This is a genomic window from Noviherbaspirillum sp. Root189 (assembly GCF_001428545.1).
Taxonomy (GTDB): domain Bacteria; phylum Pseudomonadota; class Gammaproteobacteria; order Burkholderiales; family Burkholderiaceae_D; genus Noviherbaspirillum.
Genome location: NZ_LMHZ01000021.1, coordinates 1 through 56,679 on the forward strand (window position 1 = coordinate 1; position 56,679 = coordinate 56,679).

Annotated in this window: 57 protein-coding genes (1 of these 57 only partly in view); 25 read left to right on the top strand and 32 right to left on the bottom strand. The window is 58.9% G+C overall.

Going from position 1 to position 56,679, the window contains the following annotated elements:
- The 3 genes from ASE07_RS13595 to ASE07_RS13605 form a co-directional block, all read left to right on the top strand.
- A partial coding sequence (locus tag ASE07_RS13595) for an IS3 family transposase (RefSeq protein WP_156396616.1) occupies positions 1-127 on the top strand: 127 nt, incomplete at its 5' end.
- Positions 128-193: 66 nt separating this feature from the next.
- Complete coding sequence (locus ASE07_RS13600; RefSeq protein WP_057291380.1) at positions 194-934, top strand: hypothetical protein; 741 nt, start codon at positions 194-196, stop codon at positions 932-934.
- Between the two features lie 196 nt (positions 935-1,130).
- Entirely contained in the window at positions 1,131-1,313 is a 183-nt protein-coding gene (locus ASE07_RS13605) for a hypothetical protein (RefSeq protein WP_057291381.1), read from the top strand.
- Between the two features lie 31 nt (positions 1,314-1,344).
- Here the strand turns inward: ASE07_RS13605 and ASE07_RS13610 are convergent, their stop codons facing one another.
- On the bottom strand, positions 1,345-2,046 hold the full coding sequence (locus ASE07_RS13610; RefSeq protein ID WP_057291382.1) for a GNAT family N-acetyltransferase: 702 nt from the start codon (positions 2,044-2,046) through the stop codon (positions 1,345-1,347).
- 13 nt (positions 2,047-2,059) lie between these two features.
- Positions 2,060-2,425: a DUF2917 domain-containing protein gene (locus ASE07_RS13615; RefSeq protein WP_057291383.1), complete on the bottom strand. Its 366-nt coding sequence runs from the start codon at positions 2,423-2,425 to the stop codon at positions 2,060-2,062.
- 194 nt (positions 2,426-2,619) lie between these two features.
- Between ASE07_RS13615 and ASE07_RS13620 the strand changes: the two genes are divergently transcribed.
- From ASE07_RS13620 to ASE07_RS13640, 5 genes are all read left to right on the top strand, one after another.
- Positions 2,620-3,531, top strand: a complete 912-nt coding sequence (locus ASE07_RS13620; protein WP_057291384.1) for a LysR family transcriptional regulator — start codon at positions 2,620-2,622, stop codon at positions 3,529-3,531.
- A 256-nt stretch (positions 3,532-3,787) separates the two neighbouring features.
- Entirely contained in the window at positions 3,788-4,087 is a 300-nt protein-coding gene (locus ASE07_RS13625; protein ID WP_057291385.1) for a hypothetical protein, read from the top strand.
- A gap of 220 nt (positions 4,088-4,307) precedes the next feature.
- On the top strand, positions 4,308-5,510 hold the full coding sequence (locus tag ASE07_RS13630) for an O-antigen ligase family protein (protein ID WP_162256884.1): 1,203 nt from the start codon (positions 4,308-4,310) through the stop codon (positions 5,508-5,510).
- Between the two features lie 8 nt (positions 5,511-5,518).
- Positions 5,519-6,610, top strand: coding sequence for a glycosyltransferase family 4 protein (locus ASE07_RS13635; protein ID WP_057291387.1), 1,092 nt, complete (start codon positions 5,519-5,521; stop codon positions 6,608-6,610).
- Positions 6,611-6,962: 352 nt separating this feature from the next.
- Positions 6,963-8,945, top strand: coding sequence for an MHYT domain-containing protein (locus tag ASE07_RS13640; protein ID WP_057291388.1), 1,983 nt, complete (start codon positions 6,963-6,965; stop codon positions 8,943-8,945).
- 75 nt (positions 8,946-9,020) lie between these two features.
- On the opposite strand, the gene ASE07_RS13645 is transcribed toward ASE07_RS13640, so the two are convergent.
- On the bottom strand, positions 9,021-9,884 hold the full coding sequence (locus ASE07_RS13645) for a glycosyltransferase family 2 protein (RefSeq protein WP_057291389.1): 864 nt from the start codon (positions 9,882-9,884) through the stop codon (positions 9,021-9,023).
- A 252-nt stretch (positions 9,885-10,136) separates the two neighbouring features.
- On the opposite strand from ASE07_RS13645, the gene msbA reads away from it, so the two are divergent.
- From msbA to ASE07_RS13670, 5 genes are all read left to right on the top strand, one after another.
- Complete coding sequence (gene msbA / locus ASE07_RS13650) at positions 10,137-11,876, top strand: lipid A export permease/ATP-binding protein MsbA (RefSeq protein WP_057291390.1); 1,740 nt, start codon at positions 10,137-10,139, stop codon at positions 11,874-11,876.
- A complete protein-coding gene (locus ASE07_RS13655) occupies positions 11,873-12,454 on the top strand; it encodes a peroxidase-related enzyme (RefSeq protein WP_057291391.1) in 582 nt (193 codons plus the stop codon). The genes msbA and ASE07_RS13655 overlap by 4 nt, the downstream gene beginning before the upstream one ends.
- A gap of 29 nt (positions 12,455-12,483) precedes the next feature.
- On the top strand, positions 12,484-13,506 hold the full coding sequence (gene waaF, locus ASE07_RS13660; protein ID WP_235548469.1) for a lipopolysaccharide heptosyltransferase II: 1,023 nt from the start codon (positions 12,484-12,486) through the stop codon (positions 13,504-13,506).
- Positions 13,507-13,828: 322 nt separating this feature from the next.
- Positions 13,829-14,410, top strand: coding sequence for a YbhB/YbcL family Raf kinase inhibitor-like protein (locus tag ASE07_RS13665; RefSeq protein ID WP_057291392.1), 582 nt, complete (start codon positions 13,829-13,831; stop codon positions 14,408-14,410).
- 69 nt (positions 14,411-14,479) lie between these two features.
- Positions 14,480-15,088, top strand: coding sequence for a type 1 glutamine amidotransferase domain-containing protein (locus ASE07_RS13670; protein WP_057291393.1), 609 nt, complete (start codon positions 14,480-14,482; stop codon positions 15,086-15,088).
- Positions 15,089-15,104: 16 nt separating this feature from the next.
- Here the strand turns inward: ASE07_RS13670 and hutI are convergent, their stop codons facing one another.
- The 10 genes from hutI to ASE07_RS13720 form a co-directional block, all read right to left on the bottom strand.
- Positions 15,105-16,364, bottom strand: a complete 1,260-nt coding sequence (hutI, locus tag ASE07_RS13675; protein WP_057291394.1) for an imidazolonepropionase — start codon at positions 16,362-16,364, stop codon at positions 15,105-15,107.
- Complete coding sequence (locus tag ASE07_RS13680; RefSeq protein WP_057291395.1) at positions 16,354-16,953, bottom strand: HutD/Ves family protein; 600 nt, start codon at positions 16,951-16,953, stop codon at positions 16,354-16,356. The genes hutI and ASE07_RS13680 overlap by 11 nt, the downstream gene beginning before the upstream one ends.
- Before the next feature lie 21 nt (positions 16,954-16,974).
- Positions 16,975-17,964 carry a formimidoylglutamase gene (hutG, locus tag ASE07_RS13685; protein WP_057291396.1) on the bottom strand — a complete coding sequence of 330 codons (990 nt, stop codon included), beginning with the start codon at positions 17,962-17,964 and terminating at the stop codon, positions 16,975-16,977.
- 6 nt (positions 17,965-17,970) lie between these two features.
- Complete coding sequence (gene hutH, locus ASE07_RS13690; protein ID WP_057291397.1) at positions 17,971-19,509, bottom strand: histidine ammonia-lyase; 1,539 nt, start codon at positions 19,507-19,509, stop codon at positions 17,971-17,973.
- A gap of 571 nt (positions 19,510-20,080) precedes the next feature.
- On the bottom strand, positions 20,081-21,799 hold the full coding sequence (hutU, locus tag ASE07_RS13695; protein WP_057291398.1) for a urocanate hydratase: 1,719 nt from the start codon (positions 21,797-21,799) through the stop codon (positions 20,081-20,083).
- A 16-nt stretch (positions 21,800-21,815) separates the two neighbouring features.
- Positions 21,816-22,520 carry an ABC transporter ATP-binding protein gene (locus ASE07_RS13700; protein ID WP_057291399.1) on the bottom strand — a complete coding sequence of 235 codons (705 nt, stop codon included), beginning with the start codon at positions 22,518-22,520 and terminating at the stop codon, positions 21,816-21,818.
- Positions 22,513-23,310: an ABC transporter ATP-binding protein gene (locus ASE07_RS13705; protein ID WP_057291400.1), complete on the bottom strand. Its 798-nt coding sequence runs from the start codon at positions 23,308-23,310 to the stop codon at positions 22,513-22,515. Before ASE07_RS13705 ends, ASE07_RS13700 begins: the two co-directional genes overlap by 8 nt.
- Positions 23,307-24,158 carry a branched-chain amino acid ABC transporter permease gene (locus tag ASE07_RS13710; RefSeq protein ID WP_057291401.1) on the bottom strand — a complete coding sequence of 284 codons (852 nt, stop codon included), beginning with the start codon at positions 24,156-24,158 and terminating at the stop codon, positions 23,307-23,309. The genes ASE07_RS13705 and ASE07_RS13710 overlap by 4 nt, the downstream gene beginning before the upstream one ends.
- Before the next feature lie 10 nt (positions 24,159-24,168).
- Positions 24,169-25,032 carry a branched-chain amino acid ABC transporter permease gene (locus tag ASE07_RS13715; RefSeq protein WP_057291402.1) on the bottom strand — a complete coding sequence of 288 codons (864 nt, stop codon included), beginning with the start codon at positions 25,030-25,032 and terminating at the stop codon, positions 24,169-24,171.
- 209 nt (positions 25,033-25,241) lie between these two features.
- Positions 25,242-26,390, bottom strand: a complete 1,149-nt coding sequence (locus tag ASE07_RS13720; RefSeq protein WP_057291403.1) for an ABC transporter substrate-binding protein — start codon at positions 26,388-26,390, stop codon at positions 25,242-25,244.
- A 249-nt stretch (positions 26,391-26,639) separates the two neighbouring features.
- On the opposite strand from ASE07_RS13720, the gene hutC reads away from it, so the two are divergent.
- The gene (gene hutC, locus ASE07_RS13725) at positions 26,640-27,365 is read left to right on the top strand and encodes a histidine utilization repressor (protein WP_235548470.1); all 726 of its coding nucleotides are present in this window, start codon (positions 26,640-26,642) and stop codon (positions 27,363-27,365) included.
- A 32-nt stretch (positions 27,366-27,397) separates the two neighbouring features.
- Here hutC and ASE07_RS13730 read toward each other — a convergent pair whose 3' ends face one another.
- From ASE07_RS13730 to ASE07_RS13750, 5 genes are all read right to left on the bottom strand, one after another.
- The gene (locus tag ASE07_RS13730) at positions 27,398-27,874 is read right to left on the bottom strand and encodes a GyrI-like domain-containing protein (RefSeq protein WP_057291404.1); all 477 of its coding nucleotides are present in this window, start codon (positions 27,872-27,874) and stop codon (positions 27,398-27,400) included.
- 38 nt (positions 27,875-27,912) lie between these two features.
- Positions 27,913-28,410 (bottom strand): DinB family protein, encoded by a 498-nt coding sequence (locus tag ASE07_RS13735; RefSeq protein WP_057291405.1) that lies wholly within the window; start codon positions 28,408-28,410, stop codon positions 27,913-27,915.
- A 135-nt stretch (positions 28,411-28,545) separates the two neighbouring features.
- Complete coding sequence (locus ASE07_RS13740; RefSeq protein WP_235548471.1) at positions 28,546-28,755, bottom strand: carboxymuconolactone decarboxylase family protein; 210 nt, start codon at positions 28,753-28,755, stop codon at positions 28,546-28,548.
- A gap of 157 nt (positions 28,756-28,912) precedes the next feature.
- Positions 28,913-29,971 (bottom strand): D-hexose-6-phosphate mutarotase, encoded by a 1,059-nt coding sequence (locus ASE07_RS13745; RefSeq protein WP_057291407.1) that lies wholly within the window; start codon positions 29,969-29,971, stop codon positions 28,913-28,915.
- Between the two features lie 81 nt (positions 29,972-30,052).
- A complete protein-coding gene (locus ASE07_RS13750; protein ID WP_057291408.1) occupies positions 30,053-30,424 on the bottom strand; it encodes a SirB2 family protein in 372 nt (123 codons plus the stop codon).
- A 274-nt stretch (positions 30,425-30,698) separates the two neighbouring features.
- On the opposite strand from ASE07_RS13750, the gene ASE07_RS13755 reads away from it, so the two are divergent.
- Entirely contained in the window at positions 30,699-30,956 is a 258-nt protein-coding gene (locus tag ASE07_RS13755; RefSeq protein WP_057291409.1) for a hypothetical protein, read from the top strand.
- A 117-nt stretch (positions 30,957-31,073) separates the two neighbouring features.
- On the opposite strand, the gene ASE07_RS13760 is transcribed toward ASE07_RS13755, so the two are convergent.
- Genes ASE07_RS13760 through ASE07_RS13775 form a run of 4 tightly spaced genes read right to left on the bottom strand, consistent with a single transcriptional unit; the run spans position 31,074 to position 32,841 of the window.
- On the bottom strand, positions 31,074-31,706 hold the full coding sequence (locus ASE07_RS13760; RefSeq protein WP_057291410.1) for an alpha-ketoglutarate-dependent dioxygenase AlkB family protein: 633 nt from the start codon (positions 31,704-31,706) through the stop codon (positions 31,074-31,076).
- Between the two features lie 56 nt (positions 31,707-31,762).
- A complete protein-coding gene (locus ASE07_RS13765) occupies positions 31,763-31,987 on the bottom strand; it encodes a DUF1653 domain-containing protein (RefSeq protein ID WP_057291411.1) in 225 nt (74 codons plus the stop codon).
- Between the two features lie 56 nt (positions 31,988-32,043).
- A complete protein-coding gene (locus ASE07_RS13770) occupies positions 32,044-32,463 on the bottom strand; it encodes a PaaI family thioesterase (RefSeq protein ID WP_057291412.1) in 420 nt (139 codons plus the stop codon).
- A gap of 21 nt (positions 32,464-32,484) precedes the next feature.
- A complete protein-coding gene (locus ASE07_RS13775; RefSeq protein WP_057291413.1) occupies positions 32,485-32,841 on the bottom strand; it encodes a MarR family winged helix-turn-helix transcriptional regulator in 357 nt (118 codons plus the stop codon).
- 252 nt (positions 32,842-33,093) lie between these two features.
- Here ASE07_RS13775 and ASE07_RS13780 point away from each other — a divergent pair, with 252 nt between their 5' ends.
- Complete coding sequence (locus ASE07_RS13780; protein ID WP_057291414.1) at positions 33,094-34,137, top strand: alpha/beta fold hydrolase; 1,044 nt, start codon at positions 33,094-33,096, stop codon at positions 34,135-34,137.
- 170 nt (positions 34,138-34,307) lie between these two features.
- Here the strand turns inward: ASE07_RS13780 and ASE07_RS13785 are convergent, their stop codons facing one another.
- Complete coding sequence (locus tag ASE07_RS13785; protein WP_057291454.1) at positions 34,308-35,222, bottom strand: AraC family transcriptional regulator; 915 nt, start codon at positions 35,220-35,222, stop codon at positions 34,308-34,310.
- 242 nt (positions 35,223-35,464) lie between these two features.
- Here ASE07_RS13785 and ASE07_RS13790 point away from each other — a divergent pair, with 242 nt between their 5' ends.
- The 4 genes from ASE07_RS13790 (at position 35,465) to ASE07_RS13805 (ending at position 39,465) form a co-directional block, all read left to right on the top strand.
- A complete protein-coding gene (locus ASE07_RS13790) occupies positions 35,465-36,358 on the top strand; it encodes a DMT family transporter (protein WP_057291415.1) in 894 nt (297 codons plus the stop codon).
- Positions 36,359-36,550: 192 nt separating this feature from the next.
- Entirely contained in the window at positions 36,551-37,399 is an 849-nt protein-coding gene (locus tag ASE07_RS13795) for a helix-turn-helix transcriptional regulator (protein ID WP_057291416.1), read from the top strand.
- Between the two features lie 147 nt (positions 37,400-37,546).
- Positions 37,547-38,785, top strand: a complete 1,239-nt coding sequence (locus ASE07_RS13800) for an ABC transporter permease subunit (RefSeq protein ID WP_082584144.1) — start codon at positions 37,547-37,549, stop codon at positions 38,783-38,785.
- A complete protein-coding gene (locus ASE07_RS13805; protein WP_200960939.1) occupies positions 38,782-39,465 on the top strand; it encodes a GNAT family N-acetyltransferase in 684 nt (227 codons plus the stop codon). Before ASE07_RS13800 ends, ASE07_RS13805 begins: the two co-directional genes overlap by 4 nt.
- A gap of 33 nt (positions 39,466-39,498) precedes the next feature.
- Here the strand turns inward: ASE07_RS13805 and ASE07_RS13810 are convergent, their stop codons facing one another.
- Both ASE07_RS13810 and ASE07_RS13815 read right to left on the bottom strand, forming a co-directional pair.
- Positions 39,499-40,281, bottom strand: coding sequence for a general secretion pathway protein GspB (locus ASE07_RS13810; protein WP_057291418.1), 783 nt, complete (start codon positions 40,279-40,281; stop codon positions 39,499-39,501).
- A 7-nt stretch (positions 40,282-40,288) separates the two neighbouring features.
- Positions 40,289-42,070, bottom strand: a complete 1,782-nt coding sequence (locus ASE07_RS13815; protein ID WP_057291419.1) for an ExeA family protein — start codon at positions 42,068-42,070, stop codon at positions 40,289-40,291.
- Positions 42,071-42,263: 193 nt separating this feature from the next.
- On the opposite strand from ASE07_RS13815, the gene ASE07_RS13820 reads away from it, so the two are divergent.
- The gene (locus ASE07_RS13820; protein WP_057291420.1) at positions 42,264-43,034 is read left to right on the top strand and encodes an EAL domain-containing protein; all 771 of its coding nucleotides are present in this window, start codon (positions 42,264-42,266) and stop codon (positions 43,032-43,034) included.
- Positions 43,035-43,047: 13 nt separating this feature from the next.
- Positions 43,048-43,374 carry a hypothetical protein gene (locus tag ASE07_RS13825; RefSeq protein ID WP_442946075.1) on the top strand — a complete coding sequence of 109 codons (327 nt, stop codon included), beginning with the start codon at positions 43,048-43,050 and terminating at the stop codon, positions 43,372-43,374.
- 331 nt (positions 43,375-43,705) lie between these two features.
- Here ASE07_RS13825 and ASE07_RS13830 read toward each other — a convergent pair whose 3' ends face one another.
- Both ASE07_RS13830 and ASE07_RS13835 read right to left on the bottom strand, forming a co-directional pair.
- Positions 43,706-45,139, bottom strand: a complete 1,434-nt coding sequence (locus ASE07_RS13830; RefSeq protein ID WP_057291422.1) for a CHRD domain-containing protein — start codon at positions 45,137-45,139, stop codon at positions 43,706-43,708.
- A 273-nt stretch (positions 45,140-45,412) separates the two neighbouring features.
- Positions 45,413-46,072, bottom strand: a complete 660-nt coding sequence (locus tag ASE07_RS13835) for a hypothetical protein (protein ID WP_057291423.1) — start codon at positions 46,070-46,072, stop codon at positions 45,413-45,415.
- Positions 46,073-46,264: 192 nt separating this feature from the next.
- Here ASE07_RS13835 and ASE07_RS13840 point away from each other — a divergent pair, with 192 nt between their 5' ends.
- Positions 46,265-46,627, top strand: coding sequence for a hypothetical protein (locus ASE07_RS13840; protein WP_057291424.1), 363 nt, complete (start codon positions 46,265-46,267; stop codon positions 46,625-46,627).
- Between the two features lie 111 nt (positions 46,628-46,738).
- On the opposite strand, the gene ASE07_RS13845 is transcribed toward ASE07_RS13840, so the two are convergent.
- Entirely contained in the window at positions 46,739-49,345 is a 2,607-nt protein-coding gene (locus ASE07_RS13845; RefSeq protein ID WP_057291425.1) for a DUF4214 domain-containing protein, read from the bottom strand.
- 587 nt (positions 49,346-49,932) lie between these two features.
- Here ASE07_RS13845 and ASE07_RS13850 point away from each other — a divergent pair.
- Positions 49,933-51,165 carry a malic enzyme-like NAD(P)-binding protein gene (locus tag ASE07_RS13850; protein ID WP_082584148.1) on the top strand — a complete coding sequence of 411 codons (1,233 nt, stop codon included), beginning with the start codon at positions 49,933-49,935 and terminating at the stop codon, positions 51,163-51,165.
- A 92-nt stretch (positions 51,166-51,257) separates the two neighbouring features.
- On the opposite strand, the gene fghA is transcribed toward ASE07_RS13850, so the two are convergent.
- The 4 genes from fghA to ASE07_RS13870 form a co-directional block, all read right to left on the bottom strand.
- The gene (gene fghA / locus ASE07_RS13855; protein WP_057291427.1) at positions 51,258-52,106 is read right to left on the bottom strand and encodes an S-formylglutathione hydrolase; all 849 of its coding nucleotides are present in this window, start codon (positions 52,104-52,106) and stop codon (positions 51,258-51,260) included.
- Positions 52,107-52,447: 341 nt separating this feature from the next.
- Entirely contained in the window at positions 52,448-53,554 is a 1,107-nt protein-coding gene (locus ASE07_RS13860; RefSeq protein WP_057291428.1) for an S-(hydroxymethyl)glutathione dehydrogenase/class III alcohol dehydrogenase, read from the bottom strand.
- A 120-nt stretch (positions 53,555-53,674) separates the two neighbouring features.
- A complete protein-coding gene (locus tag ASE07_RS13865) occupies positions 53,675-54,295 on the bottom strand; it encodes a class I SAM-dependent methyltransferase (protein ID WP_057291429.1) in 621 nt (206 codons plus the stop codon).
- 331 nt (positions 54,296-54,626) lie between these two features.
- Positions 54,627-55,268 carry a LysE family transporter gene (locus ASE07_RS13870; RefSeq protein WP_057291430.1) on the bottom strand — a complete coding sequence of 214 codons (642 nt, stop codon included), beginning with the start codon at positions 55,266-55,268 and terminating at the stop codon, positions 54,627-54,629.
- A gap of 1,148 nt (positions 55,269-56,416) precedes the next feature.
- On the opposite strand from ASE07_RS13870, the gene ASE07_RS13880 reads away from it, so the two are divergent.
- Positions 56,417-56,679, top strand: the 5' portion of a protein-coding gene (locus ASE07_RS13880; protein ID WP_057291432.1) for a hypothetical protein. 898 nt of this gene lie beyond the right edge of the window; the window shows 263 of its 1,161 coding nt (coding positions 1-263); its start codon is at positions 56,417-56,419; its stop codon lies off the right edge, out of view.

Here is a 56,679-nt window from a genome sequence, read left to right on the forward strand (position 1 = left end):
AGCAAAGCAGGATGTGTTCGACTATATCGAGATGTTTTATAACTCAAGGCGCCGGCATGGTTACAACAACCACCTATCACCGGTAGACTACGAGAAGCAGTACTTCGAACGGCTCGCTAGTGTCTAGGATACCGGGGGCGATTCAATTGATTTGGAAGTAGAACATATTCATCGGGGATTATAGAAACAGGATATGGAATATTTGAACGACATTAAAGGTCCATTAAACTTGATGCTTTACCCCGCGCGGTGGAAGGGGTTACGTCGGAACGAAACCGACCGCGTATTGACTTCACTTATTCATCCTTGGATTCATAAGTACCCATCGCATTGGTATCTTGAAAGAATTGTTGGATTATTGCGTTCCAAGACAGATCTTAGTACGTTTATTTTCGAGCGTGAGCCTAGTGAGACTGACGAAGAAATTCGCGGTTTCCTGTCGGATCTTGCTGTGGAAATCGAAAAGGAATATCCCGTCGCCCGCTCTGGTCGGTATGCAACCTTTAGCGGAACATGGATATGTACAACGACCCCAAGTGAATCAGTTCAAATTTCTAAGGGAGAGAGACTTCCACAAATTGGCAATACCGAAGTTGTCTGGATGTTTAAAACCGTTTGCCCGGAAACGGCGGAAGATATTATCCACGAAGAATTCAAGACGTATTATCTGCCTAGGACTATCAAAGGGCGCCCAAAATATATGGGGTCTGAGGAACATGCAGAATATTCTCTGAAAAGGCTATCAGAAAAAATCTCGCCACAGCTATTGCCGTCTGTACTGAATTTGTTAAAAGAGATGGAACGCGACAGGGAGCATGTGCTGACAAAGAAAATCGAAATAGAGACTGGCTGCAACTGGACTAAGGCAGACCGGGAGTGGGTGTGGTACTCGTCACTCCTGTCAAAGATCCGGGAAGGCTGGCAGCATCAGTAGATCAGTAAGCGTGCTGAAGATAAAACAGAAGTCACTTGCAGTTTTCCAGACAAGGCGGCTCCATAACCGATAAGTGGTACGTATGCGGTACACATGGAATGGAATCCCACCGTTCTGAAGCCGAATACCATACTTATGGCATGCATTGACGAGCGAGTTAAGGTTTAATTCTTTAACAGTAATTTAAAGATGCCGTATGCCGCTCGACAAGTACAAATGCATGAAACTAGCCGGTGCTGTCATCGGCTGCGCCGGCATCTTCGCCGCGAAATTTCACCTGACCGAGGGGGCAATGGTGGCCTTGTCGGGCGGGACGTTGTTCCTCCTGTGCGGACTTGTCGGTTCATGGGTGAATGATGAGGTTGCCGCAGATGATTAAATAATCTGCGACGGCCTCATCCGCATCACTGTCAGGCTACGCCCGCCCGGCCCCTTTGTGCCGCACCGGCCTTTGCCTGCCTCGCCAGTATGGTTAGCGGCGAACAATTCCATTCCGGTGCTTCCAGCATCTTCGAGGCCTTCCACAGATAAGCGCCGTCGGCATGCGTATCCAGTTCAAACCCCATGCTGACCATGAGCCTGACCATCGGTTCGTTTTCCGCGAGAACGTCTCCCTGCAATCGCATGATGCCCGCAGCGCGGGCCACGCAGATCAGTGTCTGGATCAGTCTGGTACCGAGGCCGCTGCGATGCCATTCGTCGGCCACTAATACGGCAAATTCGCCGCTTACAGGATAGGGATCGGCGACATACTGCGCCATGCCGATCGCTATTTCCTGACCGTCGCGCTGGATGACGGCCAGCAGGGTCATGGCGCCGGTCGGATCGCTCAATGTAAAGCGTGCCAGCATATCGGGCGGTACTTCCTGCAACGGATAAAAGAAGCGGTGATAACGGCTCTCGAGGGACAAGCCGCGTACCAGTTGCTGGATGCGTTCGGCATCGCCAGCATGGGCGGCGCGCAGGGTGACTGCGGTGCCGTTCTTCAGGCGCAGGATGTCGCGTACTTCGCCGCCGGTTTCCGGTGCATAGGTAGTGTCGGCACCAGTGCCGCTCAGATCGAAAGGAAGATAATCCTTCCAGCTGAGGGAAAAGGGAAATTGGAAGCCCATGGCGCGCTCCGTTTCATGCGATCGACAGGCGGGCGCCGGACTGCAGCGTCGGGGCGACAACGCGACGTGGTTGCGCCGGATTGTGGCAAGTATCGAGCCGTACGCTGATGCGGGCTTTGCCGAATGGCGACAGCAGGGTAGGCACGTTGCGATCGAGTACGACGGTTTGGCCTGCTTCGAGCACGACGTCGCGGATATCGCCGTCCTGCGTGATCCAGACGCTGCCGTCCAGCGCGCGGATAGTCCAGCCTGAAGCGTCCCGCAGATGGGCGGTCTGCGAGGCGTCCAGTGCGATGGTTTCACCGCACGGGTCAAGCGGCGTCATGCCGCCCTGGCTGGCGGCGTCGGTGGCAAAAGTCTTGTGAACTCGGGCATTCATGGTGATCTCCTGTGATCGCGTAAGGAAGGCGGCGGGTATTGCCTCCATGAAGCACATTATCGTTTGTCCTCAGATATTTACAATCCATCAAAATGGAATAAGATTGTTTCTGCATATGGACAATTTGGTGTTCTTGAACAGGGGTGGGGTCAGCTGTCGATGCAAGCCCGGCTAGCCGCTCTACAGGAGGAACTATGGAGCTTTTGGTAGAAATGATGGCGTTTGCCAAGGTCGTGGAGACCCGCAGCTTTTCAGCGGCGGCGCAGAAACTCAATACGTCCAAGTCGCTGGTCAGCAAGCAGGTCAGCAACCTGGAGAGCGCGCTCGGCGTGCGGCTGTTGAATCGCACCACGCGACGCATGAGTCTGACCGAGATTGGCACAGCCTACTATGAGCACTGCGCGCGCATCGCGCAGGAAATCGACGCGGCAAAGGAAACGGTGACGCAGCTGCAGGTCGAGCCACGGGGCGTGCTGAAGCTGACTTCGCCGGTCATCTTTGCCGCGTTGCATCTGGCACCCGCGTTGCAGACCTTCCTGCAGCGCTATGACGAAGTCGAAGTTGAACTTGATGTCACCGACCGGCCAGTCGAGATTGTCGAGGAGGCGTACGACGTGGCCATCCGTATCAGTGACAATCCGCCGCCGAATATGATTGCCCGCAAGATTGCACCGGTACGCTGGGTAACGTGCGCATCGCCAGCCTATCTTGAACGTTACGGCACTCCTCGCACGCCACAGGAACTGACCCAGCATCAGTGTCTGGTATATCTCGGCATGAATACCGCGCGCAGCGGCTGGCGCTACCAGTCCGGCAGCAAGGAAATCACCCCTGCGATCAACGGCAAATGCCGCGTCAATAATTCTTCCGTGCTGCTGCAGATGGCGCTGGAGGGACTCGGCATCGTGCTCTTCCCGACCTACATTCTTAGCAAGTACCTGAAGGACGGGCGCCTGAAGCAGATCCTGCCGGATGTCGTCGCCAGTCCCGGCATGAATATGTATGCCGTGTATATGCCGAACCGTTACATGCAGCCGAAGGTGAGGGCATTCATTGATCATTTGCTGGAGCATTTCGGACCGGATCCGCATTGGGACCAGTTCTGATCCTTGTCGATGGACACCGTTGCCTGCAATGCGATCACATTACGTCTGTCCCGGCAGGAATCATGATTCATTGCATGCTTTGGCCTAAGACAATAACGCAGTAAGAAACAAGTCCACAAAAAATGGCAATGAAACATGCCATAACAAAACTTGTAACTTTTTATGTTTTATTAAGTACATCTTTTTGCGAATGTCTAGACTATTTATATGAAATGCCAATAACAACATCAGTCAACAGACATGAAAGGATAGCCCCATGAGCAAACTGATCGCCATGCTGGTTGCCGGTGTTTTCGCAGGTTCCGCAATTGCTGCGACCCACACTGCCGCGCCGACCGGTTCCACTAGCTCATCCACCATGAGCGGCGACACCAAGGCGGACGCCAAGGCCGAAGAAAAAGCTGCCAAGGCTGAAGCCGAAGCCGACAAGAAGAAGGCCAAAGCCGATGCAAAGGCCACGAAGAAGAAGGCAGATGCGAAAGCTGACCAAGCGTCAGCTGCTGCGGATGCGAAGGCTGACAAGGCCGAAAAGAAGGCGGACAACGCTTCCAAGTAAGCGAATAACAACCCGCACGCCCGCGGTTGCGAGGCAGGCCACGCCTGCCTTTTTTATTGGGTGACGATCCCGCGCGCCGGCGCCATCGAGATTCCGGCGTTGCGGGTCACGGACCGCTATAATCCGCGTGCCGGTCAGAATTGCCATTACACAACATGCAGGACGACCAGCAGCATATCAACGGGAATCAGAGGGATCGGTCGACTACATGAAGGAGCTGGTGAAATCAGGCGTAGCCGCGCAACATGCATTGACAGCGGCGTTTTTCTTCCTGCCGCTGTTCAAGCCGATGCTGTTTTTGTCGCTGCTGGCGGCCATCGTATTGTTCCTTGCCAGTGATCGGTTTGGTGAAGCCTGGCGGCAGGCGCCCCTACAATCCTGGTTGCTGCCGGCATTGATTCTCTCCATCCTGCCGGGCCTGTCGCTGCTGCTGCATGACGACCCAACGCAGACCGAACTCAATCTCAGCTATTACTGGCTGACGGCCTTTCTGGTCTACCTGGCATCCAGCCGCATGCGTATCGTGCCGTGGCTGTGGGCCTTCGTGGCCGGGGTATTCATCGTGTTCTGTTATGTGCAGATCCGCTTTCCCGGGCAGGTGGAACTGGCGACCGGCCTGGGGGCGCTCGGTAATTACATCCTTTATTCACAGCTGCTGGCGATCGCGGTCGTGCTGCTGTCGATTCTCTATAAACATGAAACTCGCCGGATACTGCGCCTGGTATGCGTTGCCGGCATGGCGGTATTTTTCTTCGGGCTGGTGTCCGGGGATGGCCGCAGCGGCTTGCTGTCTCTTCTGTTGCTGCTTCCGCTGGTAGCGGGCAACATGGTCTCGAGAGAGAACAGGCGCCTGGTGCTGGTCGTTTGCCTGGTCGGCCTGCTGGCAACCGGGATGGCGCCGCGCGTGCAAAAGCGGATTAACGCCGGCATCAACGACCTGAAGCTGATGCAGCAGGACCGCAAGGATACCTCGCTCGGTTACCGTCTGGATATGTGGCAGACGGCAGCCGATGTGGTACGCACGCATCCGGTGTTTGGCGCCGGCCAGGCCGGCTTTGAGAAGGCATGGCATGCGCGCCATCCGAAAGGCGAAGCACAAAGTTTCATCGAGCCGCACAATGCTTTCCTGTTTTTCGCTTCCACCTTTGGCCTGATCGGGCTTGCGGCGCTGGTGTGGCTGTATGCGGCAATGTTATGGACCGGCTGGCGTCACCGGCACAGTATGGAAGGCGGCGTGGTGTTTGCCTTTGCCGTGGTCTGTATTGTGGGCAGCGTAACCAATACCATGTTCATGGGCGCGGTCAGTCATACCTGGGTGATGCTGTTCATCGGTCTGCAGGGGAGCCTGCAGCATCCGGTGGTGCGGCGACTGGCTTTGCAGAGCGGGGCAGACTCCGAGCAGCGGCAAAGGCAACCGGCATGAGAGCGCAAATGAAGGTGCTCCTGATCAGTCCGACCGTGGCCGGATATATCGGCGGCACTGAAACCGTCGTCAGCCAGCTCAGCCAGCGCCTGAAGGATAGCGTCGCCTTGACTGTGCTGAGCGCCGTGCCGCCTGGCGGCGAAGTGTTGATCGACACCCGTGGCTATGAACTGCTGACCCTGCCTTTTCTGGGGCGTGATTCCCGCGCCAACCGCTTGCTGAGCAAGCTGCTGATGACTAGTCGCTTCAAGATCGAAAGCTTCAGTTTTTTTCGGTCGCTGCGCAGGAGCGACATCGACCTGACGCGTTTCGATGTCATCGCCACGTTTTACGAAGCCGATGCCCTGCTGTTGCACAAGCAGTATCCGTCACTGCGCAAACGCTGTCGGCACCTGTTGCCGGGCGTCTCGATGCGCGGCTTCTTCCGCCGGGTGCCGGCAGAGGATGTGGTGTTCTTCGGTTATCGCGCCGCGCCACGGGCCAAGCGCAAATGGGGCGTGGATGTGCAGTCGCTTCCGCTGGGCGTTGATGACCAGTTCTTTCCTGCCGCACCGCGCGCTTTTCCGCAGGAAAAGCGGCTGGTATTCGTGGGTCGCCTCGATAAGAGCAAGCATGTCGACTGGCTGGCCGGATTCTTTGCCGGCAGCGGTCTGGGGCAACAGGGTTACCGGCTCGATATCATCGGCGATGGCCCCTTGTTTGCCAGTCTGCAGGCCGCCTGCGGACCCGATTCGGGCATCCGGTTGCTCGGCCGTCAGCGCGCGGACCAGGTGGCAGCCATCCTGCGCGACGCTTTCCTGCTGTTGCATCCCACCGACCTTGAAAGCTTTGGCCTGACTATCCTCGAAGGCATGGCCGCGGGATTGCCTGTGATCACGCACGCGCTTGACAGCGTCACGATCTGGGCCGGCAAGCATCCGCGCTATGCGGCGCATCTCGATGCGGCGTCGTGGCTGCAGGAAATCCGCCGCTTCGAGGAGCGCGACTATTGGGAGCAGGTCAGCGCAGATAACCTGGCATTTGCACGTGGCCTGACGTGGGATCGCATCGCGGAACAGGTGCTGGATATACTGCAGCGCAAAACACCCGCTGGAATCTGACGCTGCCGATACGGATGAGGATGCTGCTGTCGGGATGATCAGCGCCCCGTCTTGTCTTCTGTAGCTGGTGTATGTCTATGATGCGACCCTAACCATGGGATGCATGCCAAGCAGGCAAGCGGCCTTGTCGTGCATAATATTTCCCACAAGCCGTATTTGATAGGATATGCCCAAGTACGCGGTGCGGCGTTTGTCAAGCGAACTATTTTCCGGATGCAAAGCCATCGGGACGATCCATCGCCGGATTCTGGTGTCACAACATGGTTAACTATGATTGATCATCCACGATGTTTCCCATTTTTTCCATTGCACCACGCCACTCCGTCTAAAACACTCAACTCAACTGCTATCAATGCTGACCGGTTATTACGACACTCCGCTGGTACTTGTATCGATACTGGTTGCTATCTTTGCTTCCTATACCGCGCTCAGCATGGCCGGCCGTGTGACGACTTCCCACGGTACGGCCAGGCGCCTGTGGATAGGCGGCGGCGCGCTCGCCATGGGAAGTGGTATCTGGGCAATGCACTTCATCGGCATGCTGGCGTTCCGCCTGCCTATCCCGCTCGGGTACGATTTCTGGATCACGGTTCTCTCCTTGCTGCTGCCGGTGGTCGTGTCCGGTATGGCGCTGCACCAGGTCAGCCGGCCCGAATTGCCGGTGCAGCGACTGTTCGCCGGCGCTGTATTGATGGGCATCGGCATCAATGCGATGCACTACACAGGCATGTTTGCGATGCGCATGGCGCCCGGCATCCGCTACGACCCCTTGCTGTTTGCGGCATCGGTGATCATTGCCATTGTTGCATCGGCGGCTGCGCTCTGGATCGCTTTCCGTCTGCGCGGAAACGTGCCGCAGGTATGGCTGCCACGTGTCGGCGCTTCGGTTCTCATGGGTGCGGCCATCGCCGGCATGCATTACACCGGCATGGCGGCAGCCGGTTTTCCGGAAAACAGTATCTGCATGGCAGCGGGCAATGGTTTCGACCAGGACGAGCTTGCCCTCATGGTCATGTTGGCCAGCTTTGGGGTATTGACTGTGGCTTTGCTGACTTCGGTATTCGATGCCCGCCTGGAATCGCGTTCGCAAGTCCTCGCCACATCGCAGGCTATCGCCGAGGAACGCCAGATCCTGTTACTGGGCGAGCGGGCCGCACGCACGCAGGCCGAACGCATGAGCGCGCTGAAAGATGAATTTCTCGCCACACTGTCGCATGAATTGCGCACGCCGCTCAACGCCATTCTTGGCTGGGCGCAGATCCTGCGCAGCGGCACCAGGGATGAAGCCACCCTTGCCAAGGGGCTGGAGACGATCGAAAGAAACGCACGTGCTCAGGCGCAACTGATCGAGGACCTGCTGGACATGAGCCAGATCATTTCGGGCAAGGTGCGCCTCGATGTGCGGCCAATCGATCCGGCGAACTTTATCGAGGCGGCACTTGAGACGGTGCGGCCCGCCGCCATGGCAAAGAACATTCGCCTCGAAACCACGCTCGATCCGCAGGCCGGCCAGATCGCTGGCGATCCGAACCGGCTGCAGCAGATCATGTGGAACCTGCTATCGAATGCAGTCAAATTCACACCGCATGGCGGGCACATTCATGTGTCGCTCAGCCGGACTGCCGCAGGCATTGTGATCAGGGTAGTGGACTCCGGCATCGGCATCCAGCCCGAATTTCTGCCCTATGTATTCGACCGTTTCCGGCAGGCGGATGCCTCGACGACGCGCCGCTACAGCGGACTCGGCCTGGGCCTGTCGATCGTCAAGCAACTGGTGGAACTGCAGGGCGGAACTGTTGCCGTCGCCAGTCGGGGCGACGGCAATGGCGCGACCTTTACCCTGGATTTTCCCCTGCACAATCCCAACGCCGCAGCCGCGCGCCAGCAGCCGGTGCCGGGGGCTTACCGTCCCTCTATCGGTTCCGATTTCACCCGTACCCACCTGTCCGGCATCAAGGTGTTAATAGTTGATGACGAAGCTGATGCACTCGACCTGATGGAGTGGATACTCAGGGAATGCGGTGCGACGATTTGCCGCGCGGGCAATGCGAGCGAGGCCTTGTCGCTGATGGAACGCGAGCGCCCCGACATCGTGGTTAGCGATATCGGCATGCCGGATGTGGATGGCTTCGAACTGCTTCGCCGCATCAGGTCGCTTGGCGAAGCACGTGGCGGCACGGTGCCGGCGCTGGCATTGACCGCATTCACGCGTGCCGAAGACCAGCAACGTGCGCTGCAGGCAGGATTTAACCTGTATATGACCAAACCTGTGGAGCCGTCCACGTTTGCGGCAAACATTGCCAAGATGGCCGGGGTGCGTGCCAGTATTCAGTAAGAGGATAAAGGCAATGCAGTATCTCGTTTAATGTAACCAGATGGTGTGCCTGTGGTCCGATAGCGATGGGTTCTGTCACGAACCAACAATCGCATCGATCCTGTCTTCCGCTTTCGGATGCGCCGACAACCCGATATCCGCCTGGGTGACGCCGGTTTTCATGCGCTCTTCGACACGCTTGCGGTTTTCCGATTCGGTGGCGCGGGTGTTTTCCCGATGCCAGAGGTGGAAGACCTCGGTGGCGAACGCACCGCCCTTGCGGCGTATTCCGTGACGCGCGAGGCGCAGTACCAAGTCCGCGTCTTCATGTCCCCAGCCGACGAAGCTTTCATCGAAGCCGTTGACTGCCGCATAGTCGTCGCGCCAGATGGCAAGGTTGCAACTCTTGATGCGATTCCATTTGACCGCGCGGTAATGCCGCATCGGCGTATCGGGAAACTGCAGCAAGGGCACGATCTTGTTGGTCTTGCCGGTCAGCCGCTGTTTCAGCCAGTAGGCCAGTCCACGTTGATGGACTGGTAACGGCGATGTATCGTTCAGCAGCTCCGCAGTGAATTGCTCGGACAGCAATACCCGGCTGCCCGACACCATGAACCCTCGTTCCGCCAGTTCGCGATGGCGCTGCACATAGTTGGGCCGTGGAATGCAGTCGCCGTCGAGGAACACGAGATACTCGCCACGCGCCGCATGGACACCCAGGTTCCGCGCCGCCGAAGCGCGGAAGCCGTCATCCGGCTGCCACGCATGCACCAGCCGCTTCAGTCCGGGCGCATGCGGTGTGGAGGCGAAGGATTCAAGCGCATTACGGGTCGGTTGTTTCGATCCATCGTCGGCGATGATGACTTCAAACTCCGGGTCGGTCTGGTCCAGCAGCGCGCGTACCACGGCGCCGAGGGCATCCGGCCGGTTATAGGTGGTGACGATGACCGAAATCAGCATGTTGGTTCTTTGGTAAGGGTGAGCAGAGGTATTCCCGCGAAGCAAATCAGGCAGCCACGCAGTATACCGGAGCGCGGCACAACCCCGGCAGCAGACAGTATTGCCGCCCTGTGCACGCAATAAGTGTTGCCTGCCATGGCATCCTCTATAATCTCAGGCCAGTGACCCGGGATATCCCGGGTTTCCTTTATTCAAGCATTCCGCATGGTCGCCGCAAGGCAATCTGCAAACAAGCATCGAGCTGACTTATTTATGAATTTGCCCCCAAACCTGGTACGACTATTTCGCATGGTAGGGCCGTACAAGGGGCGCCTGTTGCTGGCATTCGTCGGCATGATCATCACCGCCGCGACCGAACCGATGTTTCCCGCAGTGATGAAAGAATTGCTCGACAACGGTTTTACCGGCAAGCCCAGTTTTCAGTTGTGGCTGGTACCGGTCGCCGTGGTCGGCATCTTTGTGCTGCGCGGCCTGTCGACCTTCGCCACCAGTTACCTGATGACCTGGATCACCACGCAATTGCTGAGCCTGCTGCGCGGCCAGATGTTTGCGCGCATGCTGCATGTGCCGGCCAGTTATTACACGACTAACTCGATGGGCAAGATCATCAACTCGATGATGTTCGAAGTGCAGCAGATCGTCGACATGATCCGCAACGTGCTGACGTCGGCCATTCGCGACGCACTGACCGTGGTGGGGCTGATGGCGTTCCTGCTCTGGCTGAACTGGCGGCTCACCATCATTGCGCTGATCCTTCTGCCGCTGACCGCGGTCGTGGTACGGCAGACCGGCAAGCGCCTGCGCCGGCTCACCAAGGAATACCAGGAAGTCAACAATGAACTGACCCAGGTGATTGAAGAGACGACCCGCGCCAACCAGGTGATCAAGATCTTTGGCGGCAGCCAGTATGAACAGGAACGCTTCGAGCGTCGCGCAAGCAAACTGCGCCGCTATTCGATGCGCATGGCCAGCACCTATGCGGCGACCGTGCCGATTACCCAGGTCATGGCGGCCTGCGCGGTGGCCGTGGTGATCGTGATTGCGCTGATCCAGTCCAGCCAGAACCAGACCACGGTCGGCGGTTTCGTGTCGTTCATCACTGCCATGCTGATGCTGCTGGCACCGCTCAAGCGCGTGGCGGAAGTCAACGGTCCGCTGCAGCGCGGGCTGGCCGCCGCCGAAGCGGTGTTCAACCTGATCGATGCGGTACCGGAACGCACCACTGGCAAGCGGCTCGACAAGCGTGCCTCCGGGCGTGTCGATTTTGTCGATGTCGGATTTACCTATCCGGGACAGACGCAGCCGGCGCTGGCCGGGATCAACCTGAGTATCAAGCCGGGTGAGACGGTCGCGTTTGTCGGCATGTCGGGCGGCGGCAAATCGACCCTGGTCAACCTGGTGCCGGAATTCCATCGCGTCACCACTGGCGAGATCCTGCTCGATGGACAGCCGATCGGCGATATTGCGCTCGACAGCCTGCGCGCACAGATCGCGATGGTGAGCCAGAACGTTGTGCTGTTCGACGACACCGTCGCGTCCAATATTGCCTATGGCGAAGTCAATCCCGACCGTGCCCGCATCGAAGCCGCGGTACGCGCCGCCCATCTGTCGGATGTGGTCGCGCGCCTGCCGCAGGGACTTGATACCATGGTGGGCGACAACGGCAGCCGCTTGTCCGGCGGCCAGCGCCAGCGCCTTGCGATTGCACGCGCCATCTACAAGAACGCACCGATCCTGATTCTCGACGAAGCGACTTCCGCACTCGATACCGAATCCGAGCGTGCGGTCCAGGCCGCGCTGGATGAACTGATGAAGGGCAGGACCACACTGGTCATCGCGCACCGCCTGTCCACCATCGAACGCGCCGACCGCATCGTCGTACTGGTCGGCGGGCATATTGTCGAAAGCGGTACACATGCCGGACTGCTGGATAAGAACGGCGTGTATGCCAACCTCTACCACCTGCAATTTGCAAAGGAAACCGCATCATGAGTCAGCCGATCTCCCGCTTTCCTGTCCCTGAACTGAAAGACTTGCCGGACGATATACGCGAAACCATTCTCGCCGTACAGGAGAAGGCTGGCTTCGTGCCCAATGTGTTCATTACACTGGCGCACCGTCCGGCCGAATTCCGCGCCTTCTTTGCGTATCACGATGCGCTGATGCTCAAGGAAACAGGGAGCCTGACCAAGGCCGACCGCGAAATGATCGTCACCGCCACCAGCGCAAAGAACCAATGCCTGTACTGCGTGGTCGCTCATGGGGCCTTGCTGCGTATCTATTCCAAGCAGCCGCTGGTCGCCGACCAGGTCGCGGTCAATCACCTGAAAGCAGATATCACGCCGCGCCAGAAGGCCATGCTGGATTTTGCGATCAAGGTCTGCCTGAATTCGCAAGAGGTCGGCGACGCCGATTACGCGACGCTGCGCAGCCATGGCTTCGACGACGAAGACATCTGGGACATTGCCGCCATCACCGCCTTCTTCGGTTTGTCGAACCGCATCGCGAATGCGATTTCAATGCGCCCGAATGAAGAGTTTTTCCTGATGGGCCGCGTGCCGCGCAAATGACGGCGCCGGTACAGGGCATGCAGGGAGTTATGCGTACGCTCGTCATCTCCCCCAACTGGATCGGCGATGCGGTGATGGCGCAGCCATTGCTGCGTCTGCTGAAAGAAAAAAATCCGCACCGCCCGATCGATGTGCTGGCGCCGAAATGGGTCGCACCCGTGTGGCGGGCGATGGCGGAAGTCGATACCGTGCTCGAAGCGCCGTTCCGTCACGGCGCGCTGCAATGGCGCGAGCGCCGCGAGTATGCGCGCATGTTACGTGAACGCGGGTATGCCGATGCTTATGTGCTGCCCAATACTTTGAAGTTTGCACTGATCCCCTGGCTGGCCCGGATTCCGAAACGGGTAGGGTACAAGGGCGAAATGCGCTACGGCCTGCTCAATGTCCTGCACCACGACAATCGCGATGCGCCCCGGCCCATGGTGTCCTTCTATGCGGCCCTGGCCGACGCTCCGCGCGCCGACGTACCGCCGCCGTCCGCGTTGCCACGTCCGGCACTGCAGGTATCGGTCGAACGCATGCAGCAGGTACTTTCGCGCGTCGGTCTGCGCATGGACAGGCCGCTGGTGCTGTTTGCGCCAGGCGCCGAATTCGGATCGGCCAAGCGCTGGCCGGTATCGCATTTTGCGGAGCTGGCCAGGATCGTGACCAGCAAACGCCCGGAAGTGCAGATTGCGCTGATGGGTTCCGGCAAGGACAAGGAAGTCTGCGACGAGATCGTCGCGCTCGCCCCGGGCGTGTTGAACCTAGCAGGCGTCACCGCGCTTGACGAGGCGGTTGCGCTGATCGGGCGAGCCGATGTCATGGTGAGCAACGATTCCGGCTTGCTGCATATCGCCTCGGCGCTGAACCGGCCCATCGTGGCGGTCTATGGCCCGACTGATCCCAATCATGCACCGCCGTTTTCGGATATCGCACAATCCCTGTTTCTCGGCATTGAATGCGCTCCCTGCAGGCAGCGTGAATGTCCGCTCGGACATCATCGTTGCATGCGTGACATTTCGGCTGACATGGTGTGGCAACCTGTCAATGCCATGCTCACGGCGCCTTGAAATTTCCAGGCGTCGTATGCATTTCTTACTACTGGTCGTGAAAAAACCGGCATATTGCTTTTAGTCTTCTCGGGACTCATACAGCAATATGCATTGCATAGGCGGAAAAGAAACATGCCTGGCGTCGCAGGCGACGGCAGGTTTTAATTTCTCCCTTGCGCCTCAATCACCCTTACTGCCTCTACCGCTTACTACCGGTACCACGTCTACCGCTTCTTCATCACTGCGCAAGGCGCTGCATGGGCTTTCGGCACAGCTTATGCAAGGACATCCTGATTCAAACGCAGGCGCCATGCCTTCCTGCATTAGACAAGGAATCATCATGCTCGAAAAACTTCCTGCCGCCATCGGTCATGCCTTGCATGCGCAACGTGCCGGCCTCGACAATATTCTTTTCAATCAGCTTGAGCTGGGTGCGGGCACCGGCGCGATTACCGTCAGCAGTCCAGCCTTTCGCGATCAGGAAAACATACCAGCCATCTATACCGCGGACGGTGCCGGTATCTCGCCTCCGCTCGCGTGGGGCAATATTTCCACTGAGGCAACCGGCTTGGCGCTGATTGTGGAAGATGCCGACGCGCCTACACCCCAACCGCTGGTCCATTTGATTGTTGTCGATCTCTTGCCGAAGGATGGCGTCTTGCCTGAAGGGGCGATCGGACACAGCGGCAGCAACGAGTTGAATGCCAGGACAGGAAAGAATTCGTATCTGCAGGCGACCTGGTTGCCGCCCGACCCGCCTACAGGTCATGGCGTGCATCGCTATGCATTTCAGGTGTTTGCGCTCGACAGTACGCCGGTTTTTTCCGGCGCGCCCGGGCGTGACGAAGTGATGGCCGCACTGCGCAAAACCGCGATTGCCAGCGGTTGCCTGATTGGCACTTATGAGCGCCCGGAGCGCTGAGATCCCACGCACCAGACGCTGTACACATGAGGCCGCCGTACTCAACGACTTACTTTTGAGGAGTAGAAAATGAACGCTAGCGACTCAAGTTTGCGCGGCATGCGCATTGCCATTCTGGTGACCGAGGGCTTCGAGCAGATCGAACTGACCGGTCCACAGGAAGCGCTGGAAAAGGAGGGCGTCACTACCCGGATCATCTCACAGCAGGCAGGCAAGGTGCAGGGCTACAAGCACCACGACAAGGGCGATCAGTTCGACGCTGATCTAGGCTTTGCCGATGCGGACCCGGATGACTTCGATGGCGTACTGCTGCCGGGCGGAGTCATCAACGGCGACCAGATCCGCATGATTCCGGAAGCGCAGCGCTTCGTGGAACAGATCGATGACGCCGGTAAGCCGGTGTTCGTCATCTGCCACGGCGGATGGCTGCTGGTATCGACAGGGCTGGTCGATGGCCGCACCATGACCAGCTGGCCGACGCTGCGGGATGACATCCGCAATGCCGGCGGCAACTGGGTGGATGAGGAAGTCGTCGTCGACGGCAACTGGGTCAGCAGCCGCAAACCCGACGATATCCCGGCATTCAACCGCAACATCATCGACATGCTGCATGGTCGGCAGGCCGGCCGTGCGCTGTCCGGCAAGGGTGAGCAGCGGGGAATAGGCTTGCCGGGTTGATTTGCGTTGTCGGCAATCAGCCGCGCGTGACCGTTCGCTCCCGCCGAACGCCGCCATTGACCACCCAGCGGCAAGGATTGCCACCGATGCCATAGGCCAGGTCGCCGGGACGATCGATTTGCCACAGCGCGAAATCGGCCCGCTTGCCGACCTCGAGCGACCCGATCTCAGACTGAAGACCCAGGGCCGTGGCCGCATGGCGGGTGACACCGCTGAGCGCTTCGAGCGGTGTCATGCGAAACAGTGTGCATGCCATGTTCATCGCCAGCAGCAGAGAGGTCATTGGCGAGGTGCCGGGATTGCAGTCTGTCGATATGGCAATGGGAACGCCGGCTTCGCGCAGTGCTGCAATCGGCGGGTATTTCGTCTCGCGCAAAAAGTAGAATGCGCCGGGCAGCAGCACTGCCACGGTACCCGCCGCTTTCATTGCATCGATGCCGGATTGCGACAGGTATTCAAGGTGGTCGGCGGACAGGCCGCGATAGCGCGCGGTCAGTTCGGCGCCGCCCTGGTCGGATAATTGTTCCGCATGGAGTTTGACCGGCAAGTTGTGTTTCTGTGCCGCCTGGAACACGCGCTCGGTTTGACCTGCCGAGAAGCCGATCTTTTCGCAGAAGGCATCGACCGCATCGACCAGGCCTTCGCTGACCAGCGCCGGCAGCATGTCATTGCAGACGCTGTCGACATAGCGGTCCGCTGCGTCAGCGTACTCGGGCGGTAACGCATGCGCGCCAAGGAAGGTCTTGCGCACGTGAACCGGCAGTTGGTTGCCGATACGACGGGCGACCGCCAGCATCTTGCGCTCGTTGTCCTTGTCGAGTCCGTAACCGGATTTGATTTCAAGCGTGGTCACGCCTTCGGCGAGCAATGCGAGCACACGCGGCAGGCTGGCCTGATACAGCGCCTCTTCGCTTGCGGCGCGGGTGGCGCGTACCGTCGACATGATACCGCCGCCGCGCCGCGCAATCTCTTCATAATTGGCGCCGTTCAGGCGTGCTTCGAATTCTTCGCTGCGGTTGCCGGCGTACACGATGTGGGTATGGCAATCGATCAGGCCAGGCGTCAGCCAGCACGCTTCGCCATCGTATTCGACCTTGGCCCGGTAACCTGCGGGCAGATCTGTACGTGGGCCCATCCACGCGATGCGCCCGTCCCGTACGGCGATCGCGGCATCGCGGATTTCGCCGTAGCTTTTGGCATCGGTGAGGGTGTCGAGCGTGGCAAGGTGCACATTGCACCACAGTGCATCCCAGTCGGAATTTTCTTTATTGGTCATTACGTTTCGCAGTAAGGCGCGCGATGTAGAGCGTCGCCGTGTCGGAGGCGGACAAGTCGACATGATCGCCGTCGGTCGCGTCGATCAGTACGGCCTCGCCGATCCCGCACTCCAGTTCACGGCCTGCCAGGGTGCGGCAATGCACTGTCGCACCGCGCGTGTTGTAAATAAAAATCTGGTCCGCCTGCATCGCACATTGCATGCTGCCGCTGAACTGCAGCTTTTCCAGGGTATGCGTCCAGCACGCGCGCCGGGTCATGATGTTGAGGTCCTTGACCGGCCCGTCGAGCAGCGACACGTGCACTTGTTGTTCGCCACGAAATGCAAAGGGCTTGTTGTCCCGCGTCAGCATGGTCGCGTGCAGGCTGTCGAGTTCAAGTGCGATGCCGTTGCCTTGCAGGATCGCAATCGAACGGTCATATCCGGCAAACAACGAGAAAGGGCCAGCCGTGGTGATGTCCGCCGCGCTGACCCGCCATTCGAATGAGGCATGGTCGGCGCCGGCAGGATAGGACGCAAACTGAACAGTCGTGCCGCCACCGTTCTTCCAGGGCATCGTAACGAAATCGTCGGACGTGAATTTTTGCATGGGACCTCAGGACTCAATGAATCAGTGGCCCGCGTGCTCCGCGATCCGGGTCAGGAGGCGGGCCGCAACGCGGGCGGTGCGTTGATCGATATCGTAACCGGGGTTGAACTCCGCCACATCGGCAAGGCGCAGCTTGCCGCTGGCGGCAATCTGGTCCAGCACCGGTTCGACGACCTCCAATGGTACGCCACGCGCGGCAGGTGCGCTGACGCCAGGAGCCACTGCTGCCGGCAGGACATCCAGGCAGATTGTGAAATAGACATGATCGACATCCTTCAGGAAGTCCGCGACGAAAGCCTGCACCTGCGGCAGCTGTGCCGGCGGCATTTCTTCATCACGCAGCCAGCGCACGCCGAGCTGCCTTGCACGGTCGAACAAGGCTTGCGTGTTGGCGAAATCGCTGATGCCCAGGCAGCAATAGTGGAACGGCCAGCCGCGTCGTTCGCAATCCTCCGCAATCTGGCGGAAGGGCGTGCCTGAACTGGCGCGCTCCGCCATGCGCAAATCGAAATGCGCATCGAGGTTGATGACGCCGATACGTGGTGCCTGTGGTGCCTGCGGCGCCTGCACCCGTGACGCAAGGTGCTGCGCCAGGCCGCCGAAGGAGCCGTACGCGATCTCATGTCCGCCGCCCATGACGAGCGGGAGGAAGCCACGATCGAGGACAGTTGCGACCGTGTCCGACAATTCCTGTTGCGCACTCTCCAGTGCATCGTCGGTGCAACTGATGTCGCCTGCATCCGTAATCGCGGTGCAGCGCCGTACGGGCATGTTGCCGAGCACGCGACGCAGCGTCGCCGGCCCTTCCTTGGCGCCGGTGCGTCCATGATTGCGTGCGACGCCCGCATCGCAGGCAAAGCCAATCAGGGCGATACCTTTTCCATCGTTGCTGCCTTCACCGGCAAGCGGCGAAAGTGGCTTAACTATCTGGTGCCAGCGGCGTCCGCCCACGCCTTCTTCCGCGTCGACGCGGCCTTGCCAGCGTGTCATGTCCGGGGAGTGGATCATCATGTCTCCTTAATGAACGTAGAGTTCCTCAAACAGATTCTGCAGGCTGGTGCTCAGGTCGCCGCGCAATACCATCTGCTTGGCCGCTTCGATGTCGAGTGCGAAGAAACGATCCTTCTCATAGAAGGCGACACGCTGGCGCAGGCGCTGATGCACATCGGCGAGCAGGGGTGAAGTCGTCAGCGGCTGATGGAAATCGACGCCCTGTGCCGCAGCCAGCAGCTCGATGCCGACGATGGTGGCGGTGTTGTGCGCCATCTCGTGCAGGCGACGGCCGGCGAAGGTCGCCATGCTGACATGGTCTTCCTGGTTGGCCGAGGTCGGCAGGCTGTCGACGCTTGCCGGATGGGCATGCGATTTGTTTTCCGAGGCCAGCGCCGCTGCGGTCACATGCGCGATCATGAAGCCGGAATTCAGGCCGGATGAGGCGACGAGGAAAGGCGGCAGGCCGGACAGTGTGGCATCGATCAGCAGCGCGATACGGCGCTCGGACAATGCACCGATTTCCGCGATGGCGAGCGCGAGCGTGTCGGCGGCGAAGGCGACCGGCTCCGCATGGAAGTTGCCGCCGGAAATCACATCGCCTTCGTCCGCATAGACCAGCGGGTTGTCGGTGACGGCGTTGGCTTCGATCAGCAGCGTGCGTGCCGCATTGACGATCAGGTCGGCACAGGCGCCCATGACTTGAGGCTGGCAGCGCAGGCTGTAGGGGTCTTGCACGCGTTCATCGTTGTCGATGTGGGAGCGGCGGATCTCGCTGCCCTTGAGCAGTTCACGATAGATTTTTGCGGAGGCGATCTGGCCGGGCTGGCCGCGTACGGTATGCACGCGCGGGTCGAACGGTGCGTCGCTGCCTTTGGCGGCGTCGACGGACAGTGCGCCGGCGACGGTGGCGGCTTCCAGCATGCGCTCGGCGAGGAACAGGCCGTTGAGCGTCAGTGCGGTCGATACCTGGGTGCCGTTGATCAGCGCCAGGCCTTCCTTGGCGGCCAGCGTGACGGGGGTGATGCCGGCTTTTTCCAGTGCCTGTTTGGCGGGTACGATGCGGCCGTCAACGCGGACATCGCCTTCGCCCATCAGTGCGAGCGTCATGTGGGCCAGCGGGGCGAGGTCGCCGGATGCGCCGACCGAGCCCTTGCTGGGGATGCAGGGCATGATGCCGGCGTTGTACAGCGCGATCATGGTGTCGATGATCGAGGCGCGGATGCCGGAGTAGCCGCGCGCGAGGCTGCCGATCTTGGTCGCAAGAATCAGGCGGGCGACGCTGTCGTCGATCAGCTCGCCGCTGCCGACGGAGTGGGAGAGGATGAGGTTGCGTTGCAGCTCTTCCAGCTGGTCGTTGGGGATGTGGGTCTTGGCGAGTTTGCCGAAGCCGGTGTTGATGCCGTAGGCGGGGGCGCCGCGTTCGACGATCTTGCTGATCGTGGCGGCGGAGGTGTTGATGGCGGTGTAGGCGGTGGGGGTGAGTTCCAGGCTTACTGTGCCGCGCCAGATTTGGCGGAGGTCGGCCAGGGTCAGGTTGCCGGGAGTAATGGTGAGTTTGGTCATGGTTTTTGCCTTAACTTTTACAGGTGCTTGTTCTGTGTGGGTTTACGATGCGTTGCCCGGTGTCGAATACTTATTACCGATTACCGAATGCGCTATGTGAGTAGCGTCGAATTAACCACCGTCCGGTCCCCTCCCCCTTGCAGGGGGAGGGTTAGGGTGGGGGTAGTGCGGTCGAACCATCACCTAAGTTTGACGCAGAAACCAACGCATTTTCTTCGGTATTTCAACACGTCTGCCTCTCCGATCAACCTGGCCGGGACTGGCCCCGGCGGGCCACTCACTTTCTTTGCTTCGCCAAAGAAAGTAAGCCAAGAAAGGCGACCCCCTACCGCCGCCCTTCGGGTTCCCAAAAGAGCACATACCAAAACGGGAAGCGAAACAAACTCGCCTTCGGCTCAAACAGGTTTCGCTTCTTTTTCCGTTTTGGCATGCACTCTTTTGGCGTCGGCAGAGGGGAACAACCACCACAGCCTCTTTGTGCTTGCTTGGTCAGTTTGCTTCAGGTGATCGCTTTGCTACGGTTGTCTTGTAGGGGGCTGCCTTTGAATGCGCAGCGCCCCTACGTTTTCGCTTACTTCACCATCGGCAACTTCAAGCCATTGCGCTTCGCACACGCCGCAGCACTTTCATACCCAGCATCCGCGTGACGCATCACACCCGATCCGCTGTCATTGACCAGCACGCGTGCCAGGCGCTTCGATGCCGCTTCGCTGCCATCCGCAACAATCACCATACCCGCGTGCTGCGAGTATCCCATGCCGACTCCGCCGCCATGGTGCAACGACACCCAGGTCGCGCCGCCTGCGGTATTCAGCAGCGCATTCAGCAACGGCCAGTCCGAAACCGCATCCGTGCCGTCTTTCATGCTTTCGGTTTCACGGTTCGGACTTGCCACCGAGCCGGTATCAAGGTGGTCACGACCGATGACGATCGGAGCTTTCAGTTCGCCGTTCTTGACCATCTCGTTGAACGCCAGGCCAGCGATGTGGCGCTCGCCCAGACCCAGCCAGCAGATACGTGCCGGCAAGCCCTGGAAGGCGATGCGATCGCGTGCCATGTCGAGCCAGTGATGCACGTGCTTGTTGTCCGGGAACAGTTCCTTGATCTTCGCGTCGGTCTTGTAGATGTCTTCCGGATCGCCGGACAGGGCAGCCCAGCGGAACGGACCCTTGCCTTCACAGAACAACGGACGGATGTACGCCGGGACGAAGCCGGGGAAGTCAAAGGCGTTCTTTACGCCGGTGTCGAAGGCGACCTGGCGGATGTTGTTGCCGTAGTCAACTGTCGGGATGCCCATGGCATGGAAGTCGAGCATGGCCTGTACATGTACCGCACAGGACTTGGCCGCGTCGGCGGTCAGCTTCTGTTGCTGCTCGTGGTCTTGCTGAGCCGCCTTCCATTGTGCGACGGTCCAGCCGATCGGCAGGTAGCCGTTGATCAGGTCGTGCGCCGAAGTCTGGTCGGTAACCAGGTCGGGCTTGATGCCGCCGGCTTTCGCACGCTTCACCAGTTCCGGCAGGATCTCCGCGGCGTTGCCGAGCAGGCCGATCGATACCGCTTCCTTGCGCTCGGTGTGGTACTTCACCAGTGCCAGCGCGTCGTCGATGTCCTTCGCCTGCTTGTCGAGGTAGCGTGTGCGCAGGCGGAAGTCGATGCTGCTCTGCTGGCATTCGATGTTCAGCGATACTGCACCGGCGAGCGTTGCCGCCAGAGGCTGCGCGCCGCCCATGCCGCCGAGGCCGGCGGTAAGGATCCAGCGGCCGGCCCAGTCGTCGTTGTAGTGCTGGCGGCCGGCTTCGACGAAGGTTTCGTAGGTGCCCTGTACAATGCCCTGGCTGCCGATGTAGATCCAGCTGCCGGCAGTCATCTGGCCGTACATGAACAGGCCTTTGCGGTCGAGTTCGTTGAAGTGTTCCCAGTTGCCCCACTTCGGCACCAGGTTGGAATTGGCGATCAGCACGCGCGGTGCATCGGGATGGGTCTGGAAAACGCCGACCGGTTTGCCGGATTGCACCAGCAAGGTCTCGTCATCGTTCAGGTCGCGCAGGGTTTCGAGGATCTTGTCGAAGCATTCCCAGTTGCGCGCCGCGCGGCCGATGCCGCCGTAGACAACGAGGTGCTTCGGATTTTCCGCGACTTCCGGATCGAGGTTGTTCTGCAGCATGCGATAGGCCGCTTCGGTCAGCCAGCTTTTGCAGACTTTCTCGCTGCCGCGCGGCGAGCGGATCACGCGGCTCGCATCCCAGCGTGGATCATTGGCAAGTTCGATATTGTCGGTAACGGTATTCATTCTTGTCTTCCTTCCATTAATGCAAGCCGAGATAGGCTTCCGTGAGTTCAGGGTTGTTGCGGGCGTCGGCGGCCTTGCCTTGCCAGACGGTGCGGCCGGATTCCAGCACGCACACATCCTGCGCGACAGACAGCACGCGCTCCGTGTTTTGTTCCACCAGCAAAATCGTCATGCCGTCGGCCTGCAGCTGCCGCAGCGCGGCGTAGCAGAGGTCGATGACCTTGGGCATCAATCCGAGCGAGAGCTCATCGATCATGATGAGCTTGGGACGCGTCATCAGTGCACGGCCGATGGCCAGCATCTGCTGTTCGCCGCCGGACAGGTTGCCGGCCAGCGAATGTAGGCGTTCGCCGAGTCGCGGGAACAGACCGAGCACGTAATCGCGGTCCTTCGTGAAATGGCTGGCCGGTTGCACCAGTCCGCCGACACGCAGGTTGTCTTCGACCGTCAGGTCCTTGAACAGGCGCCGGCCTTCCGGCGAGATCGCGATGCCGCGACGCACGCGTTCATTCGGCGCGAGTTTGCTGATGTCGTGACCCTCGAAGCGGATGCTGCCGCCTTGCAAGGCGACATGGCCGGCGATGCACATCAGGGTCGACGACTTGCCCGCGCCATTGGCACCGAGCAGGCCGGTGATGGTGCCGGGTTGCAGCGACAGCGACAGGTCGCCAACCGCATGGAAAGCGCCATAGCCACAGGACAGATTATTGAGTTCAAGCATGGACGCCTCCTGCAACGGTGGGTTGTGCATGCTGGTCCGCCACGGTGTCGCCGCCGAGGTAGGCGCTGCGTACCACCGGATCATTCATGACTTCGCGTGGGTCGCCGCTGGCAATCTTGCGGCCATTGTCGAGCACCACGAGACGTTGGCAGATGCGCATCACTTCACCGAGGTTGTGTTCGATCAGGACAATCGTCACGCCCTGGCGATTGATATCGGCAATGGTGCTGGCCAGTGCATGCGCTTCTTTCGAATTGAGACCGGCCAGCGGTTCGTCGAGCAGCAGCAGCTTTGGATTGAGCGCCAGCGCACGTGCCATCTCCAGGCGCTTCAGAATGCCCAGCGGCTGAATGCCGGGCTTCTGGTCGGCATACGCTTCGATGCCGACGCGCTTGAGCAGTTCGCGGCCGATGGCGGCTTCCTTCTCTTGCGATACATGCATCAGTGCGCGCAGGGGCGAACGCGTGTATTGCGCGCCTGCTGCCAGTGCGACGTTGTCGAGCACCGAGATTTCACGGAAGGGTTTGACCAGCTGTTGCGACAGCGATAAACCCTTGCGGATGCGCTTGTGCGTCGGCAGCGCATTGAGGTTTTCACCGGCCAGTTCGACCTTGCCTTCGGTGACGCGTACCACACCGGTAATCGAGCGCAGCATCGTTGTCTTGCCGGCGCCGTTGGGACCGATCAGTCCGAGCAGTTCGCCTTCATGTACCTCGAAAGACACCTTATCGATTGCAGTCAGGCCACCGAAGCGGACTGTCACGCCGTCGACTTTCAACAAGGGATTCATGCCCGTCCTCCTTTGGCCGTACCGATCATTCGGGTCACCAAAGCCGCCATGCCGCCTGGCGAAAAGCGCATCATCAGGAACAGCAGGCCGCCATACACCAGCAGCTTGTAATCGCCGATGAACTGGAACCACGCGGGCAGGGCGCTCAACACTGCTGCGCCGACTGCCACGCCGATGACCGAACCAATACCGCCGACTACAACCATCGAAAGCACAGTGATGGATTCGACAAAGCCAAAGCTGTCCGGCCCGATGAATTTCAGATTTTGTGCATACAGGGCGCCGGCCAGTCCCGCCAGTGCGGTACCGATCGCGAACGCCGCCAGCTTGTAGCGCGGCACGTCAATGCCGAGCACGCGCATGGTATCTTCATCTTCCGCTACGCCATTGAACACCCGGCCCATCCAGGAGCGGCGGATGTACACGCAGAGCAGGGCGGTGGCGATGCACAGTCCCAGCGTCAACAGCATGAAGCCCATCTTCGACAAACCAGAATCGGGAATCGCCGACACGCCCATTTCACCGCCCAGCCAGTCTTGCTGGCGCACGATGCCAACGAACAGGAAGCCCACCCCCATGGTCGTAATGGCCAGAAAATCCGCACGTACGCGCAGGCTGGCCAGACCGACCACGATGCCGATGCATCCTGCCAGCAGCATTGCCAGCGGCAGGGTCGCGAGGAACGGCAGGCCAGCCTTGCACAACAGTGCGGACAGGTAAGCGCCGATCCCGAGGAACGCCGCGTGGCCAAGACTGATCTGGCCGCAGAAGCCGGTAATCAGGTTGAGCGACAAGGCAAACAGCACGCTGATGCACATCGACGTCAGAAGAGAAATTTCGTATTCCATGTCAGTCCTTTCAGCTCCGCGCGAACAAACCCTGCGGGCGCATCATCAGCACCACGATCAGGAAAGCAAAGGCGATCGCATTGCGGTCGAGCAGCTTGCCGAGATAAATCGTGCCGAAGGATTCGACCACGCCCAGTACCAGCGCGGCCATCAGCGTGCCGCGCACCGAACCCATGCCGCCCAGAACGATGATTGCCAGGCCCTTGTAGGAAGGCACGCTGCCCATCGTCGGCTCGACGAGGTTATTGAGCAATGCCACCCAGACGCCGGCAAAGCCAGCCAGCGCGGAACCGACGAAGAAGTTAATGTCGCGTACCTGCTGCAGCTTGATGCCGAAGGATTGGGCCATCTGTGGATCGGACACCGTCGCCTGGCATGCGACGCCGATGCGGGTGCGCGTCTGCAGGTAGAACAGCACGGCAATGATCGCCGCGGTACCGGCCATGACCAGTATTTCCGCCAGTTTGAATTGGAGTCCGCCGAACAGCGCGATCTGTTGCTGCAAGGGTGGGGCGGCATAGGACAAGCCCGATGCGCCGAACACGATGCGAAAGATTTCTTCAAAGGCGATGTACAGGCCGATCGAGGCGATCAATGCGACGAAAGGCGGTTGCTTGAGCATGGGCTCGTAGCAGAGGCGGTACATGGCAACGCCGGTCAGCCCGGAGGCCAGCATGGCGATCAGGAATGCCAGTGCGAGGCTGCCGGTGGCATTGGTGATCATGACGCCGAGATAGCCGCCGAGAGTGAATAGTGCCGCATGGGCGACGTGGAGAATACGCAGCAAACCGTAGACCAGTGTCAGCCCCAGCGCGACGAGCGCGTAGATGCTGCCCTGGACCAGGCCCTGTGCGATCAGCTCGATAATGAGCATGATGGTTCCTTGGTGTGGAAGGTGAAACGGAACAAGTGAGACGAAACGTTTGCAGCTTCGCTGAACTGCTCCTTCCCCCTTGTAGGGGGAAGGCTGGGATGGGGGTGTGAAGGTCGTGCAAGGGATTGCGGTTAATTCAACCTTCACACCCCCACCCTAACCCTCCCCCTACAAGGGGGAGGGGACCGGCCAGCGATGGTAATACCGGATTACTTCGCCTTGCTTGGCGGCGACAGCAACGGACCCGAGATCACCGAGTGACGATGAAACGCCTTGTCCTTCACCACCTGCACCTGCACATCCTTCTTCACTTCATGCAGATCATTGAACGCCAGCTTGCCGATCGGTGTATCGAAGGTGCCGCCCGCCAGTGCATTCTTCAGCGCTTCGCCACCCTTGCCGCCGGTTTTCTGCAAGCCTTCAATCAGCACGCTGGTCGCGGTATAGGTACCGGCAGCCACCATGTCGGCATTGACGCCAGTGGCTTTATGGAATTCGCTCATGAAGTTCTTGGTCGCCGGCGCATCGGAGTCACGGTCCAGTGACGTAGTCAGGTAAGTCCCTTCCGCTGCGGGACCGGCAATCTCGATGAACTTGTCCGAGTCGTAACCTTCCTGGCCGATGATGGGGGCGGTCACACCGGCAGCCCGCAACTGGCTGACCAGCGGCCCGGCGGTGAAGAAGTAGCCGGATGCATAGATGATGTCCGGATTGTCGGACTTGACCTTCGAGACCAGCGCGCCGAACTGGCGGTCCTGCATGCCGTATTCATACTCATTGACGACTTGCAGGCCAAACTTGGCGGCGCCTTCCTTGAAGCCGGCGGCAAGCGCCTGGCCAAAGTCATTCTTCAGGGTGATCATGGCAACGCGCTTCTTGCCAAGGTTGTGCACCAGCATCGAGCCGGCACGCCCCTGTACCTCGCCCATCGCGGCGGTGCGGAACATGTAGTCGCCGGTCAGCGTGATGTCAGGATGGATCGCATAGGCAACCACGTAGGGTACTTTGCCTTGCTGGAAAATCGCTGCAGCGGCACGGGTCGAGCCCGAATACGAGCCGGACACGGCGCCGACCACCTTGTCTTTTTCGACCAGCTTGGTCGCGACAGGTACGGCTTCTTTCGGTGAAGCCTGATCGTCGTAAATCACCAGTTCCACCTTCTGGCCCGCAATGCCGCCTTTGGCATTGGCTTGTGCAACGGCCAGCTTTGCACCTTCCAGCGCCGACTTGCCATCGGCAGCGGCAAAGCCGGTTAAAGGCACATTGAAACCAATCTTGATGTCGGCGAATGCCGGTGCGGAAAAAGCCGACAAAACGAATGCGGCAGTAAGTAGTTGCTTACGTTGGAACGGTGCCATCTAGTGTCTCCTCTGGATGCTGGTGTCTGTACGCGCCGGCTGTGCGGCACGTGTTCAATAGTCGAACTCTGCTTGGCAACCCCTATTCAGTGCTTGGAGTTACCTGCGAATTGAAGTGTAAGTTGTATAGACAACTTAGGCAAGTAGAATGTAAGTTGACAAGACAAATTAAATCCCTAGAATCGGGCGCATCGCAGCAGGCGCGATTAAAAATTGTCATCTATCATGGGTTGTCACAAGGAAAAGGGTGTGCGGGTGCAAGAGGAAGAAAGCGGCGAAGCGGAACGGATCCCGGCTTTCCAGCACATCAAGAATTATTTGCTGGCGGAAATCCATGCCGGGCACTGGAAGGAAGGCGACGCCATTCCGTCCGAACAGGCTTTGGCAAAGCAGTTTGGCGTATCGCGCATGACGGTCAACCGTGCGGTGCGTGCGCTGACCGACGAGCAGGTGTTGAGCCGGATACAGGGCTCAGGCACTTACGTCGCCCAGCAGAAGTACCAGTCGACGCTGGTTGCGATCAAGAGCATTGCCGATGAAGTCAGGATGCGTGGCCATGTGCATCGCAGCGAGTTGCATTTACTGGAACGCAGCAAGGCCTCCGAGCACATGGCGCCGCCTTTTGAAGTCAAGGTCGGCCATCCGCTGTTCCACTCCGTGATCGTGCATTTCGAAAACGATGTCCCAATCCAGGTCGAAGACCGCTGGGTCAACCCGGAGGTCGCACCCGATTACATGCAGCAGGATTTTTCCACGGTCACGCCGAATGAATACCTGATGGCGGCAGCGCCACTGCAAGGCGTGAATTACAGCATCGAGGCGCTGAACCCGCCGCGTGACATTGCCGACATGCTGCACATCCAGAAAGAGCCCTGCCTGGTGCTCAAGCGCCGTACCCTGTCGAAAGGGCAGGTAGCCTCCGTGGTGACGATGTGGCATCCGGGGAACCGGTATCAGTTCGCGGGAAGTTTTTGAGCGGTTGAAGCGATTCCATCAAGGCGTGTCGCCTATCCGGCGTCACGCGGCAGGACGCCGATCCACACTTCTGTGCCACCGGTGCCGCTAGTCGTATCATATTCGGGGCCATATACTTCAAAATCCGGCGTCTGCGCAGACACAAAGCCGCTCGTCGGCAGCCAATCAAAGATCTGCTGCCATGTGTGCCGCAGTGTCGATACATGATCATCATGCACAAACACCGCATAGCGCTGCGCAGGCACGTGCAACTTTCCCATGCCGACGGGCAGTTCCGATAGCGACGCCACTTCGACACCGCACATGTATTCGCAGCCGGTCGCGTCGGCGCCGCAAATCACGCCATAGAAATTTGGTCCGATGCGACCTGAGATGGCGCCGAGCGCATGGAAATCCTGCCATTGCTTCGGTATGCCGGTATCCATGGCACCAAATTCGTGACGTCGACGCAGGCCAGCGAGCAGCATCGGCTGACCGTCAACAAAGCGATTAGGAGCGAAATTATCCATCGGAGTCTTCCTATTGGTTATCGATAATCGATTATTGATTATTGATTGTTGTTGCTGTCGATTTGTCCAAGCAGCCACTGTATGCCGGCCAGATGTTGCTGATCGTGGCTGCACAGGTAATGGGCAAGGCTCTTCACCGTGACATGACCATAGCCTTCAAAGTAACCACACCGGGTCCACTGATGTGCATCGAGGCCTTCCAGAAGCGCGACGGTCTTTTCGCGTGCCCTATGAATGACTTGAAATACGTCGGACGCGCTCGCTTCCGCATACCGTCGTTCGATCGCAAGCTGATAGCCATCGATGGATTCCAGCTCCGGCCTGTCCAGCTCCAGCAGGCGACGGAAACGGACATGATAGCCGTCGATCTCGATATCGCGGACATGGCAAATCTGTTCGATCGCAGTGAAGGTTTCGCTTGGAATGCCTTCCCACGAGGCTGGTGTCCAGTGCACATACTCAGCTGGAACGGCTTCATAAAATTGCTGCAATTGTTGCGGGAATGCGCGTAATGACGATAAGGTGGCTTCTTGCATGTTGAGGCTCCTCCGGTGGTACGCTCAGTGAAGAGCGGGAATGTCCCGACGTGTTTTTATAACACAAACGAGGATGCTCCCTGGTGACGCCTCACGCGGCTTGCGAGCCGTTCTCGCCATTACGCGCCGTCCAGTTCAGTGTGGCAGCAGTGATGCCTTCTTCACCGGTTGCCTGAACCCGATCGCAATCCGGTTCCATGCGTTGATGACCGCAATGGCGAATTCAAGATCGACGATTTCCCGCTCTGAAAAATGCTGCTGCAAGGCTTCGAACAAGACATCGCTCGCATGATTGCCGGCGATCAGAGTGATGGCTTCAGCCCATTGTAGAATTCTGCAAGGCAATGTTGACCCCGGAAAGCGCACGGTACAGCTCAGGGGCAAGGGTTTGATAGGGAAGGCGAAGCGTGGACATGATGGTTTCTCTCTGGTGTTATCGGCAAAAAAGGTACTTCCACCATAAGACGACACAGCCTTCGGGTTTGTGACACCGGGGTGAAAATCAGGATGTCGGCACGCTCAGTATTTGTCTGCCGGTCCAGCTTTCTCCGGGCTGCAGTTTTACCGGCTCGATGACGCAGGCCGCTTCCACGCACAACATGTGCAGCCAGTCCTCGTCCGGGAAATCCGTCAGAGCGGCTGCCTTTTCGGGGCCGGGGTTCCAGACCACGGTATCTTCAAATCCTTCCTGTTCAATCTGCAGTGAAGGTTTGCCGTGTTCGACCAGCGTCAGTTTCTTTGGCGGCGACATATAAACACGGTCGAGTTCCGCCGCAATCCTGATCGCCGGGTCCTGCTGCTCGACCACGACGCAGTTTGCGGTCGCATCCTGATAGCGCACATGCTGCAATCCTTCCAATCCAGTCTGGCGTACATCGTCCACGTGCAGATAGGTATGCAGCGCAGCGGTGAACTGCCATGGCTGGTCGCCGCGGTTGACGGCGGTGAGCGAGACGATCAGGCGGCCGGGTTCAAGCAGTACATTCACCTCGGCATGGAAGGCATGCGGCCAGATGCCGCGTGTCATTGCATCATCATCGATGAACAGGGTTGCGGCTGACTCCGTGCGGCCGTCGGACAGGGACCATGGCAGGCTGCGTACAAAGCCGTGCTTGACGATGGGGCCACGGTCCGAGAATTGCGGAAAGCAGACCGGAATCCCGGCGCGTATCGCCGCCGCGGGCACCGCCGGATTGGTGGCGGTCATGCCACCTGTCATCGATGACAGGTACATACGCTCTTTGCCATCGGCGGTTTTCCACGACACCACCTGCGCGCCCTGGCGCGTGACGAAGGCGCTTTCACCAAGTGGGTTCGACAAGGATAGTCCGGGCAACTGTTGCCGTGTTTCGCTGAAACCGTTGCCGGAAGCAGTCGCCGCGGCGTTGATGCCGAGATCAACGCCGCCCAGGTCCGTCACCTCGCGCAACGAAGTCGTATGTCCAACAAACGGGCTGCGTTCCTGCCATCCGTTGTCGCGCGCAGGCACCAGCCAGTAGCCTTGGTCATCGCGTACGATCCAGTAACGCGGCTGATTCGTGTATTCGTAAATGGTAAGCATGTCTCTTCAGGGCAGATGGGTCATGGAAGTAATGGCATTCAAGACCGGCATTCGCCGTCATGGTTCGCGGACCTTGTGCCCTTACCAGACCTGGCGTGTGATCGCGACTTTCACGATATAGGCAAAAATCACCAGGGCAGCAACAAATGCCGTGGTGCGGATCGCCTTGGTCTTGCCCGTCTTGAGCGCAACGGTACCTACGCCGATATAGGCGACCAGGGCAATGACCTTTGCCGTCAGCCACGATTGCACGAAGGGATATTGTGCGCTCCATACCACCATCACCAATGCGCTGACGAGCAGCAGGGTATCGATGATGTGCGGCGCAATCTTGAAAACGCGTCGTTGCAAAGCCTGCGAGTCGGCCAGCATCAGCATGCCGCGTAATAGAAACAGGCTGCCGCTCAGCGCGACAAAGGTCATATGGAGATGCTTGACTGCGAGATAACTCATGGAAGGCATTCAGAGGTTGAGATGGATGACGAAGGGCAATCTATGTCTGCCCGAGGACTGCCATTCTAGCAAGTCTTCCTGACTCATAAGCTTGCCGTATATCACGCATTCAGCAAGGCATTGACATCCTGAAAATGACGTTCTCATAAGCATGATTTCTCTGCGGCAGATATGTATCTACCGAATGTCTGTTATCTGTACTTCGAATTGGATTTATATCTGGGGCGTCCCTACACTAGTAACGTACTAAGGCACTATTGAGAGGAAAACCATCATGTCCAGCACTACATTTAATCCGTCGGTACAGAATGCCGGCCTCAGCTATACCGAAAACCTTGGCCGCGCAGCGCGCGCTTTCCTGACTGCCCTGCTCGCCATTACACCGGAAGCAAAGCCGGTTGCAGAAGCGGCAAAAGCGAAACGCCATGCCGGTTCTGTTGCAGAACTCTATCGCCTCGCACGCGGCTTTGATTCCATCCAGCCGAACCTGGCGCAAGAGCTGCGCGCCATCGCCGCACGCGACATCGACTAATCCGTCGATGTAGAAGTACAGCATTACCGTAGTACAGCAGCAGCTTAGGCAACATCAGTACCATCGACAACGGCGATGCTTTGTCGATATGGCGTTCTGCAACAGGCACGCCATGCACTACACGGGAGCCCGGATCGTCCTGAATGTCAGGTTGATTCTTGCCTCCCGCGGCGCGCGTTCCTTTGTGATCGTGTGCTGCCATTTTTTCTGCGTCTCGCCTGCCATCAGCAGTAGGCTACCATCGGTCAGTTCTATCGGAACCGGCTTCACTTCCTTGCGCGTCTTGTGACGAAAGCGGAAAGTCCGTGTTTCACCGAGGCTCAATGAAGCAATCACAGGCATGCGGCCGAGCTCCTGCTCGGCGTCGCTGTGCCATCCCACGCTATCGTTTTCATTACGGTACAGGTTCAGCAACACGCTGTTGAACTGGTGTGCCGTTGCACGTTCGATATCGCTCTTGATGGCGAGCAGTGTTGCTGTCCACGGCAGGGGGTGAAATCGCTTTCCGGAATAGGTGTACACGCTCTGCGGATCGCCATACCAGGCTGACAATCGTGGCTGCAAGCGCTCCTGCTCCCACAGCACGATGCTTTCCTGCCGCCACTGCGTTTCTTCAAGCAGCGACTTCAGCAATGCGGTGGACTGTGGAGGCCGGTAAAAGCCATGCATGAATTTCACATCGGCGTCGACCATGGGGATGGTTTCCAGGCCGGATGGCGGGTCGTCAAAGAGAGAATATGTCTGATCCATGCCACAGCGCTACGACGAGCCTTGATTGTGCCTTTGTCATTCAGTGATCCAGCGATTCAGCCAAGCAAGCGAAAACGCGGTATGGTTTTTCCATCAATGGTGACGTTTTCAAAAAACATATCGGCGTTCCGATGTACCAGTTGTGGCCAGTCGGTGTCATACAAGGGCCGGTACACCACGCAAACCTCGTTGGTTTCGGTATTGCGCGACAAGCCAAGCACAAAATATTTCTTGCCCTTGTAATGCTCGTAGATGCCGGGTGTCAGACTGGAAAAGGACATGGATGTTCGCAGCGATGCAGTATGGGAAAGCCTGCATTGTAATCTTGGGACTGGTATTACTTCGGCCACAGGATCATCTGGGTACAACGGAAGGTCGCGATCAGCTTGCCTGTATCGCGATGACGCACCAGCGCGTCCCAGACCTGGGTATTCCGGCCAAGGTGTACTGCCTTGGCTTCACATTCCACGATGCCTTCGCGCGCGGTGCCAAGGAAATTGCTCTTCAGTTCGATGGTAGTGAAGTTCTGTGCGCCATCCGGCAGGTTCGCCACGCAGGCATAACCGCAGGCTGTATCCGCCAGCGTCACCACGCTGCCCGCGTGCAGGTAACCATTGGGTGCCAGGTGCGAGCGCTGGACGGCGAATTCCGCATTCAGAAAGCCCTTTCCGACCGCGGTCACGACTATGCCAAGCAGGCCAGGCAGGTAACCGTCACCGATCTTGTTGTAATGCGCCAAACCCACTGACGGTTCCATGCGTGCTCCTATGCGCGGCGCTCAGGCCGCTTTCTTTACCAGTTGAAATACGGCTCGTGTCAGTGCATCCATATCGACGCCGTCCGCTATGTGAGCAAATTCTTTCTGCACGTTCTTCCAGAGAGGAATGGCTTGCTTCACCCTTTCTTCACCAGCTTCGGTGACCTTCCAGTGACGCTCACGGCGATCCTCGCCCGGGGCCGAAATGATCCAGCCGCTTTCATGGATGATCTTCAGCGTGCGTGTCAGCGTGGTGCTGTCCATCGCCAGCATGTTGGCCATGGCACCGGTCGTCAGGCCGGGATAGGCGAGCAGTACACGCAGGATGCTGAACTGGGTGATCTTCAGTCCGGAAGGCTTTAAGGCCTGGTCGTACATTTGCGTTACGACACGTGACGCCTGTCGGATTGAACCGCAGTAGCAAGGTAGTCGCAGGGGTTCCACGGAATAGGGTTCGGAAGGATGTGAATGCGCCGAATATATATGCATGTACATCTACTGTCAAACCGGCTCGGGCGTTGATGCTGTCGCGAGTCACGCATGGGCCGGCGATTTGGGGCCAAGGCAACATTGAACTTCATGCATCAAGCGCACTTCAAACCAGTTCAATAATTTTTCGGGAGCAAAATAATGCCTCAGACTATGCAGCATATACCGCTTGCCCGTTCCGGCTCTCGCCGCAACACCTGGCTGATCGGCGGTGCCGCCGCCCTTGTCGCCGCCGCCCTGATTGTCCGTCAAAAGGCACGCCAGGCCGAGCACGATAATCCAGCGACGGGTGAATTCGTCCAGGTCGACGGTGTACGCTTGCACTATGTAGAACGGGGCCAGAGCCAAGGGCAGACCGTCGTCCTGCTGCATGGCAACGGCCTGATGATTCAGGATTATGAAACCAGCGGCCTGATTGACCTGGCCTCACGCAACTATCGCGTGATTGCCTTCGACCGTCCAGGCTATGGCTACAGTGAACGTCCGCGCACGACGATCTGGACGCCGCAGGCGCAGGCCCGTTTGATTCATCGGGCCTTGCTGCATATGGGCATCGAGAATCCTATTATCGTCGGTCACTCCTGGGGCACGCTGGTTGCCTTGTCACTGGCGCTCGAACAGCCCGATTACGTCAGGAGCCTGGTGCTGCTGTCCGGCTATTACTATCCGACGGTCCGCATGGATGTGCCGCTGGTATCGCCCCCGGCCATCCCGGTCATCGGCGACCTGATGCGTTTTACCGTATCCCCCTTGATCGGTCGTGCCATCTGGCCAGGGGTACTACGCAGGGTATTCGGACCGGCGCCGGTGTCGGAGCGCTTCAGGATGGAATATCCGACGTGGATGAGCCTGCGTCCTTCGCAATTGCGCGCCAGCGCTGCCGAAGCCGCACTCATGATCCCCGCCGCACTTTCCTTGCGCAAGCGATATCATGAACTGACCATGCCGGTGGTCATCATGGCCGGAGATAGCGACAAAATAGTGGATACCCATGTGCAGTCGGAACAGTTGCATGGCGAGCTGCCGCACAGCACGCTGCATATCACTCGCCAAGGCGGCCACATGATCCATCACCTGGCGCCGGAAGAAGTGGTAGCGGGGATTAACCAGGCGGCAACCGCCGTCGGAGCGGAATTGCGGGGCCAGAGCGGGCATGTGTTCCCGGCACCATCGCAGATCAACTGATATCAAGTGAGCGATTGTTGCAACGCCGGCAGGCGGCTCGGCGCCCCCGGAAAAAGACGCGACGTCATGTTGCGTTATGGTTGGGATTGGTATTACGTCTGCATTCGACTGCCCATCCCGTGTTACAGGTTGCAGAAATACCTTTTTGATCAGATGGCCGGCGATCCAATTTATGCCATCACGCTGCGATATTGCCGGGGAGACGCGCCCACGCTGCTACGGAAGCGATGGCTGAAATGGCTGAGGTCGGCGTAGCCGCAGGCATCGGCGACTTGCTGCAATGGCAATGCACTTGTCCTGAGTAATTGGCGGGCACGGTCGACGCGGCGTGAGGCGATCCATGCGTAAGGCGGCATGCCGAAGGAAATGCGGAACATGCGGGCGAGATGGTATTCCGACAGGCAGGCAATGTCGGCGAGCATGCCAAGCGTAATCTGCTGATCCAGCCGTGCCTCGATGTAATCAGCGAGGCGCCGTCGCACCACCGGTGACAGGCCGCCCTTCAATACCGGATCGCGGCGCAGTGCGCCCTGGGCCTGCAGCAAATGGCTCAGCGCCGCGTGCGCCGTTTCATTGACGCGCAACAGCGCATCCGGACCCTGCCAGGGCATGTGTTCCAGTAACGCGCAGAGCCGGGCGATTTGCTGATGCTCGAAATACGTTCTGTCGGCCAGCGTCAGTTCGCGCGGTTCGCGGTCGAGTTCGAGCACCGCACGTCGCGTGAAATGCTCGGGCAGAAAATAGATGTGCAGGAAGCGCAGCTTGTCACGCACCACCCAGCGTGATTCATGTTCATCGGGCAGTGTGCACAGACGGCCGGGGCTGCCGAAGAGACCAGGCAATTCATTGCGCTCGGTACGATAGCCGCCGCCGAGGTAATACGACAGCGTATGGTGGCCGGGTCGGATGTAGGCGGTCTCTTCCTCCTCGGTCTGCCGGCGCCAGATGGCGATCGCAAGTTCGTCGCCGAGCCAGGCAAAGCGTTCCAGTTCCGCGTTGGTCGCATGCAGCGTCCTGAATACCGCATGGGTGATCCGGCCTGGATCAGGCGACGGGTTTGCCGCGGTGTCGGGAGGAACATGCATGTCGGATACCTGGAAATGTGAAGCCAAATGTATCACTTCCACGCTGTTTGCGTCCTGCCCGCTCGTCGCTGCACAACAAGGTGAGCAAGAATGGACAAGTTCACCGATGGTTTTGTAGCAAATGCCGGAACGCTTGTCGTCACCTTGTCTCCACCGCACACAATGCAGCAATTCCAGACAAGTCACGCCGGCGTCGACAAGACATCCTGCACACAATATTGAAATTCTGACAGGATGCGGCCATGAATGCCTTTCTCTACCTTCTTACCGTGCTGATCTGGGGTTCAACCTGGATCGCCATCAAATGGCAGCTCGGCGTGGTGCCCGCGCCGGTATCCATCGCCGTTCGTTTCTGGATTGCGGCCGTGGTGCTGCTGCTGATCCTCGTCGTCATGCGCAAGCCGGTACGACCGCCGCGCGCCGCATGGCGTTATCTGCTGGCGCAAGGCGCGGCCCTGTTTTGCTGTAATTTTCTATGCTTCTATTACGCCAGCCAATGGGTGCCGAGCGGGCTGGTGGCCGTGGTGTTTTCGACCGCACCGTTGTGGAATTCGATCAATGGAAAGATTTTTCTTGGCAGGACGATCCAGCCGCAAGTCATCCTGGGCGCCTTGTTTGGCCTGACAGGCATCGTGCTGCTGTTTCTGCCGCAAATGCGCGGGCATTGGGGTGATGCGGCGATGCTGCGCGGACTTGGGCTGGCTTTTCTTGGCACGCTGTTTTTTTCCACCGGGAGTTTGCTGTCGAGCCGCATGCAGTCGCTTGGCCTGACACCCTGGCTCACCAATACCTGGGCGATGTTTTTCGGTGCCGCCATCCTTACCGTTATTGGTCTTGTGCTCGGTCTGCCATTTGAGATCGATCCGAGTCCACTCTATATCGGATCCTTGTTGTACCTGGCGATTCCGGGCTCGGTGATCGGCTTTACCGCCTACTTGCTGCTGGTGGGAAAACTTGGCCCCGAGCGCGCCGCCTACTGCACGGTGTTGTTCCCCGTGGTGGCGCTGACAATCTCCACCTTCTACGAAGATTATGTATGGAATCTGCTCGCGGTTGCCGGGCTGGCTTGTGTGTTGGGAGGAAACCTGATCGCGTTCATGCCGGCGCGTCGGAAGTTGAAAGCGGTGGCGGTTTGATGTCGCGGTCAGTTGCGAGGATGCGTTAGTAAGTGTAAGTACAAGTGATCCAATTGAGGTGTTCCGGCCCTGTTGTGATGTATGCAACAACGTATGGAAATCTACTAAACTAATATTCGCCAATAGGGAGAACTGAGAAATCTTCACCCGCGAAAGGGCACATATGATTTCAAGCATTCACGCACCCGGTCTATGCATCTGATTGAGCGCACCCTGTTCGAAAACGAACTTCTGGCAGTTCGCCACGCGATCGCTCGTCCGACTTCGGCTGCGTACAGTGACCTCGCCTATGCGGCCGATGACCTGTTGTTATTGCCGATCTCCGGTGTGTTTGCCCTGCATGAAGCGCCACGGCAGCATTTCATTGCCAATCCGAACCATGGGGTCTTCCTTGGACTTGGGCAGCCGTATCGCATGAGCTTTCCCGGGCGCATCGGCGACGAATGCCTCGTCGTCAGGTTTTCAAAACCCGCGCTGACACGGATGCTGGCCGAAGTGGCTGGCGTCGACGAGTTGATCTCACCCCGCATCGCGTCGCACTGCCTGCTCTCTGCGGCTTGCGTGCTTGACCGACACCTTCTGTGCCTGGAGTTACTGCAAGGCGCACCCTGTGCTCTGGCTATCGAAGAGATCAGTCTCGCCATGATGGAAGCAGCCGTCCGGGCGGCTCGCACCGACAACCGGATGGAAACCCTCGCCAATACCCGGCAGCGCCGGCGCTGCCAGGTCGAGGCGGTGAAGGAAGTCATCACGCTGTTCCCTGAACGGGCATGGACACTCGATGCCCTTGCCCGTCAGGCAAACACATCGCCCTACCATCTGGCTCGCGTATTCAGGGAGGAGGTCGGCATGCCTGTGCACCGCTATCTCATTCGTACACGGCTCGGGAAAGCCCTGGAAGCCATGCAGGCGACGCGCACGCCGCTGACGGCTATCGCGCAAGACACCGGTTTTTCTCATCACAGCCACTTTACGTCGAGCTTCCGCTCCCACTTCGGGGTGGCGCCTGCCGAATGGCGCCGCCGGACAGGCTATCGCTGATTTCCTGTTCGTCCTTCAGTTAGTCTCAGCTTAGTCTCTGTTCACCGCATCACCGCATCCGCTGGCAAACGCAGTTGAGCAAGATCTTGATAGCCATTCCGGCCCGCACTTTCTAAGATGGCGGACAGATCTTGTTCAAAGGATGTCATGCCGGACTTTCCTGTTCCCCAAAAATCGAGGGCCAATGCAGTCGCTTATCTGACTCTGACCGGCCTCGCGCTGCTCCTGCTGCTATTTCCTTTCGTCGCCGCGCAGTTCGGCAACTCCTGGGTCCGCATCGCCGACATGGCGCTGCTCTATATCATGCTCGCCCTTGGCCTGAACATCGTAGTCGGCTACGCCGGCCTCCTGGACCTTGGCTATATCGCGTTCTATGCAGTCGGAGCGTACACGACTGCATTGCTGGCGTCGCCGCAGTTTGCAGTCGTGCTCGAGTCGGTAATCAATACCTACCCGGCTCTCGGTCATGCAATGCTGGATCTGCTGGGACCGGACATCGCCATGCACGGCATCCATTTATCCGTCTGGGCTATCGTCCCGCTCAGTGCCGCGCTGGCCGCGTTCTTCGGCGTGCTGCTGGGTGCTCCGACGCTCAAGCTGCGCGGCGATTACCTGGCCGTCGTGACGCTGGGGTTCGGCGAAATCCTGCGGGTCTTCATCATCAACCTCAATGCGCCTGTCAATATCACGGATGGACCAAAGGGTATCAATATGATCGATCCGATACGCGTCTTCGGCGTATCGCTTGCCGGCGAGCCGGGTTCGCGGGCTACGCTCGACGTTCTGGGGTATGCGATGCCCTCGGTGAATGCTTACTACTTCCTGTTCCTGACGCTGTGTGCCGTCATCGTGGTCGTGTCGGTTCGGCTTGCACACTCGCGCCTGGGACGCGCCTTTATCGCCATCCGTGAAGACGAAGTCGCCGCCGGCGCCATGGGTATTCACACCCGTAATGTGAAGCTGCTGGCGTTCGCGCTTGGCGCGTCCTTTGGAGGGGTTTCCGGCGCCATGTTCGCTGTGTTCCAGGGCTACGTTTCACCCGAGTCCTTCACCCTGAGCGAGTCCATTGCGGTGCTCTCAATGGTCGTTCTTGGCGGCATGGGCCATGTGCCCGGAGTGGTAATAGGCAGTATCACTCTGGCGGCGCTGCCAGAAGTACTGCGCCATGGCGTCGAACCTCTGCAGCGTCATATGTTCGGGCAGGTCGTGATCGAATCGGAAGTGCTGCGCCAGTTGCTGCTCGGACTGGCAATGGTGCTGATCATGCTGACACGTCCTGCCGGGCTGTGGCCCAGCCGACCGCGACAAGGTCCGGTAGTGCTCCGTGCAGGCGCAAAGGGAGATGCTGCTAGGGCCGACATGGATAGTGCACCGTTAGCGGCATGACGATGTCTATCCTCGACAACATCGTCTGGCATACCCTTGTCGGTCCCCATTGTCAGTACACGATTGGCGATCACTTGGTGCGCCGGTACGCCCGGGGATTTCCACCCATCGCGGCTTTCCGCGACACCCGAGATCCGGACTGGCATGCCTTGGGCCGACTGATGGGTTCGGGCGAGCATGTGCATTGCGATGGCCTTGGCGGCAGCGTACCGGAGGGATGGGGCGTCGATGCGGAAGGACTTCTGGTCAAAATGATCTGGCAGGGTTCGGTGGAACTGGAGCATGACCCCGCGCCGGACGCCGTCAAGCTAGATTCACGCAGCGCAGCTGCAGCGGTCGAATTGGCAAGCCTGACCAATCCGGGCCCATTTACCATCCGTACCCTTGAGCTGGGGCACTACTTCGGCATCTTCGATGGGGCGCAGCTGGTGGCAATGGCCGGCAGCCGCGGGTGTGCAGGCGGATTCAGCGAGATTACCGGCGTTTGTACCCATCCCGACTTTACCGGAAGAGGTTTGGCGCGACGCCTCGTTATCAAGATTCTGCGGCATCAAGTTCTACAGGGCCAACGTCCGTTCCTGCGTGTCATGTCGCACAGTGCCGCAGCGCGCCAGCTTTACTTTCGAGTCGGGTTTCGCGTTTACGCGCAGTCAGTTGCACGAACCTTTATACGTTACTGAACCCATGTACCAACCTCTAGCTGGCCACCCGGCTTAATACGACGACCGGTATCGATACCCCTTGTAATTGAGGATCATCCCGCTGGGTGTCATGCGTTCAAGGGTGAGCCCGGGGGCTATTTCGTCGCCATCGCGCAATAAGCGCTTATTGATCAACACGGAGCGGTCGGCCTTGTTTGCCGAATAGATGTAACCACTAATCGTGAATGCGGGGATTTGCTGCTGTATCTGCGGCGGTAAATCGCGCACGCTACCGACTGCCGGCTCGGTGGCTGGAGCAGATGGCGTGGTATTGGTCGCAGCAGCAGGAGAGTCAGCAGGAGCGGCGGGCGCAGTTGCAGGGGCGGGCTTTTTCGACGCATCGGATTCGCGCGCCGGCTTTTTCTCAACTGGCTTGCGCGCAGGTTTTTCTGCGCGTGCCTGCGGTGCTTCGGACGGGCTTTCACGTGTTGCCTTGGGCGGCGCCTCAGGTGCAGGCGGTGTTTCCGCCTTGGTCGGTGCAGGGGACGGTGGTGCGGGCTGCGTAGTTGCCGGTGCTGGCACCTGCGGCGGGATAGGTGTGACCGGCGCTTGCGCAACGACTTGTGGTGTTTCAGGTGAAGGCGCCTGCACCGCCTGATCGGAACGCGTGGCGAACCACGTCGCGCCTGCTATCGTTACCACGGCTGCCGACAGCAGTGCCCATGGCCATGGTTTGTGCCAGACCGAGCCATGTTGCACTCGTCCGTAATAGGTCGAGGGGGCTGGCGTCACCGGCGGCGTGGTGCCGCGCCGTTCGGCTTCCGCTTTTTTCAGTGCGTCGAGAATATAGGACATCGGTATCTCACTTCGTCGTGTCGCGCAGGCGTGGTTCGTCGACACCCACCGCACGATTGATATGCATCACAGTTACGGGGCCGAGGACGCCGTCGACATGCAGGCCATGCGCCTGCTGGAACAGGTCTACCTGTTTCACCATGCGCGGGCCATACGTGGTGCCGGCTACGGGTGCTTCGACTCCGTTCAGCGTCGACACTTGTGTTGCCAGCCAATCCACATGTGTGCCTGAATCGCCAAGCTTGACTGCTCCGGTGAAGCCGGGCGGAGTCCGCCACAAGGTAACAAAGTCGCCCCGGAAATAACGTCCCAGCAGCGCGAGCTTGACCCTTTGTTTAACATCGCCTGCACGTATCGTCGCTTCGGTGTCGCTCAATTCGGTGAGCAGCAGATGGAATACCTGCTTGCGCTGATCCTGCAGCTTGATGGCGACCGGTCGGTCGAGGGCGCGGATTTCACCGAAGCCGCCAGTGCTCCAGTGGCATCGCACGCCGACTTTTTTCGCGGCTTGGCAAGGATCGTCACCCTCCAGCGTTACGCCCCAGAAACGGGCGAGCTGGATGACCGCTGCATTTTCGTCGCGAAGGCCCGCGGTTGAACTGCCATCCTGCTCGGAAAACAAGGTGTGCGAATCAGCGGGGGCAGTGTCCGTACCAGCACCAGCGCTGTCGGCACGCGGCTCGGTCGATGTTGCGAGCGCCGCCTCGCCAACTGGTGATGGCGCCGGCGCGGCCTTCTCTGCAATCGCGGTGTCGGTACTTTCCCGATTTTCCGGCGACGCTGTCGGTGCGCGATCATGCTCACGATCAGCAGCACCGCTGGTCGTGGCCGGCATCATCGCGAGCGATTGCCGCAGGCCCGGCGAGGAAACGGCATAGCCAATCCCGCCAGCGATAACCGCGCCTGCGAGCACGCCAGCCATCGCGCCTCGCCATGCGGGTTTGGGCTTCACGGCCTGCGTGCGGCCTTCATTGATTAGGAGTTCCTCGCCGGCCATCTCGATGATATTACGATCGATCATCTGTATATTGTTGGCGTAAGCGCCCAGCATTGCACGGTCGCAGAGCAGGTTGATCCGGCGTGGAACGCCGCCGGTCAGCCGGTGGATTTGCCTGATCAGCGCCGGCTGAAATGGCGATGTCGTGTTCAGGCCTGCAGTGGCAAGGCGGTGCTGGATATAGCTGGCGGTTTCCTCTTCGGTCAGCGCGGTCAGGTGGTAGTGCGCAATGACGCGCTGGGCCAGTTGTTCCAGGTCCGGGCGCGCCAGCATGATGCGCAATTCAGGCTGACCGATCAGGATGATCTGCAGCAGCTTGCGCTCATTGGTTTCAAGGTTGGTCAGCAAGCGTAACTGCTCCAGCACCTCCGCCGACAGGTTCTGCGCCTCGTCGATGATGAGGACGTTGTTGCGACCCTCTGCGTGTGCTGCCAGAAGGAAGCTGTTCAGGGCATCGATGTAATGCTTGTTACCGTGTACGCCACGCGCATCGTCCGCCAGCGTAATATGGAATTCATCACAGACCGATTGCAGCAACTCGCTGACACTGAGTTTGGGATTGAAGATATAAGCGACATTGCAATTCGGCGGCACCTGCTCAAGGAAACAACGGCATATGGTGGTCTTGCCGGTCCCGATATCGCCGGTCAACACGACGACGCCGCCGCCACTGTCGATGCCATACAGCAGATGCGCAAGGGCCTCGCGGTGCCGGTCACTCATAAAAAGGTAACGCGGATCGGGCGAAATGGAAAACGGTGCCTGGCGCAGCTGGAAGAATTCTGTGTACATAGGCGGTAGGAAAAGCGACCCGCAAGCATATCATGCATGTCGAACCGGCAATTTGCGGGGACACAACGTCGAGCCGTCGGGAGGTGATGACGAAGGCCATCGGTTTGATAGAATGCAACAACGCTGTGCCGACAAACTTTGCGAGGCAGGCCAAAGCAGCACGACACACTAATAATATATACGGAAAGCGTGCATGAATTCCACGACGTTTGTCCCCTTGGGTTGCCGTGAATGCCGCGAAGGCGCGGGCCTCGAATTTGATTTCACCATGGCATTTCAGCCTATCGTGCATATCAAGCGTCGAACGGTTTATGGCTATGAAGCCTTGGTGCGCGGCGTGGATCAGCAGTCGGCAGGCTGGGTGCTCGAGCAGGTAAACGAAAGCAACCGGTATCGTTTCGATCAGGCTTGTCGCGTCAAGGCCATCGAACTTGCGGCCAGGCTGGGCCTGGCCGACAAACCGGATTGCCTTTTGCATATCAATTTTCTGCCTAACGCGGTGTACCGCCCTGAAACATGCATCCGGGCCACGCTGCAAGCCGCGCAGGAATTCAACATACCCACCAGTCGGCTGGTCTTCGAGGTCACCGAAGGCGAACAGGTGCGCGATGAAGCGCATCTGCACGGCATCTTTACGGAATACCGGAAGCAGGGTTTCTCGACTGCGATCGATGATTTCGGCGCCGGCTATTCCGGACTCAATCTGTTGGCCAACTTCCAGCCCGACACCATCAAGCTCGATATGGCGCTCACCCGGAACATCGACAAGGATCGCGTGCGGCGCTCCATCGTTTCGGGTGTCATGCTGGTATGCCAGGATCTCGGTATCCGGGTGATTGCGGAAGGTGTCGAAACTGAAGAGGAGCTTTACACGCTGGAGGATATGGGCATCGAACTGTTCCAGGGTTACCTGCTGGGGCGGCCGGCCTTCGAAGAACTGCGCGAACCGACCTGGCCCGCCTGAACGTTGCGCATTGATGGGCCGCCGTTACCACTATCACGTCTACGTTGTTGAATTGTCCGGCGACGTGCTCTACGAAGCGCGTTTTCGCAAAGCCAATCCCGACTATGTCAGCGGCAAGCCATGTGTCTATGTCGGGATGACGGGCCTGAATCCCGACCTGCGCTTTGACAAGCACAAGGCCGGCATACAGGCCAATCGCTTTGTACAAGAGTACGGTCTGCGATTGCTGCCGCAACTTTATGACATGTATAACCCCATGCCCTACAACGGTGCGCGCGACATGGAAGTCGAGCTGGCGATCGGCTTGCGCGAATCCGGTTATGGCGTCTGGCAAGCCTGACAGCCCTAACACTCCTGACACGTCTCTCAACACTGATTACATTGCTGGACGGCTAAGCGTCGTGCGTTACCGGCAGTCACATCGTCCTCGGCAAGCCCTACACCCTCGACATCGAGGGATGTGAGCGCCAATTCCTACATGTTGTTCATCAACATCCGGGCTGACGCCGGCGCCGACAAAGCGGTGGTGGCGGGCCGTGGAGGCGTAAGGAGGTTGCGCAATCGCAGTCAATTTAATCAAGCTGTACACCCCACCCTAGCCCTCCCCCTATCAGGGAGAGGGGACCTGACGGCGCTTGTTGCAAGGTCGTTTAATCCATCCGTTAGATAGGCTAAAAACCCCCAAGTGACGCCGCGCCTGAGTTGACGTTCAGTCCGGTACTGGTCATGCCGGTACTGGTTCCCGTTCCAGTCAGAGTCGTGTTAAAGCCCGCACTGGTCCCGGTTCCTACGAGGCCGGTCGTCCCTGTGCCAATGCCAGTCGTACCAATGCCAGTCGTACCAATGCCGGTAGTACCTGTACCAATGCCGGTAGTACCAATTCCCGTCGTCCCGACCCCGATAGCTCCGATGCCCAGCCCCCCGGTGCCCGTCGTAAATCCGCTCGGACTGGCACCCAGTCCCGAAGCCCCAATTCCGGTCGCACCCGTTCCCGTTGCAATTCCAGTCGTGCCGCTGCCTATCGCGGTTGCGCCTGTTCCGATGCCGGATGTCCCGAAGCCGCTACCCGTGGGGCCGGTTCCTATTCCCGTAGTGACATTCCCGGTGCCGGTAGGGAAGGTTCCCGTCCCGGCACCGCTCGTGCCGATGGCGCTGGCGGGAACGCTACTCGACGCAAAGCGTGTCTGTGGCAATACCATGCCGCGTATTTCTCCCGCAGGGAAGGACGCGCTGCGCACATTGATAAAGAAATTACCTTGCCGGAGCGCCGCATACTGTGTTTCCGTCAGCGTGCCGCGCGCGGTCCAGACGCCGCTGCCCGCACTCGTTTCGGCAAGCACGATGACCGCTGGTACGGTGAATCCTGTTGGGGTTTCCCGAAGTTCGGCTGCGGTGCTGACCATGCCGGTCGTCAGCACCGCAGCGCTAAATAGCCGGTTCACCGGATTGATGGTGATTGCCGCTGCGCCTTGCGCCGCGGTAACCGTGACCGGTATGGCCTGTGCGCCATTCAGCGCTGCTATAAAACTGACGGTGGAAGGCAGAACGGTCCCGGTAACCGAGGAGGTAATCACGGCACCGGTTGCTTGTGGAATGATCTGGCCGCGTATTTCGCCTTCGGGAAACTGCTGGCTCAGGGCGTTCAGATGCAGGTTGCCGGCGATCAGGTTGCTGTACTGGTCTGCGGTGAGCACCGTGTTGGCGGCCGAGATGCCGCTACCCGGCAAGGCCTCCGCAATCGCAAGGATCACTGGTCCCAGTGTGCCCGGAGGCGCCTGCCCGAGCTGCAGTAAGCTGCCGGCAAGATTGGTCGTGGTGGTCACGATCAGCGCCTGTCGGCTTGAAGCATTAGCGACCACGACCGCCGCACCCTGTGCTGTCGTTGCGCGGGGAGGCACTTCATCCAGGCCGGTCAGGGTCGCCGCGAAAGTTTCCTGCGCTACCTGAACCGCCGGTTGCGTTGCTGCGGGAGTGAGTGCTGCGTTGCCGGTGCCGCTATCGCCGCCGCCACCGCCGCAGGCCGTCACGCCAAACAAGCTTAGTAGCGCAACGCCGCGCATCAGGCGAATGCGGATATCTTGAGGAACGAAGTCGTGTGGCCACATGGCATCTCTCCGAAATCGCCGCCGACACCAGCGGCCTGGGCGGCGATCTATGCCGGCCAGACAAAATCTTCCGTCATCTGCGCACGTTTGCCGCATTCGCGGGGCATGCAGCGTTTGTGCCAGGCCCGCGCCGATGCACGCTATGCCATTGGCTCCTCTATAGCGTACTGCATGCACATGAAACTTTTGCAGCCACTGAATGACATGTCAGGTAAGAACTACGCGCGGCAATGCAAAATCTGGACGATGCGAGCGTCGGCCGGACAATGCGGCTCATGCGGTCCATGTGCTTCTCAACCGGACCGGGTGCATCCACCAGGCTGCACCGGCAAGTACGAGATAGATCAGCAGCAATTGCTGCGCAACGGCAGTGCCGTTATCCGGCTGCTCCAGCAAGCTGTAAACCTGGACACCGCTCATGGCAAGGCCGAGCAGCAGATAGCGTTTGCGGTAATCCCCGGCCAGCGGCAGGCACCAGGCGATGCCCATCCACAGCAGCGCAAGTTCGAGCAGCAAGGCAAAGATCCTGTAATTCCACCAGCCGAGGCCGACCTTGGCGCTGTCAAACCAGAGCGGCAGGTCCGGCATATGGACCAGCAGGTCGAGGAGCCAGTGCGACAGCACGGTCAACCCAACGACCGCCGTTATCCGGCTCCGTGCATTGTTGTTCGGAAGGAGCCGCCAGCAGATGAAGGCAGCCGCCACTGCCCAGGCCAGTGCCGAACTCAGGCTATGGGTGTAGGGCATGAAATACAGATCGAGGCCGTTTGAAGCGTTGAAACCGGGGATGATCCTGAGTTTTTCGACGCCAAGCAAGACCAGCCCACCCCAGAACAAGTCGATCAGCTGGCAGGCGATAAAGAGCGCCGGCAGCGGCAACTCCGGTGCCAGCCTTCTGGCGGCAAACGCTGCCGAATAATGTCCGATGAACATGGTTTTTCTCCTTTTTTGCGGAACGTGGCAACGCTGTTGCGGGCAGTCTGCACGTTCGCTCCCTGCGGCGATTAAACAGGAACACAAAGGTTTAAGCCATAACATATTTATGGCATATTGCTATAGATAAACGATTTCGAGCGCGTTACGCGCCGGTGTTGCCAGATAGAGAAGAGGAACAGGGGATATCCAATGCTATTTTTGAAAAGTACGGCAGCGCCGGTCGCACCGGGTGTGTTTACGGTGGACGTTGCCGCCAAGCCGCCAGGCAAAACCTTCATGATCTATATCGCCGTCGATGCGGCCAACCCGCCAGCCGACTTCATCGGTGCCATCGAAGGCATGGGTTTCAAACAAGTGCTTACCAAGCCCTATACTCACCACGACGGCAAGAAGATCATAGACATCCATTTCCAGAAGGGTGGAACCGATATCTTCGAAGGCTGGAAGGAATCCGAGAAGGAAGCGAATCTCGCGCAGATGCAGGACGTGCTGGGCAAGTTCAATGTGACATTCACGCCGCGAGTGATGTCGCTGGCGGAAGCGTTTCGTTAAGTCAGGGCGAAACGACCCGACCCGATATAAAAAGGAGTGAAGGGCATGATGCCTTCACTCCTTTTTGTTTTAAGCGTGGGATAAGCGTGGGATTCTTCGACAAGCATTGTTCTACACGCCTATAGCCACCGTGAACGTAAGATCCGCGGTATTCCCTGCAACATCGCTGACGCCAGTAAGGGTGATGGTATCGCCCGCTACGATAGTCGGTGCTTCCGCCGCCACTCCTGCGAGAGTCACGGTCAGCTGTGTGCCGTTACTATCCCATACCGCTGTCGCACCGGTTCCAAAAGTGTGCCCGTTGCTAACCACCAGTCCGCCAATAGCGATAGCTTTGTCCGTAGCTTCACTGAAGGACAGCACGAACGTGTCTGATGCGGATATGCCCGCTGCTCCAAGCTCAGCGTAAGTAACTGGTGTCGTGCCCACCGTGGGTATGGCAGTATCCAGATTCACTGTCAACGTTCCGCCGCCGTTGCCAACATTTCCCGCAGCATCGATGACCCGTGCCGTCAGGATTTTGCTGCCGTTGACGCCCCAGATCGCCGCGCCGGGAATCGTGACCATGACACTGTTGGCATCGATATCCGCAGTGGTCAAAGTGGCCGTTGCCGGCACACTGAAAGCCGCACCTCCAAGCAGGATCGATACGCTGTCGCCGGCAGCCGCGCCGGTACCGGTGAGGTCGACAACAACCTCAACGCCGGCATTCTTTTCCGCATTGTTCAAGCCGTTTGCCGCCGCCGCAACAGCGACTGGATACGTCGGCGCAGTCGGCACCGACGTATCCAGAGCCACCGTCAGATTGCCACTCGCAGAGCTGGCATTGCCTGCCGCATCCTTGACTCTTGCGCTCAGTACCTTGCTGCCATCCACGCCCCAGCCCGCATTAGTGCCGATGGTCAGGGTCACGCCATGCGCGGCAATATCGCCGCTGGTCAGCGTACGTGTGACCGGCGTCGTGAATGCTGCGCCATCGATCAGGAGTTCGACAATGTCGCCGACCGCGGCCGTGCTGTCGGTCAAATCGACCGTCACCGCGACGCCGACCGTTTTTTCCGCCGCGTTGATGCCGCCGACAGCAACTGCCGAAGTGATCCCACCCGGCGGCGCGCCGGGCGTCACGGTGTCGAGTACAACCGTCACGCTTTTGCCTTCAGTGCCGGTATTGCCTGCAGCATCCTTGAAGCGCGCGGTAATCACCTTGCTGCCGTCGCCACCCCAGCCCGCGCTGTTGGTAATGGTCACGGTCGCTGACTTGGCCGTGATGTCGGCTGCCGTCAGGGTATAGAGGACCGGTGTGCTGAATGGCACGCCACCGATCAGCACTTCCATCACATCGCCCGCTAGTGCGTTGGTGCCGGTCAATGAAGCGACCACCGCAACGCCGGCCGTTTCCTCTGCCGCGCTGATGCCGTTTGCAGCGGCGGCAATCGCAATGGTCGGTCCGTTCGGGCCGGTCGAGTCCAGGGTCGCCGTCAGGTTGCCGCCGGCCGTGCCGACATTGCCCGCTGCATCCTTGAGCCGGGCGCTGAGTATCTTGTTGCCGTCGACACCCCAGGCGGATGTCGAACCTGCCGTGACCGTTGCACTATTGGCCGTGATGTCGGCGGCGGTCAGGACCTTGGTCACTGCGGTCGAAAAAGCGACGCCACCGATCAGTAGCTCAACGGTGTCGCCGGCGGCCGCATTGGTGCCTGTGAGATCGACCACCACATCGACACCAGCCGCTTTTTCCGCAGCGCTGATGCTATTGGCTGCTGCCGCGACCGACAGTGCCGCCGTCGGTGCCTTTGGTGCTGTCGTATCGAGTACCACCGTAACGCCGCCACCCGCTGGCCCGATGTGGCCGGCCTTATCCTTGAGACGCATGGTCAGCAGCTTTTCGCCGTCGCCGCCCCAGTTGGCGGAAGAGGGAATGGTCACGGAAACGCTCGAAGCCGTAATGTCGGCAGCGGTCAGGGTCTTGGTCAGCGGGGTCGGCAACGACGCGCCATTCATCAACAGTTCGACGATGTTGCCGGCCACCGCATTGGTGCCCGCAAGGCTGATGACGACTGCGACGCCCGCCGATTTTTCGGCCGGGCTGATACCGTTGGCTGCTGCCGCCACGGTCATGGGCGTGGTCGATGCGCGCAGGCCGCCCGAATTGTCATTGTCGATCGCCTCCATCGCCGCGAGCACGCTGGCGGCGGATTCCGTTACGCTGCCGGTAATGATCTTGAGCGTATCGATACCGATTTCCTTGCCTTTGGCCAGTTGCTGTTCAACCGCGTGCTGGGACACCACATAGCGGTTGACGATGAAGTCCTTGCCCGGAGTGCCGTCCGGCGTGTCGAGGCCAGCATTGATCATGTCGAGCACCAGCGAGCTGCGTGACCGGCCGGTACCCAGCTGTTTCATCCAGAACCCCAGACCTTCATCGTCCGGCAGCTTGTTGAAGATGTTGATGTAGATGAGGGTCAGGAACGCATCGTCCGGCATGGAGTCCGGGTAAATCGCCTTGACTACACCAAGCCCGAAAACGATGTCGACCACTTGCGCAAAGGTTTTCCCCGATGCGAGCTGGCCGCTCCAGTAATCGAACCCGCCCTTTTCAGGTGCGCGGTTGAAGCTCGCCATGTACAGTTTGATAAGGTCGAGCTGCGTGCTGTTCAGTGCCATGATGTCCTGGTGATAATAATGCACCCCAACGCCATTGCGGATGGTTGCAGGCAAGGGTGATGTCTCTGATTTTATTAACGGCAGGAAACTTCCGACATGTAGGGTGAGACAGCATCTCTTTGCAGCGCTATTGACAATATGTGCTTAACGCCATGCGTTCCTGACTTCAGGGAATCGCATTTTGGCAACGGCACACCGTCAGGCACAATCCCCTTCATGTCGGATTGGCCACATTGCAGGTTTGTGCTAGTCTACGGCTCCCTTTGTCAACCTGGCCACAGCGCTGGTGCGATGGCGGGGCACGCTGTTTGACCACTTCCCCGATCACGGGAAATACAAGGCGGGACCGCGCTGATATGCGGCACCGGCCTGTCCACGGAACGCCCGGCCTTACCCGGCATGGGGCGCACCCCAAACGATGGCGAAAACGTTTGCACAACATCCCTGGTTGTGTTCCCGGTCTGCTTTACCGATGCGGGTGAGGGAACGCATTCCTTGGCGATGCAATACGCCAGACCAGAATGAAAACTGCTGCGCGGCCGCTTTTTCGGCATGCGCTGAAGGCGTTATACCCGCCGCTTTTTTCATCGGCCGCACCGGAACGCGGCCGGCACGACAACTTATTCTTAGAAAATACAACCATGAACAAGCTGGAACAAGACGCACTTGACTATCACGCCGGCGCACAGCGCGGCAAAATCGCTATCCAGGTCACCAAGCCGGTCGCCAGTCAGGCAGACCTCTCGCTGGCCTATTCGCCGGGCGTCGCCGTGCCCTGCATGGAAATCAACAAGGACCCGGCCAAGGCCTATGAGTACACCGCAAAAGGCAACCTGGTCGGCGTCATCACCAATGGCACCGCGGTGCTGGGCCTGGGCGACATCGGGGCACTGGCCGGCAAGCCGGTCATGGAAGGCAAGGCCGTGTTGTTCAAGAAATTCGCCGGCATCGACTCCTTCGACATCGAGATTGACGAAACCGATCCTGCAAAGCTGGTCGAGATCATCGCCGCCCTGCATCCCACCTTTGGCGGCATCAATTTGGAAGACATCAAGGCGCCGGAATGTTTTTATGTTGAGCGCAAGCTGCGCGAACGCCTGTCCATTCCGGTCTTCCATGACGACCAGCATGGCACTGCAATTGTCGTCGGCACCGGTTTCCTGAATGCCTTGCATCTGACCGGCCGCGACATCTCGCTGGCAAAGGTGGTGTGCTCGGGCGCGGGGGCGGCGGCGATTGCCTGCCTCGATATGCTGGTCGACCTGGGTGTGCGTCGTGAAAACGTGTATGTCTGCGACAGCCGCGGCGTATTGACAACCGACCGCGAACTGACCGAGGAGAAGCGTGCATGGGCGCAGACGACCGATGCGAAGACATTGTCCGACGTGATCGGCATGGCGGATGTATTCCTTGGCTTGTCCGGCCCCGGCTTGCTCAGCCAGCAGGATGTCAAGGAGATGGCGGCCCGGCCCATCGTGTTTGCGCTGGCCAATCCGGAGCCCGAGTTGCGTCCGGAACTGATTCGCGAAGTTGCGCCTGACGCGATCATCGCCACCGGCCGGTCGGACTATCCGAACCAAATTAACAATGCGCTGTGCTTTCCGTACCTGTTCCGTGCCGCGCTTGATACCGGCGCAACGACCATCAACCAGGACATGAAGCGCGCCTGCGTTCTGGCGCTTGCCGAGATGGCTCGCACCGATGAACAGTTCGGACGTCAATATATCGTGCCGACATTGCTGGACAAGCGCTTGCTAACCGGGGTGACACCGCGGATTGCAGCGGCGGCGCAAGAGAGTGGGGTGGCGCGCAAGCCGGTTGATGCAGGGCAGTATCGGTTGCAGCTGGAAGCGTTGGCGCAGACCTTGTTGTAATCATCGTCGCGACAGCGTCCTCATAATAAAAACGCGGAGTGCATGTGATGCACTCCGCGTTTTTATTTTCGGCTTTGTATCGTCTTGCCAGGTTAATCGCTTTTCAGAATCCGCTCATGGAAAGCGAGATGATCGTCGATGAAGGTCGAGATGAAGTAATAGCCGTGGTCATATCCGTCATGCCTGCGTAATGTAAGCGGTTGCTTGGCCTGGGCACAGGCTTGCTCGAATTGTTCAGGCAGCAATTGCTCTTTCAGGAATTTGTCGCCCAAGCCCTGGTCGATCAGGATGCCCTGCGGGAAAGGTGTCTGCCGCTTCTTCATCAACTCCGTTGCGTCGTGCTCCAGCCAGCTTTTCTGATCGTTGCCGAGGTAGCCGGTGAATGCCTTTTGTCCCCAGGGGCAGCGGCTTGGCGCGGCAATCGGGGCGAAGGCGGATACGGATTTGTATTTGTCGGGGTGGCGCAGCGCCAATGTCAGCGCGCCGTGTCCGCCCATCGAATGGCCGAAGATGCCGGTGCGGGTCTGGTCGGCATTGAATTCGCTGAAGATGAGCGAATGCAATTCTTGCGTGACGTAGGTTTCCATACGGAAGTGTTTGCTCCATGGCGCCTGGGTGGCGTCGAGGTAGAAGCCGGCGCCTTGGCCGAAGTCCCAGTCTTTGTCTGCATCGGGTATGCCGGTGTTGCGGGGACTGGTGTCGCAGGTGACGAGCATGATGCCGCGCTGGGCGGCGGCGCGTTGGGCGCCCGCCTTGATCATGAATGTCTCCTCTGTGCAGGTGAGGCCGGCGAGGTAGAAGAGGACGGGGACGAGCTGGTGTTCTTCCGCCGGCGGGTGGAAGACGGAGAATTGCATGGGGAGGCCGGTGGCTTCGGAGTCGTGGCGGTAGAAGGATTGGATGCCGTTGAAGCAGGGGTGTTCGGAGAGGATTTCTAGCATGGGAGTGCCTGTGCTGGTAGTTGTTGCGTTGCTGGGTTTTCTTCTCTTCGGTGCATCGGTGCTGCTTGTTCTTCGATCGAGCTAGCCGGGACTGGCCCCGGCGGGCCACCTACTTTCTTTGCTTCGCCAAAGAAAGTAGGCCAAGAAAGGCGACCCCGGTTCGCCGCCCTTCGGGTACCCAAAAGAGCACGGGCCAAAACGGGAAGCGAAACAAACTCGCCTGCGGCTCAGACAGGTTTCCACAGGGGGGGTTAAACCCATCCCCACCCTAGCCCTCCTCTTGAAGAGGAGGGAACTACGGCTTGCTGCGCATTGCCGGTGGCCTTGCCTTTTCCTCTACGTTAATACATCACCACCGACCGAATCGATTCGCCGCTTTTCATCAGATCAAATCCCTCATTAATCCTGTCCAGCGTGAGTTTGTGTGTAATCAGGTCGTCGATGTTGAGCTTGCCTTCCATGTACCAGTCGACGATCTTCGGCACATCGGTGCGTCCCCGCGCACCGCCAAACGCCGAGCCTTTCCATACGCGTCCGGTAACCAGCTGGAAAGGACGGGTGCTGATCTCCTGGCCCGCGGCGGCGACGCCGATGATGACCGACTGCCCCCAACCTTTATGGCAGCACTCCAGCGCCTGGCGCATTGTGGTGGTGTTGCCGATGCATTCAAAACTGTAGTCGGCGCCGCCATCGGTCAGCTGCACGATGGCATCAACGACGTTGTCCACTTCCTTCGGATTGATGAAGTGGGTCATGCCGAACTGGCGGGCCATGTCTTCACGCGCCGGATTGATGTCGACGCCGATGATCTTGTCAGCGCCGACCATGCGTGCCGCCTGGATCACATTGAGGCCGATGCCGCCAAGGCCGAACACCACGACGTTGGCGCCGGCTTCCACCTTGGCGGTGAAGAGTACCGCACCGACACCCGTGGTGACGCCGCAGCCGATGTAGCAGACCTTGTCGAAAGGCGCGTCCTGGCGAATCTTGGCGACGGCGATTTCAGGGACGACGATGTGGTTGGCAAACGTCGATGTACCCATGTAATGGAATAGCGGTTGGCCGCCGATGGAGAAGCGGCTGGTGCCGTCCGGCATCAATCCTTTGCCCTGGGTGGAACGGATTGCCTGGCAGAGGTTGGTCTTTTGCGACAGACAGAATTTGCACTGCCGGCATTCCGGTGTGTACAGCGGAATGACATGGTCGCCCTTCTTCAGGGAGCGCACATCCGGTCCGACGTCCACCACCACGCCCGCGCCTTCATGGCCGAGAATGGCAGGAAAAATCCCTTCCGGGTCAGCGCCGGACAGCGTGTAGTAATCGGTGTGGCAGATGCCGGTCGCCTTTACTTCAATCAATACCTCGCCGGCGCGTGGGCCTTCCAGATCGACTTCTTCTACGGAAAGCGGTGCGCCTGCTTTCCAGGCAATCGCGGCTTTGGTTTTCATCGACAGCTCCCGGGAATGAATAAACGCTTATTGTATGTCGGCTGACGAAAGAAGTTTGCGCAGGCGGTCGCGAGACTGCATACGCTGCGGTAACCGATTGCAGGCGTATGTGTCAGGACATCAGGTATTGCGTATCGTCACCAGGCGCGACAGGCCGAACAGGTTGACCTTCTTGACCGACTCAACGTGCCAGTCGTATTTCAGGATCTGTTCGTCATAGCAAAAGGTCGAACGAAAGCCGATACGTGCCGCCAGCTTGTGTACCGCGCGCTCCATCGCCCACCAGAATCGGCTGCCGCTGAAATGATTGAGGATCAGGATCGTGCCGCCTTTGCGGCAGACACGGCGGATCTCCGCGACAAGTTTTTCCGGATGCGGCGTCACCGACAGCACATAAGGCATTGCCACACAGTCAAACGAGCCGTCCGGAAAATCCATCATCTCTGCATTCATCGCCATCAACTCGATATGACGGCCGTGCAGTTCCTTGGCGCGTCCGCGTGCGATCTCCAGCATTTCGTTGGATAGATCGATGCCGACCACGGAGGCGGTCGCGGGATAGCGGGCGAGGGTAAGGCCAGTGCCGACGCCGACCTCCAGAATCGAGGAGGGATGGGCCGCGTTAACCGCATCGGTCAGTGCTTGTCGGCCGGGTTCGAATGCGGCGCCGAACAGGCTGTCGTAAAGCGGCGCGTAAAAACGGTAGGTATTGACTACATTGTCGACGGAGATTTGAGCCATACGCGTTGGGAAGTAAGTTGAGCGAAGTGTTCTATGGAAAGACCAGGGAGCTGTCTTGCTATGGTCAAACTGATAATTAAGACATTTGGACGCGAGAAAGTTCATTGCCGCTGTCACGCGGTAAGGACGCGTTCCTGTATAGCAATGCCGCGATAGGTACGGGGCACCAGGTGAGGCTCGTTGACGGACGGACCCTGAATCAGTTCACGTCCGCAGAGAGGACAGGTTTCCATCGCGCTATCGTAGCATTTGCCCTGCGGGCAAGATGCCACGCGATCGATGGCTTGGGGCTGGTCGATAAGGTATGGACCGCCACGAGCATGCAGCCCGTTTATGCTGCCGGATTTCGCTTGACGAAGAAAAGCGTGGCGCCAACCGCCATCAGCACACCGCCAAAAAACATGTTCTGCTTTTTGACCGCAGCGGCGTCACGGAAATAACGTTGCATGGACGAGGCCGCGAATGCGTAGCCGTGCATGACGACCAGGTCGACCGCGCAAGTGGTTACCGCCAGGATCAGCAGTTGCGGCAGCAGCGCCGCATCGCGCGAGATGAATTGCGGCAGTACCGCCACCATGAAGATGATGCCTTTGGGATTGGTCGCGTTCGTCAGGAAGCCGAGAAGCACGCGCCGGCGTGTAGCCGGGGTCGCCGGGTTTGCGTGCGAGCGCAGGTCGGGCTGAACATCCACTCGTGATCGCCACTGGCTGAAACCGAGATAAATCAGGTACAGCGCACCAACGGTCTTGACGACACTGAACGCGAGTTCGGACGCAAGCAGAAGTGAGCCGACACCAGCGCCGGCGATAAACAGGATGAGCAGCAGACCGGCCTGCAAGCCAAGGATGGTGGCGGTCGTTTTCCTGACGCCATAAGAGAGTCCGTGCGACATCGACAACACCGCGCCGGAGCCGGGCGAGACGGCAATCAGGCAGGATGCAAAGAAGAAGGTAATCCAGGTGGTAAAGCTCATGATCAGTTCCTTGGCAAGACGCACATTATGCGTGTTTGTCTGCGAGCGTGCACGACCTGGGTCTTGTCTTTGTTTCCGATCGGGGTAGAAATGACAATGGGATTATCCATGTCCTTCAGCAATGCAAGAACGATGCACACATCATGCGCATGCGCAGTCACTTCACGGTCTTCAGCATCGTCATGCCCCGGCCTGCCTTGCGATGGTCGCCGCAAGCCTATCCCTCCAGGTGTACGACCGCGGGTGTATCGAAAGTGGTTAGCTATTCACGAGTCATGTATGCGCTGCGGCGTGCGCAAAAATAAACACCGTAATCATGTCGATGTGTTTGACACCTTATCAAGACCTTCGACGTTGCGAGACATGACGCGATGTGGCATGTCTCGCATCGAATCGTTCATGGATGCAGGTGGCAAAAGACCTATTCCGTGCCGGATCGCGACCTCGCCCTCCTTTTGTTAACGCGTACGCACCGCGTCGTCGCAGACCTGAGCAGAGCAAGATATCAAGGAATGCAACAGCGGCACTCGACGCACACGCTGCACTCGAAAAAGCGCATCTATCGACTGCATCAAACGACTGTCATTTAGTCCTTCGATACATGCTGTTCTGGTCCCTGTCCCGATGCGATTCAGCTTTGTTGCAACCCCTTCGCGCCGCATGGATTTCCATGCCTGCATGCTCATTGAGCGTGCTCAAGGCATGAGGAAGTCTCCTTGCAAAGCACTAACTCACCAACCAAGATGGTGGGGCAAGTGAGAAGGCAGTCGATAACCGAACCTGTCACGTATTCATGACGGAGCGTGACGCATCACTTGTGTCGACACGCTGTGCATTTACCCAATGCGGCAGGTGGTCGACACCGTACGCCGAATACCAATACCGACCCGTAACGATATGGATGAAATGGATGAATTCCTTTGGCCGGCAAGACGCAGGAGGAGTCAATACAGCCAGAAGAAGACAGACGCGATTTCATGCGGTGTTGTGGAACGGAGCTGGTATTCATGCGTGCGGCATGACGAATCATTGAATACGAACGGCGCAACGTGGCGACAGGCGGACCGCCGACTTCATCGGTGGCACATGCCTGCCCACAGTCGTGGCAATTCAGTGACATTCTTTATTCATCTCACAAGGACTTTTCCATGACGGACTTTCAGCAAAGCTTTTCGGGCGTACCAGGACAGCAATTGATGCCGCAAGGCTTATTCGGTGGACTGCTCGGCGGCCCTCTGGGCGGCTTCATCGGCAAGGGAATAGGCGGACTGTTCGGCAATCCGGGACTGGGTTCGCAGATTGGCCAGATGGCGGGCGGCATTGGCGGCTCGCTGCTGCCTTTCAGCGCGGACCCGATGATGGCTGCCTATGCACAGCAACAGCAACAGCAGCAACTGCAACAACTTCAGCA

Bases quoted from the DNA above. Each gene is read 5' to 3' on its own strand.
- ASE07_RS13600 (WP_057291380.1), top strand. From the start codon at position 194: ATGGAATATTTGAACGACATTAAAGGTCCATTAAACTTGATGCTTTAC.
- ASE07_RS13605 (WP_057291381.1), top strand. From the start codon at position 1,131: ATGCCGCTCGACAAGTACAAATGCATGAAACTAGCCGGTGCTGTCATC.
- ASE07_RS13610 (WP_057291382.1), bottom strand. From the start codon at position 2,046: ATGGGCTTCCAATTTCCCTTTTCCCTCAGCTGGAAGGATTATCTTCCT.
- ASE07_RS13615 (WP_057291383.1), bottom strand. From the start codon at position 2,425: ATGAATGCCCGAGTTCACAAGACTTTTGCCACCGACGCCGCCAGCCAG.
- ASE07_RS13620 (WP_057291384.1), top strand. From the start codon at position 2,620: ATGGAGCTTTTGGTAGAAATGATGGCGTTTGCCAAGGTCGTGGAGACC.
- ASE07_RS13625 (WP_057291385.1), top strand. From the start codon at position 3,788: ATGAGCAAACTGATCGCCATGCTGGTTGCCGGTGTTTTCGCAGGTTCC.
- ASE07_RS13635 (WP_057291387.1), top strand. From the start codon at position 5,519: ATGAAGGTGCTCCTGATCAGTCCGACCGTGGCCGGATATATCGGCGGC.
- ASE07_RS13640 (WP_057291388.1), top strand. From the start codon at position 6,963: ATGCTGACCGGTTATTACGACACTCCGCTGGTACTTGTATCGATACTG.
- ASE07_RS13645 (WP_057291389.1), bottom strand. From the start codon at position 9,884: ATGCTGATTTCGGTCATCGTCACCACCTATAACCGGCCGGATGCCCTC.
- msbA (WP_057291390.1), top strand. From the start codon at position 10,137: ATGAATTTGCCCCCAAACCTGGTACGACTATTTCGCATGGTAGGGCCG.
- ASE07_RS13655 (WP_057291391.1), top strand. From the start codon at position 11,873: ATGAGTCAGCCGATCTCCCGCTTTCCTGTCCCTGAACTGAAAGACTTG.
- waaF (WP_235548469.1), top strand. From the start codon at position 12,484: ATGCGTACGCTCGTCATCTCCCCCAACTGGATCGGCGATGCGGTGATG.
- ASE07_RS13665 (WP_057291392.1), top strand. From the start codon at position 13,829: ATGCTCGAAAAACTTCCTGCCGCCATCGGTCATGCCTTGCATGCGCAA.
- ASE07_RS13670 (WP_057291393.1), top strand. From the start codon at position 14,480: ATGAACGCTAGCGACTCAAGTTTGCGCGGCATGCGCATTGCCATTCTG.
- hutI (WP_057291394.1), bottom strand. From the start codon at position 16,364: ATGACCAATAAAGAAAATTCCGACTGGGATGCACTGTGGTGCAATGTG.
- ASE07_RS13680 (WP_057291395.1), bottom strand. From the start codon at position 16,953: ATGCAAAAATTCACGTCCGACGATTTCGTTACGATGCCCTGGAAGAAC.
- hutG (WP_057291396.1), bottom strand. From the start codon at position 17,964: ATGATGATCCACTCCCCGGACATGACACGCTGGCAAGGCCGCGTCGAC.
- hutH (WP_057291397.1), bottom strand. From the start codon at position 19,509: ATGACCAAACTCACCATTACTCCCGGCAACCTGACCCTGGCCGACCTC.
- hutU (WP_057291398.1), bottom strand. From the start codon at position 21,799: ATGAATACCGTTACCGACAATATCGAACTTGCCAATGATCCACGCTGG.
- ASE07_RS13700 (WP_057291399.1), bottom strand. From the start codon at position 22,520: ATGCTTGAACTCAATAATCTGTCCTGTGGCTATGGCGCTTTCCATGCG.
- ASE07_RS13705 (WP_057291400.1), bottom strand. From the start codon at position 23,310: ATGAATCCCTTGTTGAAAGTCGACGGCGTGACAGTCCGCTTCGGTGGC.
- ASE07_RS13710 (WP_057291401.1), bottom strand. From the start codon at position 24,158: ATGGAATACGAAATTTCTCTTCTGACGTCGATGTGCATCAGCGTGCTG.
- ASE07_RS13715 (WP_057291402.1), bottom strand. From the start codon at position 25,032: ATGCTCATTATCGAGCTGATCGCACAGGGCCTGGTCCAGGGCAGCATC.
- ASE07_RS13720 (WP_057291403.1), bottom strand. From the start codon at position 26,390: ATGGCACCGTTCCAACGTAAGCAACTACTTACTGCCGCATTCGTTTTG.
- ASE07_RS13730 (WP_057291404.1), bottom strand. From the start codon at position 27,874: ATGGATAATTTCGCTCCTAATCGCTTTGTTGACGGTCAGCCGATGCTG.
- ASE07_RS13735 (WP_057291405.1), bottom strand. From the start codon at position 28,410: ATGCAAGAAGCCACCTTATCGTCATTACGCGCATTCCCGCAACAATTG.
- ASE07_RS13745 (WP_057291407.1), bottom strand. From the start codon at position 29,971: ATGCTTACCATTTACGAATACACGAATCAGCCGCGTTACTGGATCGTA.
- ASE07_RS13750 (WP_057291408.1), bottom strand. From the start codon at position 30,424: ATGAGTTATCTCGCAGTCAAGCATCTCCATATGACCTTTGTCGCGCTG.
- ASE07_RS13755 (WP_057291409.1), top strand. From the start codon at position 30,699: ATGTCCAGCACTACATTTAATCCGTCGGTACAGAATGCCGGCCTCAGC.
- ASE07_RS13760 (WP_057291410.1), bottom strand. From the start codon at position 31,706: ATGGATCAGACATATTCTCTCTTTGACGACCCGCCATCCGGCCTGGAA.
- ASE07_RS13765 (WP_057291411.1), bottom strand. From the start codon at position 31,987: ATGTCCTTTTCCAGTCTGACACCCGGCATCTACGAGCATTACAAGGGC.
- ASE07_RS13770 (WP_057291412.1), bottom strand. From the start codon at position 32,463: ATGGAACCGTCAGTGGGTTTGGCGCATTACAACAAGATCGGTGACGGT.
- ASE07_RS13775 (WP_057291413.1), bottom strand. From the start codon at position 32,841: ATGTACGACCAGGCCTTAAAGCCTTCCGGACTGAAGATCACCCAGTTC.
- ASE07_RS13780 (WP_057291414.1), top strand. From the start codon at position 33,094: ATGCCTCAGACTATGCAGCATATACCGCTTGCCCGTTCCGGCTCTCGC.
- ASE07_RS13785 (WP_057291454.1), bottom strand. From the start codon at position 35,222: ATGCATGTTCCTCCCGACACCGCGGCAAACCCGTCGCCTGATCCAGGC.
- ASE07_RS13790 (WP_057291415.1), top strand. From the start codon at position 35,465: ATGAATGCCTTTCTCTACCTTCTTACCGTGCTGATCTGGGGTTCAACC.
- ASE07_RS13795 (WP_057291416.1), top strand. From the start codon at position 36,551: ATGCATCTGATTGAGCGCACCCTGTTCGAAAACGAACTTCTGGCAGTT.
- ASE07_RS13800 (WP_082584144.1), top strand. From the start codon at position 37,547: ATGCCGGACTTTCCTGTTCCCCAAAAATCGAGGGCCAATGCAGTCGCT.
- ASE07_RS13805 (WP_200960939.1), top strand. From the start codon at position 38,782: ATGACGATGTCTATCCTCGACAACATCGTCTGGCATACCCTTGTCGGT.
- ASE07_RS13810 (WP_057291418.1), bottom strand. From the start codon at position 40,281: ATGTCCTATATTCTCGACGCACTGAAAAAAGCGGAAGCCGAACGGCGC.
- ASE07_RS13815 (WP_057291419.1), bottom strand. From the start codon at position 42,070: ATGTACACAGAATTCTTCCAGCTGCGCCAGGCACCGTTTTCCATTTCG.
- ASE07_RS13820 (WP_057291420.1), top strand. From the start codon at position 42,264: ATGAATTCCACGACGTTTGTCCCCTTGGGTTGCCGTGAATGCCGCGAA.
- ASE07_RS13825 (WP_442946075.1), top strand. From the start codon at position 43,048: ATGGGCCGCCGTTACCACTATCACGTCTACGTTGTTGAATTGTCCGGC.
- ASE07_RS13830 (WP_057291422.1), bottom strand. From the start codon at position 45,139: ATGTGGCCACACGACTTCGTTCCTCAAGATATCCGCATTCGCCTGATG.
- ASE07_RS13835 (WP_057291423.1), bottom strand. From the start codon at position 46,072: ATGTTCATCGGACATTATTCGGCAGCGTTTGCCGCCAGAAGGCTGGCA.
- ASE07_RS13840 (WP_057291424.1), top strand. From the start codon at position 46,265: ATGCTATTTTTGAAAAGTACGGCAGCGCCGGTCGCACCGGGTGTGTTT.
- ASE07_RS13850 (WP_082584148.1), top strand. From the start codon at position 49,933: ATGAACAAGCTGGAACAAGACGCACTTGACTATCACGCCGGCGCACAG.
- fghA (WP_057291427.1), bottom strand. From the start codon at position 52,106: ATGCTAGAAATCCTCTCCGAACACCCCTGCTTCAACGGCATCCAATCC.
- ASE07_RS13860 (WP_057291428.1), bottom strand. From the start codon at position 53,554: ATGAAAACCAAAGCCGCGATTGCCTGGAAAGCAGGCGCACCGCTTTCC.
- ASE07_RS13865 (WP_057291429.1), bottom strand. From the start codon at position 54,295: ATGGCTCAAATCTCCGTCGACAATGTAGTCAATACCTACCGTTTTTAC.
- ASE07_RS13870 (WP_057291430.1), bottom strand. From the start codon at position 55,268: ATGAGCTTTACCACCTGGATTACCTTCTTCTTTGCATCCTGCCTGATT.